This is a genomic window from Confluentibacter citreus, assembly GCF_002807055.1.
GTDB classification, from domain to species: domain Bacteria; phylum Bacteroidota; class Bacteroidia; order Flavobacteriales; family Flavobacteriaceae; genus Confluentibacter; species Confluentibacter citreus.
Window position 1 is genome coordinate 288,358 of record NZ_NIXN01000001.1, and the last position, 57,671, is coordinate 346,028.

At 34.1% G+C, this 57,671-nt stretch carries 48 protein-coding genes (2 of these 48 only partly in view); 18 read left to right on the forward strand and 30 right to left on the reverse strand.

Annotation, left to right across the window (positions count from 1 at the left end; genetic code table 11):
* The 6 genes from CDH49_RS01230 to uvrC form a co-directional block, all read right to left on the reverse strand.
* Positions 1–337 carry the beginning of a TonB-dependent receptor gene (locus CDH49_RS01230; RefSeq protein ID WP_239970537.1) on the reverse strand. The gene continues 2,237 nt to the left of window position 1, outside the view, so 337 of the gene's 2,574 nt are visible here — the first part of the coding sequence; it begins with the start codon at positions 335–337; its stop codon lies beyond the left edge, outside the window.
* A 179-nt stretch (positions 338–516) separates the two neighbouring features.
* Complete coding sequence (pgi, locus tag CDH49_RS01235; RefSeq protein ID WP_100613494.1) at positions 517–2,136, reverse strand: glucose-6-phosphate isomerase; 1,620 nt, start codon at positions 2,134–2,136, stop codon at positions 517–519.
* A 4-nt stretch (positions 2,137–2,140) separates the two neighbouring features.
* A complete protein-coding gene (locus tag CDH49_RS01240) occupies positions 2,141–3,412 on the reverse strand; it encodes a M23 family metallopeptidase (protein ID WP_100614439.1) in 1,272 nt (423 codons plus the stop codon).
* Positions 3,413–3,615: 203 nt separating this feature from the next.
* Complete coding sequence (locus CDH49_RS01245; protein ID WP_100613495.1) at positions 3,616–4,389, reverse strand: DUF3108 domain-containing protein; 774 nt, start codon at positions 4,387–4,389, stop codon at positions 3,616–3,618.
* Positions 4,390–4,599: 210 nt separating this feature from the next.
* Positions 4,600–6,828, reverse strand: coding sequence for a patatin-like phospholipase family protein (locus CDH49_RS01250; protein WP_100613496.1), 2,229 nt, complete (start codon positions 6,826–6,828; stop codon positions 4,600–4,602).
* The gene (uvrC, locus tag CDH49_RS01255) at positions 6,825–8,618 is read right to left on the reverse strand and encodes an excinuclease ABC subunit UvrC (RefSeq protein ID WP_100613497.1); all 1,794 of its coding nucleotides are present in this window, start codon (positions 8,616–8,618) and stop codon (positions 6,825–6,827) included. Before uvrC ends, CDH49_RS01250 begins: the two co-directional genes overlap by 4 nt.
* Positions 8,619–8,827: 209 nt before the next feature.
* Between uvrC and CDH49_RS01260 the strand changes: the two genes are divergently transcribed.
* The 4 genes from CDH49_RS01260 to CDH49_RS01275 are packed head-to-tail and all read left to right on the forward strand — an operon-like array spanning position 8,828 to position 11,679.
* Positions 8,828–9,253 (forward strand): ATP-dependent zinc protease family protein, encoded by a 426-nt coding sequence (locus tag CDH49_RS01260; protein ID WP_100613498.1) that lies wholly within the window; start codon positions 8,828–8,830, stop codon positions 9,251–9,253.
* Complete coding sequence (rimK, locus tag CDH49_RS01265; protein ID WP_100613499.1) at positions 9,250–10,137, forward strand: 30S ribosomal protein S6--L-glutamate ligase; 888 nt, start codon at positions 9,250–9,252, stop codon at positions 10,135–10,137. Before CDH49_RS01260 ends, rimK begins: the two co-directional genes overlap by 4 nt.
* Positions 10,134–11,108, forward strand: coding sequence for a succinylglutamate desuccinylase/aspartoacylase family protein (locus CDH49_RS01270; RefSeq protein ID WP_100613500.1), 975 nt, complete (start codon positions 10,134–10,136; stop codon positions 11,106–11,108). Before rimK ends, CDH49_RS01270 begins: the two co-directional genes overlap by 4 nt.
* 7 nt (positions 11,109–11,115) lie before the next feature.
* Entirely contained in the window at positions 11,116–11,679 is a 564-nt protein-coding gene (locus tag CDH49_RS01275) for a 5-formyltetrahydrofolate cyclo-ligase (protein WP_100613501.1), read from the forward strand.
* A gap of 218 nt (positions 11,680–11,897) precedes the next feature.
* Here the strand turns inward: CDH49_RS01275 and CDH49_RS01285 are convergent, their stop codons facing one another.
* From CDH49_RS01285 to panC, 13 genes are all read right to left on the reverse strand, one after another.
* Complete coding sequence (locus CDH49_RS01285; protein WP_100613503.1) at positions 11,898–12,221, reverse strand: type II toxin-antitoxin system PemK/MazF family toxin; 324 nt, start codon at positions 12,219–12,221, stop codon at positions 11,898–11,900.
* Positions 12,212–12,457 carry an AbrB/MazE/SpoVT family DNA-binding domain-containing protein gene (locus CDH49_RS01290; protein WP_100613504.1) on the reverse strand — a complete coding sequence of 82 codons (246 nt, stop codon included), beginning with the start codon at positions 12,455–12,457 and terminating at the stop codon, positions 12,212–12,214. Before CDH49_RS01290 ends, CDH49_RS01285 begins: the two co-directional genes overlap by 10 nt.
* Before the next feature lie 155 nt (positions 12,458–12,612).
* Positions 12,613–13,158 carry a pyridoxamine 5'-phosphate oxidase family protein gene (locus tag CDH49_RS01295; protein ID WP_100613505.1) on the reverse strand — a complete coding sequence of 182 codons (546 nt, stop codon included), beginning with the start codon at positions 13,156–13,158 and terminating at the stop codon, positions 12,613–12,615.
* Between the two features lie 150 nt (positions 13,159–13,308).
* On the reverse strand, positions 13,309–13,806 hold the full coding sequence (locus CDH49_RS01300) for a TlpA family protein disulfide reductase (protein WP_100613506.1): 498 nt from the start codon (positions 13,804–13,806) through the stop codon (positions 13,309–13,311).
* Between the two features lie 91 nt (positions 13,807–13,897).
* Positions 13,898–14,518: a lipoprotein signal peptidase gene (locus CDH49_RS01305; RefSeq protein WP_100613507.1), complete on the reverse strand. Its 621-nt coding sequence runs from the start codon at positions 14,516–14,518 to the stop codon at positions 13,898–13,900.
* Between the two features lie 175 nt (positions 14,519–14,693).
* Positions 14,694–15,077: a TraR/DksA family transcriptional regulator gene (locus CDH49_RS01310; protein WP_100611145.1), complete on the reverse strand. Its 384-nt coding sequence runs from the start codon at positions 15,075–15,077 to the stop codon at positions 14,694–14,696.
* A 4-nt stretch (positions 15,078–15,081) separates the two neighbouring features.
* The gene (ileS, locus tag CDH49_RS01315; RefSeq protein ID WP_100614440.1) at positions 15,082–18,522 is read right to left on the reverse strand and encodes an isoleucine--tRNA ligase; all 3,441 of its coding nucleotides are present in this window, start codon (positions 18,520–18,522) and stop codon (positions 15,082–15,084) included.
* Between the two features lie 91 nt (positions 18,523–18,613).
* Positions 18,614–19,078 carry a hypothetical protein gene (locus CDH49_RS01320; RefSeq protein WP_100613508.1) on the reverse strand — a complete coding sequence of 155 codons (465 nt, stop codon included), beginning with the start codon at positions 19,076–19,078 and terminating at the stop codon, positions 18,614–18,616.
* Between the two features lie 113 nt (positions 19,079–19,191).
* Positions 19,192–20,550, reverse strand: coding sequence for a DNA repair protein RadA (gene radA, locus CDH49_RS01325; protein WP_100613509.1), 1,359 nt, complete (start codon positions 20,548–20,550; stop codon positions 19,192–19,194).
* A 51-nt stretch (positions 20,551–20,601) separates the two neighbouring features.
* Positions 20,602–21,753: an alpha/beta hydrolase gene (locus tag CDH49_RS01330; RefSeq protein ID WP_100613510.1), complete on the reverse strand. Its 1,152-nt coding sequence runs from the start codon at positions 21,751–21,753 to the stop codon at positions 20,602–20,604.
* Positions 21,754–21,844: 91 nt separating this feature from the next.
* On the reverse strand, positions 21,845–22,813 hold the full coding sequence (locus tag CDH49_RS01335) for a lysylphosphatidylglycerol synthase transmembrane domain-containing protein (RefSeq protein ID WP_100613511.1): 969 nt from the start codon (positions 22,811–22,813) through the stop codon (positions 21,845–21,847).
* A gap of 4 nt (positions 22,814–22,817) precedes the next feature.
* Positions 22,818–23,168 (reverse strand): aspartate 1-decarboxylase, encoded by a 351-nt coding sequence (gene panD, locus CDH49_RS01340; protein ID WP_100613512.1) that lies wholly within the window; start codon positions 23,166–23,168, stop codon positions 22,818–22,820.
* Between the two features lie 13 nt (positions 23,169–23,181).
* Positions 23,182–24,030: a pantoate--beta-alanine ligase gene (gene panC / locus CDH49_RS01345; protein WP_100613513.1), complete on the reverse strand. Its 849-nt coding sequence runs from the start codon at positions 24,028–24,030 to the stop codon at positions 23,182–23,184.
* A gap of 287 nt (positions 24,031–24,317) precedes the next feature.
* On the opposite strand from panC, the gene CDH49_RS01350 reads away from it, so the two are divergent.
* From CDH49_RS01350 to CDH49_RS01380, 7 genes are all read left to right on the forward strand, one after another.
* A complete protein-coding gene (locus tag CDH49_RS01350; protein ID WP_100613514.1) occupies positions 24,318–25,127 on the forward strand; it encodes a glycogen/starch synthase in 810 nt (269 codons plus the stop codon).
* 22 nt (positions 25,128–25,149) lie between these two features.
* On the forward strand, positions 25,150–26,844 hold the full coding sequence (locus CDH49_RS01355; RefSeq protein ID WP_100613515.1) for a DUF4270 domain-containing protein: 1,695 nt from the start codon (positions 25,150–25,152) through the stop codon (positions 26,842–26,844).
* Positions 26,845–27,008: 164 nt separating this feature from the next.
* Complete coding sequence (gene glmS, locus CDH49_RS01360) at positions 27,009–28,856, forward strand: glutamine--fructose-6-phosphate transaminase (isomerizing) (RefSeq protein ID WP_100613516.1); 1,848 nt, start codon at positions 27,009–27,011, stop codon at positions 28,854–28,856.
* A 211-nt stretch (positions 28,857–29,067) separates the two neighbouring features.
* A complete protein-coding gene (locus tag CDH49_RS01365; protein ID WP_100613517.1) occupies positions 29,068–31,848 on the forward strand; it encodes a TonB-dependent receptor in 2,781 nt (926 codons plus the stop codon).
* A gap of 11 nt (positions 31,849–31,859) precedes the next feature.
* A complete protein-coding gene (locus CDH49_RS01370; RefSeq protein ID WP_100613518.1) occupies positions 31,860–33,494 on the forward strand; it encodes an SGNH/GDSL hydrolase family protein in 1,635 nt (544 codons plus the stop codon).
* Positions 33,495–33,661: 167 nt separating this feature from the next.
* Positions 33,662–35,170: a F0F1 ATP synthase subunit beta gene (atpD, locus tag CDH49_RS01375; protein ID WP_100613519.1), complete on the forward strand. Its 1,509-nt coding sequence runs from the start codon at positions 33,662–33,664 to the stop codon at positions 35,168–35,170.
* A 42-nt stretch (positions 35,171–35,212) separates the two neighbouring features.
* Positions 35,213–35,491, forward strand: a complete 279-nt coding sequence (locus tag CDH49_RS01380) for a F0F1 ATP synthase subunit epsilon (RefSeq protein WP_100613520.1) — start codon at positions 35,213–35,215, stop codon at positions 35,489–35,491.
* A gap of 62 nt (positions 35,492–35,553) precedes the next feature.
* Here the strand turns inward: CDH49_RS01380 and CDH49_RS01385 are convergent, their stop codons facing one another.
* From CDH49_RS01385 to CDH49_RS01395, 3 genes are all read right to left on the reverse strand, one after another.
* A complete protein-coding gene (locus CDH49_RS01385; protein ID WP_100613521.1) occupies positions 35,554–36,879 on the reverse strand; it encodes a sugar MFS transporter in 1,326 nt (441 codons plus the stop codon).
* Between the two features lie 15 nt (positions 36,880–36,894).
* Positions 36,895–37,332, reverse strand: a complete 438-nt coding sequence (locus CDH49_RS01390; RefSeq protein ID WP_394344561.1) for a LexA family protein — start codon at positions 37,330–37,332, stop codon at positions 36,895–36,897.
* Between the two features lie 122 nt (positions 37,333–37,454).
* Positions 37,455–38,711: a Y-family DNA polymerase gene (locus CDH49_RS01395; RefSeq protein ID WP_100613522.1), complete on the reverse strand. Its 1,257-nt coding sequence runs from the start codon at positions 38,709–38,711 to the stop codon at positions 37,455–37,457.
* A 60-nt stretch (positions 38,712–38,771) separates the two neighbouring features.
* Here CDH49_RS01395 and CDH49_RS01400 point away from each other — a divergent pair, with 60 nt between their 5' ends.
* Positions 38,772–39,320, forward strand: a complete 549-nt coding sequence (locus CDH49_RS01400) for a hypothetical protein (RefSeq protein WP_100613523.1) — start codon at positions 38,772–38,774, stop codon at positions 39,318–39,320.
* Positions 39,321–39,361: 41 nt separating this feature from the next.
* On the opposite strand, the gene CDH49_RS01405 is transcribed toward CDH49_RS01400, so the two are convergent.
* Together CDH49_RS01405 and CDH49_RS01410 are read right to left on the reverse strand one after the other, a co-directional pair.
* Complete coding sequence (locus CDH49_RS01405; protein WP_100613524.1) at positions 39,362–39,811, reverse strand: DUF3157 family protein; 450 nt, start codon at positions 39,809–39,811, stop codon at positions 39,362–39,364.
* Between the two features lie 93 nt (positions 39,812–39,904).
* Positions 39,905–41,401, reverse strand: a complete 1,497-nt coding sequence (locus tag CDH49_RS01410; RefSeq protein ID WP_193434706.1) for an aminotransferase-like domain-containing protein — start codon at positions 41,399–41,401, stop codon at positions 39,905–39,907.
* Between the two features lie 77 nt (positions 41,402–41,478).
* Between CDH49_RS01410 and CDH49_RS01415 the strand changes: the two genes are divergently transcribed.
* From CDH49_RS01415 to CDH49_RS01425, 3 genes are all read left to right on the forward strand, one after another.
* Complete coding sequence (locus CDH49_RS01415; RefSeq protein ID WP_100613526.1) at positions 41,479–43,311, forward strand: TonB-dependent receptor plug domain-containing protein; 1,833 nt, start codon at positions 41,479–41,481, stop codon at positions 43,309–43,311.
* Positions 43,312–43,597: 286 nt separating this feature from the next.
* Entirely contained in the window at positions 43,598–44,170 is a 573-nt protein-coding gene (locus CDH49_RS01420) for a hypothetical protein (RefSeq protein WP_100613527.1), read from the forward strand.
* Positions 44,171–44,173: 3 nt separating this feature from the next.
* Complete coding sequence (locus CDH49_RS01425) at positions 44,174–45,631, forward strand: flotillin family protein (protein ID WP_100613528.1); 1,458 nt, start codon at positions 44,174–44,176, stop codon at positions 45,629–45,631.
* A 62-nt stretch (positions 45,632–45,693) separates the two neighbouring features.
* On the opposite strand, the gene CDH49_RS01430 is transcribed toward CDH49_RS01425, so the two are convergent.
* Entirely contained in the window at positions 45,694–46,374 is a 681-nt protein-coding gene (locus CDH49_RS01430) for a LytR/AlgR family response regulator transcription factor (RefSeq protein ID WP_100613529.1), read from the reverse strand.
* Between the two features lie 136 nt (positions 46,375–46,510).
* Positions 46,511–47,941: a sensor histidine kinase gene (locus tag CDH49_RS01435; protein ID WP_100613530.1), complete on the reverse strand. Its 1,431-nt coding sequence runs from the start codon at positions 47,939–47,941 to the stop codon at positions 46,511–46,513.
* A gap of 233 nt (positions 47,942–48,174) precedes the next feature.
* On the opposite strand from CDH49_RS01435, the gene CDH49_RS01440 reads away from it, so the two are divergent.
* Positions 48,175–49,047, forward strand: a complete 873-nt coding sequence (locus CDH49_RS01440; RefSeq protein ID WP_100613531.1) for a cupin-like domain-containing protein — start codon at positions 48,175–48,177, stop codon at positions 49,045–49,047.
* Positions 49,048–49,231: 184 nt separating this feature from the next.
* Here the strand turns inward: CDH49_RS01440 and CDH49_RS01445 are convergent, their stop codons facing one another.
* Positions 49,232–49,708, reverse strand: coding sequence for a regulatory protein RecX (locus CDH49_RS01445; protein ID WP_100613532.1), 477 nt, complete (start codon positions 49,706–49,708; stop codon positions 49,232–49,234).
* 71 nt (positions 49,709–49,779) lie between these two features.
* Here CDH49_RS01445 and CDH49_RS01450 point away from each other — a divergent pair, with 71 nt between their 5' ends.
* Positions 49,780–52,179, forward strand: a complete 2,400-nt coding sequence (locus CDH49_RS01450; protein ID WP_100613533.1) for a T9SS type A sorting domain-containing protein — start codon at positions 49,780–49,782, stop codon at positions 52,177–52,179.
* Position 52,180: 1 nt separating this feature from the next.
* On the opposite strand, the gene recO is transcribed toward CDH49_RS01450, so the two are convergent.
* The 3 genes from recO to gdhA all read right to left on the reverse strand — a co-directional run bounded on the left by recO (position 52,181) and on the right by gdhA (position 56,713).
* Positions 52,181–52,900, reverse strand: coding sequence for a DNA repair protein RecO (recO, locus tag CDH49_RS01455; protein ID WP_100613534.1), 720 nt, complete (start codon positions 52,898–52,900; stop codon positions 52,181–52,183).
* A complete protein-coding gene (gene porZ / locus CDH49_RS01460; protein ID WP_100614442.1) occupies positions 52,900–55,239 on the reverse strand; it encodes a type IX secretion system anionic LPS delivery protein PorZ in 2,340 nt (779 codons plus the stop codon). The genes recO and porZ overlap by 1 nt, the downstream gene beginning before the upstream one ends.
* 130 nt (positions 55,240–55,369) lie before the next feature.
* Positions 55,370–56,713 carry an NADP-specific glutamate dehydrogenase gene (gene gdhA, locus CDH49_RS01465; RefSeq protein ID WP_100613535.1) on the reverse strand — a complete coding sequence of 448 codons (1,344 nt, stop codon included), beginning with the start codon at positions 56,711–56,713 and terminating at the stop codon, positions 55,370–55,372.
* Between the two features lie 199 nt (positions 56,714–56,912).
* Between gdhA and CDH49_RS01470 the strand changes: the two genes are divergently transcribed.
* Positions 56,913–57,671 carry the 5' portion of a THC0290_0291 family protein gene (locus CDH49_RS01470; RefSeq protein WP_100613536.1) on the forward strand. 72 nt of this gene lie beyond the right edge of the window, so 759 of the gene's 831 nt are visible here — the first part of the coding sequence; the start codon lies at positions 56,913–56,915; its stop codon lies off the right edge, out of view.

Genomic DNA, 57,671 nt, shown 5'->3' on the forward strand with positions numbered 1-57,671 from the left:
CGCCAGATCCAATAATCACTATTTCATCAAGAGAACCATCAGAAGCCAAGGTAATATTTCCTAAATTAGTGTTTCCATTAAATGATACTGTTACCGTCCCATAACCAACATAAGAAATAACAATTTGACCTGATGTAGATTCTGTTGTTAAAGTGAACTTACCATCAAAATCTGAAGTTGTTCCATTTGTAGTGCCTTTTTCAACAATATTGGCGCCAGGAAGTGGGGCATTAAGTTCGGCATCCATAAGCGTACCCGAAACGGTACTTTGAGCCATGATAACTGAAGTAAACAACAACGCCACAGTCATCAATAAAAATTGAGTAGTTTTTTTCATGTTTAAAAAAATGAATTAATTATTTATTATTTGAAATTAGTCACTGCAAAAATACATATAATAATGCTTTTAGTATTATGCATATGTTAATAAATTTAACAGTTGTTGATAAAAAAAACACTCTATTATTTGAATATAATAGAGTGTTTTAGTAATTTTTTTAAATTTTTTATTGCATTTTAAGACAAATACCTATAATAATTCAATAGATTTTCAGTAGAAGAATCATGTTTGTTTGTTGCAGTATTGTTAAGTTCTTGTAAAATTTTTGTTGCTAATTGCTTTCCTAATTCTACTCCAAATTGGTCATAACTAAAGATGTTCCAAATAATACCTTGTACAAATATTTTATGCTCATACATGGCAATTAATTTGCCTAAGCTTTCTGGTGATAATTTGTTAATAAAGATCGTATTTGTAGGTTTATTGCCTTTAAATACTTTAAATGGTAACAACTCTGAAGAGGCTCCTTCTGCTTTTACTTCATCTTCGGTTTTGCCATTTAACAATGCTTCCGTTTGCGCCAAAAAGTTAGATATTAATTTGTCTTGATGGTCTTGGTTCCCGTGTAAGGATTTAACAAATCCAATAAAATCGGCAGGAATTAATTTGGTTCCCTGATGTATCAGTTGAAAAAAGGCGTGTTGTGAATTGGTTCCTGGCTCTCCCCAAATAAGGGTTCCTGTTTGGTAATCTATTAGGTTTCCGTTTCTATCAACACTTTTACCATTACTTTCCATAATGCCCTGCTGTAAGTATGTGGCAAACTGACTTAAATACTGAGAATATGGGATAATCGCTTCACTTTCAGCATTAAAAAAGTTATTGTACCAAACGCTTATTAAAGCTAATACAACAGGAATGTTTGTTTTAAAATCCTCATTTTTAAAATGCTCATCCATTTTATGGGCTCCTAAAAGCAAGCTATCAAAATTTGCATAACCAACAGCCAAACTAATGGTCAGGCCAACAGCACTCCAAAGTGAAAAACGGCCGCCAACCCAATCCCACATTGGGAAAATATTGTTTTCGTCAATTCCGAAAGCTTTTACATTCTTAATATTGGTAGAAACCGCTACAAAATGTTTGGCAATCGCTGATTCATCTGCAGATTTTAAAAACCAATCTTTAATGGTATTCGCATTTGAAAGTGTTTCTTGTGTGGTAAATGTTTTTGAAACAATAACAAATAATGTGGTTTCTGGATTTAGTTTTTTTATAACCTCATTCACATGGTCGCCATCAACGTTACTTACAAAATGTGTTGTTAAATGGTTTTTATAATATTGTAAAGACTCAACAACCATGGCAGGACCCAAATCTGAGCCTCCAATACCAATATTTACAACATCGGTGAATGGTTTGCCGGAAAATCCTTTTCGTGCGCCATTAACCACTTCATTTGTGAAGTTTTCTATTTTTTGCTTTACTTGATAAATTTCAGGCATTACATTAATACCATCTACTTTAAAATTGGCATTTTTTGGAGCTCGCAAAGCCGTATGCAATACAGCTCTTCCTTCTGTTTGATTTATAACCTCTCCTGAAAACTGACTTTTAATGGCATCTTTCAATTTAACCTCATCGGCCAATTGAAGCAAATATGTCATGGTTTCCTCTGTAATTCTATTTTTTGAATAGTCTACGTAAAAATCATCCCATTTAATGGTAAATTTATCTGCTCGCGTACTATCTTGAGCAAATAGATCCTTCATTTGAGTATTGCATATTTTGTTGTAATGTTCTTGAAGTTTTTTCCAAGAATATGTAGATGAGGGATTTACACTTGGTAACGCCATAATGTTAATTATTTTGGGAGATGAGATTTTTTTCTTCTTCTTTATTTGAATCTTCTAAAATGGGAAGGCCATCTAATTTTTCTTTTATTGGCTTTATAAATTCCAAATAGTCACCTTTAAGAGATTCTGCAATAGGCTCAGATTGTGAAAATTTTTCCTTTAAAGGATCGACCTGTTGTCCATTTTTCCAAAAACGATAGCATACATGAGGTCCACCGGTGTTTCCTGTCATACCTACCCAACCTATAACATCACCTTGTTTTACGCGATCGCCAACTTTTACTTTGCGTTTTTGCATATGAAGGTACTGTGTTTCGTAAGTAGCATTATGCCTAATTTTTACATAATTACCATTACCCCCTTTATGCTGGGATTCTGTAACTGTTCCATTAGCTGTGGCTAAAATAGGAGTTCCAACAGCGGCAGCAAAATCGGTGCCTTTGTGCGGACGTAATGCAAACCCGTAATAAGCAATACGGCGGTTTAAATTATATCTTGAGGAAATTCTAAAATTGAATTGAATCGGCGATTTTAAAAAGGCTCGACGTAAATCTTTGGCTGCTTCATTGTAGTATTCATGTATGTTTTTTATGGAATCTGTTTGGTATCTAAACGCATAATGTGGAGTGTCTTTATGATTGAAAAATGCCGCTTTAACATTATGCACGCCTGCATAGATGGTGTCATCAATATACTTATCGGTATAAATAACTTTAAACGTATCCCCTTTTTGAAGACGCGTAAAATCTATAGTCCAAGCATATATCTGTTCTGCCAACATATTTGTTAAAATTGGGCTGATACCTTGTTTGTCTAAAATTTCTGAAATGCTGCTTGTAACAATTCCTGTAACTGTCTTTTCAACGTATTTTATAGGTTTTCTACTAGTGTAAGCATGAATGGAATCTTGAAAGCTAATAACAACAAACTCTTCTTGATTAGGTTGATATATAAAACATTTAGGGATTTCCAGGGAATCTTTAGAGCATAATAACGTGTATGGTTTGCCTATTTGAAGATTCCTAATATTAAACGTGTCTTTGGCTTTTTCTGCAATTTGAAATATTTGGGGATAGCCAATCTTATTGCGTTCTAGAATAACTCCAAAACTATCACCTTTCCTTACAGTATCTCTTTTAACCGTAAAATCATTCAAATTAAAACCAAACTCATAAACATCTGGAACTACAACTGCTAATTCATCGGATTCTTCTTCAAAATTAGTTTCTGATTTTTCTTTACAACTAAGGATGCTTATGGCGATTAATGCCACAATTACATATTTTTTTAACAAAGCTCTATTATTTTATATAGCCCACAACTATAATTAATTATTAAATTTCGTAAATCTAATAAATTCCTATTTGTATTTGTCTTGAAAAAATGTTAATCTATTACTTTTTTTCAACAGATTAACAATAAACCGCAAAGATTAAATAGCTAGTGTGAAAACATTAAAAAAATGAGTTGCTTATCCTATTAATCAACAACTATTTTAAATGGGTGTTTTAATCCTTTAAAAGCTTCTAAATCGGCTCTTAATGAACCAATCCTTAAATCTGCCTTAATTCGTAAAGGAACTTTATTCTTATCGTTGGATACCCAAAGGGTTAAACTTTCTTCTTCTTTAAAAACACGTCCGGCCATAACCGATGGCCTAAATTTAAGTGTTTTTATTTTCCCGAAATCGGTTTGTATGGTTTCTTCACCTAAGTATTTGAGTTTAAAACCATATATTTCTTCATCAAAAAACATGTCTACTTTAAATTCTTCCCCAATTTTTATATTTTGGACATCTATACGATTTCTTAAGTAATAAAATGTAGACACCATATCTTGAATGTTGGGTTTGGTATCAAAAACAGTTTTTACTTTATTTTTTTTATCATTATTATACGCTTTATTGTTTACCTGATCGAAATCAATTTCTATATCCTTTGTATAGCCACCTTCGTCAATGTTTCTTATAAATTTATATGGAACAATGGTTTTCTTATCAAAATAAGATTCATACCTGTCATCCACTTTAAAAAACCATTTAATCATACCCGATGTCCATCCTTTTCCAACAACATGATAAACATCTTTCCCATTAACCTTATCGTCTTTCACGGTAAGTGTGGCACTTCCTGCTTTAAGCCAACTGCTATAGCTCATTTTAAATTTGAACCATTCGCCTGTATCGAATGCAGATTCTTGGGCAAAAGACACCTGCATGACGAACACACATATTATAAGTAGATTTTTTTTCATTTTCATGGTAGTTACATGTAACTCTTTGTTTATTATTTTATTGTAATAAAGGCGAAATTACAATTACTGTTCCAAAAGTATTAAAACAAAAAAACTTCATCAAAATTAATTGATAGAGTTTTCTTATTAAAACAACAAATTAATGTTAAATAACGGCTTTCGGCATAGTGTTTTTTACTAAAAAAATCAAAAACAAAAACGTTAATTCATTTAAAACCAAAAACCTACATTAAAAAACCAAATACTTTTTTTGGTTTCTGGAGACCATGAATATTTAATTTCTATAGGGCCAATAAATGTTTCTAAAGCATAGCCCAAGGCATAACCTGTATAGTCTATTTTTGAAAACCATTCTGTACTTTGAAAAAGATCATCTTCAACATTTGCCATATTTACTGCAAAATTTAAATGATTTTTCTTGAAAATTTCATAGTCCAATGTAAGCGTTGATTTAATAAAACTATTCCCAGAAATAGAAAGAAAATCATACCCATAAAATGGTGTATAATTGTTTATTAAATGCCCGCCATAACCTCCTAGAACAAAGTTTAAATAGGGGTTTGTATCTTGGCCTACCCTAAAGCCCGCATCCGTTGTAATATTAGCCGAGAATTTTTTAGAAAATGATTGTGAATAGCCAAAAGTAGCTTTGGCTATTGAAAAACTGGAGAAATCCTCTTTAAATTCGGATGCGTGTAAATAAGTGTGCAAATCGGCATTAAATAAAACACCACTTTTAGGAAAGTATTTATTATTATAAGTATCAAATCTTAGTTTACCAAAAACACTTAAATAATCACCTCTTTCAAACACAGATTCTTCATCATTGTTACTGTTCAAAATGGTTTCGGAAGTAATTTTTAAATGTTTATATTCTGCACCTAATGTTAAAGAAAGGTCTTTTCTAAAAAGTGTTTGTATGAATACTTGATTTGTAAAATCACTAACTTGAATTGCTAGTTTATTAATGTTTATTAAACTTAATTGGTCTGGAGTTAAAATGGTTTCAGCCGCCACATTATGATTAAAACTGTCGAATCTAGAACTCAAACCTATGCTCCAATAAAAACCTCTATCTATGTAATAATCTAAATTATATCTTACATTATCCCCAAGTATAAAATCAAAAGAAGCCAAATCATTTTTTGTTAACAATCTCTTTTTGGTAAAGTTTATTAATGCCGAGCTTTTATATAAATCGTCATAATGAACACCTAATTTTAAAAAAGTTGTTTCACTACTTTCTTTTAGTGTCGCGCTCATATCGAAACCGTCTACATTATCTGAAGGTTTTAGCTCGTATAAAAAACTATCAAAATTATTGGTCGCAATCAAGTTATTGACACCTTTATTAAAATCATCATAACTTATCTTTTCATTGGTCTTTAACTTCAATTTCCCTAAAACATATGATCTGGTATAATCTTTTTCACCAAATAAATCAATAGCATTAATTTTTAGACTATCAACTGTTTTTATTAGTGTTTGCGTGCTCTTTTTTGGGTGAAATTTAGAAATCTCATTCAGGGATTCCAGATGATTAAGGGTCGCTTTTGTACCCATTTCTATAATTTTATTAAGCTCACTAAAAGATACAACAGAAAAATTTGAGATATCTGGCTTTATGTATATATCTGTCTTGTTTGCCTTAACCTTCATATCGTTTATAGTCCTGAAATTGTTGATTTGGAGTAAAACATCGGGAGCCGATGTGAGTTTTTCTCGAGACATCAATCCATCTTGAACATCCACACCTATTATGACATCTATACCCTTTTCCCTCAACTCATCTATGGGATAATTATTAACAACCCCACCATCAACTAAAACTTGATCGTCAATAATAACAGGCTGAAACAACGAGGGAAAAGCACCACTAGCCACAACGGCTTGTGATAAATTACCCTTATCTAACACCACTGCTTTTCCTGTTTCTATATTAGTTGCTATACAGAAAAACGGGATGGGCAACTCACTAAAATCATTAATTGTATTAACATGCAATGTCAATCTTGAAAGTAATCCATAAGTATTTTGGCCTCGGGAAAGTGCAGAAGGGAGTTTAATTTTAAACTTATTGAAAGGAAGGTTAATGGCGTATTTTTCATAATTATCCCGCTCATAAAATGTTCTTGCTGCCCTTGGTAAATTATCATTCAAAATATCATCGAAATTTACCGAATTAAAAATGGAATCGATTTGTTTTCCAGAATATCCAGAGGCATATAAAGCCCCAACAATAGCTCCCATACTGGTTCCCGCAATATAATCTATCTTAACGCCTAAACTATCAATTACTTTTAATACCCCAATATGCGCCAATCCTTTAGCGCCGCCGCCACTTAACACCAAACCGACTTTAATGTCTTTTTTTTCTGAATTTTGGGAAATCCCCTGAAAACAGATAAAAAAAACTAAAATGGTTAAGATAGACTTCATTTACTATGGTAATAATTATAAACTTTTTCTGCCCTTGAAACCCCTACAACAGTTTCCAACTCGTCTAACTTCGCGTTAGCAATCCGTTTAGCCGATTTAAAATGCTTCAATAAATCGATCACCGTTTTGTCGCCAACACCAATAATGGTTTCCAATTCTGTATTCAACGCGCTTTTACTGCGTTTATTTCTATGATGTTCTATACCAAAACGATGCGCTTCATTCCTTAATTGTTGAATGATTTTTAAGGTTTCACTTTTTTTATCTAAATATAACGGAATTGGATCATTTGGATAGAATAATTCTTCTAAACGTTTAGCAATACCTATAATGGCTATTTTTCCTCTTAAATCAAGTGCTTCCAAGCTTTTTAATGCTGAAGACAATTGTCCTTTTCCTCCGTCAATAATGATTAATTGCGGTAACGATTGCTCTTCATCCAACATACGTTTGTAACGCCTATAAACCACTTCTTCCATAGAGGCAAAATCGTCTGGCCCTTCTACAGTTTTTATATTGAAATGCCGATAATCTTTTTTACTTGGTTTCCCGTTTTTAAAAACTACACATGCAGCAACTGGATTGGTGCCTTGAATATTGGAATTATCAAAACACTCAATATGTCTTGGTTCTTCATGAAGACGTAAATCGGCTTTCATTTGCGCCATAATTCTATTGGCATGCCTATCGGGGTCAACAATTTTATCTTGTTTAAACCGTTCCATTCTGTAATATTTAGCATTACGGACAGATAAGTCTAAAATATGCTTTTTATCACCCAATTGCGGAACGGTTACTTTTACATCTTCACCCAAATCAACTTTAAAAGGTACGTAAATTTCTTTGGATTTTGAATGGAACCGTTGCCGTATTTCGATGATGGCAAGTTCCAATAATTCCAAATCGGTTTCATCGAGTTTCTTTTTAATTTCTAGTGTATGCGAACGAATGATGGAACCATAAGACAATTGCAAAAAATTGACATAGCCGTAGGTTTCATCACTTACAATGGAAAACACATCTACATTGCTTATTTTAGGGTTGACAATAGTAGATTTTGCCTGATAATTTTCAAGCACTTCAATTTTTTCTTTTATTTTTTGAGCCTCTTCAAACTGCATATTTACAGCATATTGTTTCATTTGAGCTCTAAACTGCGACAGCGAATCTTTAAAATTTCCTTTTAAAATTTCTTTAATGGCTTTTATGTTTTCGTTGTATTCGATTTCTGTTTCCAAACCTTCACAAGGGCCTTTGCAATTTCCTAAATGGTATTCTAAACACACTTTATATTTTCCAGCATCAATTTTTTCTTCAGATAAATGGTAATTACAGGTCCGTAAATGATAAATACCTTTTATTAAATCCAACAAGGTAGAAACGGTTTTCATACTGGTATAGGGCCCAAAATACTCGCTTCCATCTTTAATGACTCTACGGGTGGAAAACACCCTGGGAAAACGTTCATTTTTTATACAAATCCATGGATACGATTTGTCGTCCTTCAACATCACATTATAACGCGGCTGGTGTTTTTTAATCAAATTATTTTCCAACAACAATGCATCGGTTTCCGTTTCTACAACAATGTGCTTAATGGTTGTGATTTTTTTAACAAGCACACGGGTTTTACCATTATCATGGATTTTGTTAAAATAAGAACTGACACGCTTTTTTAGGTTTTTGGCTTTCCCAACATAAATAATAGTCCCATCGGCATCATAATATTGATACACTCCAGGTTGTTCAGGAAGGGTTATAAGCTGTATTTCTAAGGGAGTATGACTCATTACTCAAAGGTAATTATTTTAATTTTTATTGCTAACTTACCCATACATTAAAACGTTAAACTTTTTTGCATAAATCGTTTTTCATTTTGGTAATTCGCTACCTTCGCAAACTTTTTAAATGATTTAGAACATGAAATGAGCATAGTCGAAAATACCAATAAAGATATGCGAATTGCATATGACCTTAAAAAATAAATAAATATCTACATATGAAAAAGAAAATTATTGGCCGAGTAGATAAAGTGGACTTTCCTAATTTAGATTTATTCAATGTCGATGTTAAAATTGATACTGGAGCTTACACGTCTGCCATTCATTGTTCTGATATTATTGAAAATAATAAGATGCTAAAATGCACTTTTTACAGCGAAGGCCATGCCAATTTCAGCGGAAAGGAAGTCATTTTTGAAACCTTTTCTAAAACCAATGTGAAAAGCAGTAATGGTTTTAAGGAAAATAGATATAAGATAAAATCTGAAGTCATATTTTTTGGAAAAACATATAAGATTAACTTAACTTTAAGCACGCGCGACGACATGAAATTCCCCGTACTTATTGGCAGGCAATTTTTAAAAAATAAGTTTATAGTTGATGTAGACCTAGAAAATATGTCTTTTAATTTAAAAACACAATGAATATAGTTATTCTATCAAGAAACTCTAGTCTATACTCAACCGCAAGGCTTATTGAAGAAGGCGAAAAAAGAGGTCATAAAATGGAAGTTATCGACCCCTTAAAATGCGATATTATTATAGAAAAGGAAAAACCTACTATTTATTATAAAGACCGTTATTTAGATTATGTAGATGCGGTTATACCTAGAATTGGCGCCTCCATTACCTTTTATGGTTGTGCGGTGGTAAGGCAATTTGAGATGATGAACGTTTTTGTCATTGCCACCTCTGATGCCATTCTACGTTCTCGAGATAAATTGCGAAGTTTACAGCGTTTAAGCAAAGCGGGCATTGGTATGCCAAAAACAGTATTTACCAACTACTCGCGCGATGTGGAAGAGGTCATTGAGCATGTAGGTGGCGTTCCCGTTATTATTAAATTATTGGAAGGAACACAAGGTTTGGGCGTTGTTTTAGCGGAAACAAAAAATGCTGCCGAATCGGTATTGGAAGCCTTTAACGGATTGGAAGCCCGCGTAATTGTTCAAGAATTCATAAAAGAAGCCAAAGGCGCGGATATTCGTGCGCTTATTGTGGACGGACAAGTGGTTGGCGCCATGAAACGCCAAGGCAAAGAAGGTGAATTTCGTTCTAATTTACATAGAGGTGGCACTGCCGAAGTCATCACATTAAATGAGCAAGAATTAGCGTTGGCGATGAGTGCTGCTAAAGTTTTAAAGCTTCCTGTTTGTGGTGTCGATATGCTGCAATCGGCTAGAGGTCCTTTATTATTGGAAGTGAACTCTACCCCAGGTTTAGAAGGCATTGAAGGTGCTACTGGAAAAAATATTGCAAAAAATATTATAACACATATAGAAAAAAACAAAATGACATCATTTAAATGATTATAGCTAAAAATGACATTTTACATATTCTTGGAGTTACTATTTTGCCTGGTGAAAGCAAAGAAATAAGTTTAGATTTAGCCAAACTCCACACCACTTCAACGGTTGATGTTCCTATTATTGTGGAACGCTCTAAACTTCCGGGGCCTACCATTTTATTTACGGCAGGCATTCATGGCGATGAAGTAAATGGTGTTGAAATTGTACGACAACTTATCGCTTCTGGTATTAACAAACCAAAATGTGGCACCATTATTTGTATTCCTGTTATTAATATTTTTGGCTTTATCAATTTAAATCGTGAGTTCCCGGATGGCAGGGATTTAAACCGCGTGTTTCCTGGTTCTAAAAATGGCTCGTTGGCAAGTAGGGTGGCTTATAAATTGGTTCACGGCATCATTCCCCATGTCGATTTAATTATTGATTACCATACAGGAAGCGCTGGCAGATTTAACGCACCTCAACTCCGCTTTGTTAAGGAAAATAAAGAACTCAACGATTTAGCAAAAGTGTTTGGAGCTCCTTTTGTTCTATATTCTAAAAACTTAAATAAATCGTTTAGGAATACCTGCCATAAGTTAGGCAAACCCATGTTGCTTTTTGAAGGTGGCAAATCATTTCATATCGATGAAACCGTTACGGCATCTGGCATTAAAGGTGCTAAGCGCATTTTGCAACATTTTGGCATGTTAAAGTCCAATTTTACAGTAGCAAAGCCATCTAATGAATCCATTTATATTACCGAAAGCACTTGGAAACGCGCTAAATATTCTGGTATGTTCAAACCTCATGTAAAAGTGGGGATTAAGGTGAATAAAAAAGACGTTCTTGGCACCATTACCGATCCTTTTGGTAAGTTTAATCACTTTGTAAAAGCCAATAATGCTGGTTATATTATTAATGTGAACGAATCTCCTATTGTATACCAAGGCGATGCCCTGTTTCATATAAGCACCAAACTTAAGCGTTAACAATAGTATGCAAAAAGCTGAATTGCGGAAAAAATACAAAGCACTTCGTAGCGACTTATCTGCTGAAGCCATTGACCATTTAAGTATGGCCATTGCCAATAAGCTTTTAAAATTGCCTATTTGGGATGCTTCGTTTTACCATATTTTTTTAACGATTGAAGAACAAAAAGAAGTCCATACCGATTATATTTTGAACATTCTATCGGGGAAGGACAAGCACATTGTACTTTCAAAAAGTGATTTTGAAACCACGTTAATGACGCATTATTTACTAACGGATAATACGGTGATTAAAAAAAACGCATATAATATTCCCGAACCTGTTGATGGTATCGAAATTACCAATAATAAAATTGAAGTGGTTTTTGTGCCCTTGCTGGCTTTTGATAAAGCAGGTCATCGTATTGGTTACGGAAAGGGTTTTTATGATAAATTTTTAAATGAATGCAAACCAGAAACCATTAAAATAGGACTTTCCTTTTTTGAAGCTGAAAACGCTATTGATGATGTTTTTGAAAGTGACGTTAAGCTAGATTATTGCGTAACCCCTGAACGGGTTTATGGGTTTTGATTAAGAAAAATATCTATAAACTCCGATAATTCCTATCAAGAAGAATACAATTAGCCCGCTAAATATTTCGATACTAAAAGATTTAAGCATATAATCATCTTTTTTCATTTTATTCCAATCTCTAATTTCATAATATCCCCAAATAATAGAAATTAATAGACATAAAATACCAAAAATCAATTCGAATTCTTTTCTGCTCATTTTATATAATTGATATTTTAATCCACAAAAGTTTCTTTTATGACTTCTTTGCATTTAGTGATCTCGGATTTAGTCAATTTTTCAAATACTTTTATTATCCTTATTTTATCAACAGTACGGATTTGGTCAATGGCAATCATTCCCTTCTTTCCGTTGTGATTAACCGAAACCCTCGTTGGATACTTATTCATATTAGATGTCATTGGTGCTAGAACAATCGTGTTTAGGTATTTGTTCATTTCATTAGGAGAAACAATGACACAAGGTCTTGTTTTCTTTATTTCACTTCCAATCGTTGGATCCAAATTAACCAAAACAATCATGTACTGTTTTAATTCCATTCGTCAAGATTTTCGTCATCAAACACATCATCAATAAGTAGCTTGTCATCATTATCCATGTGCATTTTTTCAAATTCCTTTTCCCAATTCTTTCTTGGTTTATCAATAGCTTTTAAAATGATTTGATCTTTTTCGAGAATCACTTCAACCTTGTCTTTGATGTTGTATTTTTCCAAAATGGTCTTACTTAAACGAAGCCCTTTTGAATTTCCGATTTTAATAATAGATGTTTCCATAACCTTTTAAATGTTATTACAAAGTAAATACATTTTATGATGATATCAAAATTCGATTTGAAGTATTATACTGTTTTGAAGATACTACGAAAGAACATGAGCAATACTAATTGGCGAAAAGAAAAATTGATATTATATTGCTTGTAGTAAATATTTTAACCCTCAAAAATCCCAGTCTCAAATCCATCAATACTTAGGGTATTTTTCTCTTTCCAATAGGCTTTAATGTTGTCTTCACCCTGTTTTTCTGCCCAAGCATTTAATGTGGTTCGTTCTTCCTTGAAATCCATAAATGGCACGGCAAACCCGCAGGATGTTTGAACTAAGTCGACGTCCATTTCGATGATTTGCCTAGCACCAACATTCTCTGGAAACAAATTTGAATATTTCTCAAAACCGCTATCTCTTTTATGGTAAATTTTTGCATTTCCGTATAATCTTAAAATCATAGGTTTACCTTCAAAAGCACAAAACATAATCGTCATTCTACTACTCTTTAGTAAATGTGCCGCGGTTTCATTGCCACTTCCTGTTAAATTCAACCAAACAATTTTATTCTTGTCAATAACCCTAAACGAGTCCGTGCCTTTTGGGGATACATTTACTCTGCCGTCAGACGCAGCAGTTCCTACAAAAAATAGTTTCTGGTTTTCAATGAACTCTTTTAGTTCGGGTGTAATAAAATCTAATTTTTTTCCCATGGTTTAAATTATCACAGCCTAAAAATAGCTAAAAATTATAACATCTCATGCTGTCGAGCCTTAAGCTAAGAGGTAAAAAGAATATAAATTAAGGCGAACTAACTGAAGCAAAAATTAGAAGAATAAATGACAAATAGAGTGCACTATGTTTTACAGATATTTTATTAACTTTCTATCTAGTCTTTTTTCATTATTTCCAAACCATTTTTCAACAATGGTGCCTTTTTTGTCAATCAGAAAAAAATATGGCCAACCATCGATTTGATAGATTTTAGAAATCTCATCTTTATTTTTTGCATCCCAAATAGAAGTACATTTAAAATCTATGTTAGCTCTTTTTGCCATTTTATTCCATTGTTCTTTCGCATCATCCCAATGAAATGAAATTACCTTTAGTTCATTTTTATACTTTTCTTGCACCTTATTCATTTGGTTATACGTTCCCCAACAAGGGCCACAATAAGTTGCTGTAAAATTTAGTAAAATGTATTTCTTTCCATTATAATCTGATAGTTTTATTTCTTCTCCGTGCTCATTAATTCCAATAAAATCATAAGCTTGGTCTCCAGCATCAACTGTAAAATTGTTTTGGGAATAAATGTGACTAAAAAACAATAATGCTAGACTAAGTAAAATAAAATTTTTCATTAGTAAAGTTGGTTTAAAATATGTAAAACTAAGTATTTCAGAATAAATATACTAATTATCCTACTTATAAAAGAAAAAAGAGTAATAAATATTATTTCTTAGGAAACGCTTTTTTATTAAATACAATAAGCATGATAAACCCAGTGCTTATGGCCATATCGGCAATATTAAAAACGGGTTCAAAAAACGTGAAGAATTCGCCACCATAAAACGGCAACCATTCCGGCAAGTAGCCTTTATATATAGGGAAGTATAGCATATCTACCACATTACCATGTAATAGAATATCATAACCACCTTCGCGGGGCAAAAAAGAGGCTATTTGCATGTAGCTATCGTTAAATAGTACACCGTAAAAAACAGAATCTATAATATTGCCTAAGGCACCTGCAAAAATTAGTGCAATTGCCCATACTAATATCTTTGAAGCTTTATTTTTTGTGGCATCATACAACCAATACCCAATACCAAAAATGGCCACAATTCTAAAAAGTGTTAAGGCTGTTTTTGCCGATCTATCTGTCACAAACGGTAAAAAATCACTGATTCTGGTGCCCCAAGCCATACCTTCATTTTCAATAAAAAAGATTTTAAACCAACTAAAAACCTCAATACTGTCTTGTAGCTTAAAATGTGTTTTTACGTATATTTTACTTATTTGGTCAATAAGCAAAATAATGATGATAAGAAAGATGGATTTTTTTAATGACATGAATGGATTTACAAATTACGATTTTTGAATTGCGGTTGAAAGCATTACTGTTTAATACTGGATTCCTTCCCGAAAACTATCGGGATTCGCAGGAATGACACGAATGACAAATAAAAAACGTCTCAATCCCGATAACTATCGAGAGAGACGCTTAAAATATATTAATTAAGCAAATTTATTGTTGCATGTTTTTTGCCTCAATACTCAAAGTAGCGTGTGGTACTAACATCAATCGCTCTTTAGCAATCAATTTTCCTGTAACACGGCAAATACCGTAAGTTTTATTTTCGATACGGATAAGCGCATTTTTTAAATCGCGGATAAACTTTTCTTGTCTGATGGCCAATTGCGAATTAGATTCTTTGCTCATTACCTCGCTACCTTCATCAAACGCTTTAAACGTTGGTGAGGTGTCTTCTGTACCGTTACTAAGATTGTTCATATAAGCACTTTTTATAAGATCTAAATCGTGCTGCGCTTTCACTATTTTTTCTTGTATAAGCACTTTAAATTCTGCTAAATCTTTGTCTGAGTATCTTACTGTATTTTCTATAGCCATAATTCTAGTGTTTTTGAATAAACAACTTGGTGTTTACATCATCAAAGGCAATATCGATGCCTTGGGTTATCTGATCTATAATTTCAAGTTCTTCTGTTAATGTTTCTGTTTTTATATATTCTAAATTCGAGTTGACTGCTTGTGCCATTTTATCATCTTTTTGAAGTTTCACATCAATACGATCTGTGACTTCAAAACCTGAGTCTTTACGTAAATTTTGAATGCGGTTTACAAGTTCCCTTGCGATACCTTCTTTTCGTAATTCCTCAGTAATGGTAATATCTAAAGCTACTGTTAATGCGCCTTCGTTGGCTACTAACCATCCTTCAATATCTTGCGATGTAATCTCCACATCATCAATGGCTAAAGTTATATTTTTTCCATTAATAACCATATCCAAAACCCCATTTTGTTCCATTTTGTTAATATCTTGCGCGGTAAAGTTAATTACTTCGTTCGCTATGGCTTTCATATCCTTACCGAAACGGGGACCCAGGGTTTTAAAATTGGGCTTAATTTGTTTCACCAATATATCTGAAGCATCTTCTAAAAGCTTAACCTCCTTAATATTAACTTCATGCTTAATTAAATCTGAAACTGCTAAAATTTCATCTCTTTGCTGCTTACTGCTAACAGGAATCATTATTTTTTGAAGTGGCTGACGTACTTTTATCTTTTCCTTAGCTCTTAACGATAATACTAAAGATGATATTGTTTGCGCTGCTTCCATTTTACGCTCTAAACTTTTATCTACAAAAGTGGCGTCATAAACTGGAAAATTTGCTAAATGGACACTCTCAAATTGTTCTTTTTTGGTAACGGAGTTCAAATCCATGTACAACCTGTCCATAAAGAACGGTGCGATTGGCGCGCCTAACTTTGCAATGGTTACCATACACGTGTAAAGTGTTTGGTATGCCGAAATTTTATCTGGTTGGTAATCGCCTTTCCAGAAACGTCTTCTGCTTAAACGCACATACCAGTTACTTAAATAATCTTGTGTGAAATCTGAAATGGCCCTTGCTGCTTTTGTTGGCTCGTAGTCTGCATAATATTCATCTACTTTCTTGATTAATGTGTGTAATTCTGAAAGTATCCAGCGGTCTATTTCTGGTCGTTCATTTAAAGGAATATCAGCTTCACTATAATTGAACTCATCCAAATTAGCATATAATTGAAAGAACGAATAGGTATTATAAAGCGTTCCGAAAAATTTACGTTTTACTTCTTCAATACCTTCAACATCGAATTTTAAATTATCCCAAGGATTGGCGTTAGAAATCATATACCAGCGTGTGGCATCGGCACCAAAAGTTGATAATGTTTCAAAAGGGTCTACGGCATTTCCAAGACGTTTGGACATTTTTTGTCCGTTTTTATCCAATACCAATCCGTTCGACACCACGTTTTTATAGGCAACGGAATCGAAAACCATCGTAGCAATAGCATGAAGTGTATAAAACCAACCACGAGTTTGGTCAACACCCTCAGCTATAAAATCGGCTGGATAGGATGTCCCTTTATTAATCAAATCTTTATTTTCAAAAGGATAATGCCATTGTGCATAAGGCATGGCACCAGAATCGAACCAAACATCTATTAAATCGCTTTCGCGTTTCATGGGTTTGCCAGATGAAGAAACTAATATAATCTCATCTACAATGTTTTTATGTAAATCGATTTTGGCATAGTTTTCTTCGGAATTGTTGCCCACTTCAAAATCTTCAAAAATACCTTTTGAAAGCACGCCCGCTGAAACTGCTTTTTGCATTTCGGCCTTTAATTCTTCAACCGAACCGATACAGATTTCTTCCTTACCATCTTCGGTTCTCCAAATGGGTAATGGAATGCCCCAATACCGTGAACGTGATAAGTTCCAATCATTGGCATTCGCCAACCAATTACCAAAACGACCTGTTCCTGTAGCTTTTGGTTTCCAGTTGATGGTTTCGTTAAGCTGGAACATACGGTCTTTTACATCCGTCACTTTAATGAACCAAGAATCTAACGGATAATAAAGAATGGGTTTATCGGTACGCCAGCAATTAGGATAACTATGTTTATATTTTTCAACCTTAAAGGCTTTGTTTTCTTCTTTTAATTTGATTGCAATCTCTACATCTACTGAACGCTCTGGAGCTTCACCATCGTTATAATACTCATTTTTCACGTATTTACCAGCAAACTCACCGACTTCTGGTCTGAACCTTCCTTGTAAATCGACAAGAGGCACTAAATTACCATGCTCATCTTTTACCAACATAGGAGGTACTTCTGGCACGGCTTCTTTAGCAACTTTAGCATCATCGGCTCCAAATGTTGGCGCGGTGTGAACGATTCCTGTACCATCTTCAGTGGTTACGAAATCTCCTGAAATCACTCTAAAAGCATTTTCTGGATTGTCGTTTGGAAGTGTATATGGTAATAATTGTTCGTATTTAATTCCGACTAAGTCTTTCCCCAAACATTCCCCAATAATTCTATATGGAATTTTTTTATCGTCTGGTTTGTATTCTAGTAATTCTGCTTTTGTTTCAACTAGACTGAACTTTCCTGAAAACTGATAGCTCACTAATTTTTTAGCCAAAATCACATTCATTGGCTGGAATGTGTATTGGTTATATGTTTCAACTAAAACGTACTCAATTTTAGGCCCAACAGTCAACGCTGTATTTGAGGGTAATGTCCAAGGCGTCGTCGTCCAAGCCAGGAAGTAAGCCTCCCCCGACCCTTCCGAAGGAGGGGAGATCTTAAAAGCATCCAAAACAGATTTTGATCCCCCTTTGGGGGCTAGGGGGCTTTTAAACTGTGCCACAACCGTTGTATCTGTCACATCTTGATACGTTCCCGGTTGATTCAACTCATGCGAACTTAAACCTGTACCCGCTTTTGGAGAATACGGTTGAATGGTGTAACCTTTATATAATAAATTTTTATTATAAATTTCTTTTAGCAACCACCAAACACTTTCCATGTATTTAGGTTCGTAGGTAATGTATGGGTTTTCCATATCTACCCAATAACCCATTTTTTCGGTTAGGTCATTCCAAATATCAGTATAGCGCATCACGGCTTTTCTACACGCATTATTGTAATCTTCAACCGAAATTGTTTTTCCTATATCTTCTTTGGTAATTCCCAATTCTTTTTCAACGCCTAACTCAATGGGAAGCCCGTGCGTATCCCAACCCGCTTTTCGTTTTACTTGAAAACCTTTTTGGGTTTTATAGCGGCAAAAAATATCTTTTATGGCACGTGCCATCACATGATGAATTCCTGGAAGTCCGTTTGCTGAAGGTGGCCCTTCAAAAAACACAAACGATTCGTTGTTTTCTCTAGTGGAAACACTTTTTTCAAATATGCTATTTTCTTGCCAATAGTTGAGAATTTCTTCTGCTACTTTTGGTAAGTCAAGTCCTTTATACTCAGGAAATTTTGCGCTCATTATATCCAATTTCATTTCGAGGTGCGAAATTAAGGAATTTTGATAAAATAGCGAGTTTAATTAAAGTAAAAAAACCATTAAGCTAACTGTATTAATGTGTTTCGTTAAACTCTTGTTGAAAGCGCCTTGCCTTGGCTATGAAAAGTTTTTGTTCTTCTGGGCTAATATTTTGTGACGAAACCACTTTACCATTGTTAAGATATAATTTCTTTGAGTTTGAATTCCCAGAAGAAGAATCAAAATAACTAAGCTTATTATTTTTAAAATAATACTTTTCGGTGATGGTTTTATCCGTTGTTTCTACGTTTGTAATTTTTAATAATTCACTTGTTTCTTTATTAAAAACTACGGTGGACTTAAATTTTCCGATGTCTTTAAACCCTTCGGCATCTGTTAATGCGCCTTCAGTAATGTCAGTTCCCAAGGCTTTGTCTGAATCTATTTTTGCGGAATGTAATTCCACTTCTTTTATTAAACTTTCAGGGTTTTTAGAGACCTTTGTGCCACATGAAACCAAAACAATACCCAATACCAAATATAAAAGTCGTTTTCCCATATTATAAATTTAAACAAAAAAGCCAATAGTTTTGGCTTTATGCAACCATATATCAATAATTAATATTAACTCTACAATGACAAAAAAATTGTTTTAGCTAAGGCAAAACTGCTTTAAACCAAAACACCCACTAAATCTTCTATTTTTGAAATGAGTTGGATTTTAATAGACGTGTTTTTAAGTGCTATTTTGTTATATTTAGAAACAAAAATGGTGGAAAATCCTAATTTTTCAGCTTCCAATATACGTTGTTCCACACGCTGGACTGGGCGAATTTCTCCAGACAATCCAACCTCAGCAGCAAAACATACGTCTTTTTGCAAAGCAACATCTTCGTTTGAGGATAAAATAGAAGCAACCACGGCCAAATCTATAGCCGGATCATCAACATTAATCCCTCCCGTAATATTTAAAAAAACATCTTTAGCACCTAAACGGAACCCAGCACGCTTTTCTAAAACCGCCAGAAGCATATTTAAACGTTTGGCATTAAAGCCTGTGGCGCTGCGCTGTGGTGTCCCATAAACTGCCGTGCTCACCAATGCTTGAACTTCAATCATTAACGGACGCATGCCTTCTAATGTCGCTGCAATAGCATTTCCAGATAATTCTTCATCTTTCTTAGAAATCAATATTTCGGATGGGTTGGAAACTTCACGCAATCCAGAACCTTGCATTTCATATATACCAAGTTCATTTGTAGAACCAAATCTATTTTTATGAGCTCTTAAAATTCTGAATACATGATTTCTGTCTCCTTCAAATTGCAGCACGGTATCTACCATATGCTCTAAAATTTTCGGCCCAGCAATATTCCCGTCTTTAGTAATGTGACCTATAAGAATTACGGGGGTAGCGGTTTCTTTTGCAAACTTAATTAGCTCGGCTGCACATTCCTTTATTTGTGAAATACTTCCAGAAGATGACTCGATATAATCGCTATGCAATGTTTGAATAGAATCAATAATAACAATATCGGGCTCTAAAGCTTCAATTTGTTTAAAAATATTTTGGGTTTTGGTTTCGGTAAGAATGTAGCAATTATTCGTGTTTGGGTTAATACGCTCTGCTCGCATTTTTATTTGTTTCTGACTTTCTTCACCAGAAACATACAAGGTTTTATAGGGTAATTTTAATGAAATTTGAAGTAGTAACGTACTTTTCCCTATACCGGGTTCGCCCCCTAATAAGGTTAAAGATCCTGGAACAATGCCTCCGCCCAAAACCCTATTAAATTCACCATCAAAAGTATCTAGTCGTACTTCGTTTGATGCATCAATATCTTTTATTTTTAATGGAATAGCTGCTTTTTTTACTGCAGAGGTTGGCGATTTCCAATCACTTTTTTCGGGTGTCTGAATAACCTCCTCCACAATGGTATTCCACTCTTTACAAGCTGTACATTGCCCTTGCCACTTGGCATATTGATTGCCACAACTCTGACAAAAAAAGGTCGTTTTTAATTTAGCCATATTCCTATCCTAACCTCTCAAAGAAGAGGGATTAATTGTTATAAATTTATATTAATAACCGAAATCGGCTTTAATGGCATCTGATTTCTCCATCATTAAATCTTTGGTAATACCTCCAATTTCTTCGAGGATGTAAGCCGATTGATAGGTTTTCATTGCTTTTTTGGGATCGCCTGTTTCTTCCTGAAAACGAGCTGCGTAATAACTTCCCAAAAGGGTTTTAGGATATTGCTTTTGTGCCATTTTACCCAATTCTTCATAATATTCAAACTTTCTCGTTTTTTCTATAGCTGCGGAAATAGCTTTAAAATCGTTAATAAGAATTTGCTTTTCTATTCCGAATAAATCTTTTATAGCTTGATATTTCTCTTGTAAATAGGAAACGGGAGACGTATCTAATTTAAGAATGGTTTCTTGATATTCCTTTTTACTGATGGGTTGAAAAACATGAAAAATACTTTCTAAAGCATTTGGTAAAGCATGTGTTGGAAGCGAATAATGCGTTGGGTTTTCAAAAGTGTCGTATTTATACAACAGGTTTTTGTTATCAATTACTTTAATATCCACATTTAAAGCTTCGGTCATTTTTTTTATGGACTCTGAATCGTTGTTGGTTGTTGCTAAATAATAGAAGGTTTTTGTTTGTATTTTAGACAAGCGCTCTGGAAGATACGTTATCATTTTAGGTGCCAATTCTGGACTTATTGCTATATATGCCTGAAACAAAGGTTGTTCTTTAAGTAAATAGTAATTTATAAAATTAGCGGTTTCACCATGCCCAATGGCTACTTTAAATTTTCCTGTTCTGTAAGTGCTTTCAATAAAAGGAATGACTTCTGCGCCAATAAACTCAAAAAAAGCTGCTCCCGTTTCCACTGGTAATGAGTTTTGTGCTGAATACATGGAATCTTCAAAGCGATCTTCAAATTGATTAATCCCAACTACAATAGCTTCGGGCATATCTTCCCAGTAGGTATAATAATCCACATTTCCCGCCACCGCTTCAAATAAATAATCGCCGTCTAGCACAATGAATAAAGGATAGCTTTTATCTTTATCGTTATTATAGCCTCTTGGCAATTGAATTTTTAACTCCCTTGTTGTACCTAACTTTGAAGACTCTAAGGTTTTGTATAATACTTGAGCATTCATAAAACTGGTGGAAGCTAATATGAGAAATAGGTAAATGATTGGTTTCTTCATTTTTAAAATGATTTGAGATTTAATATATGGCAAGGTAAGAAATAAGCCCTAACTTTTCAAGAAGATAAAAAACGAAATGTGATGTGTTGTTTTAAAGGGTTTTTATATCTGATTTTCTATTATAAATAGGCAAATAGATTAAAGATAATCCACCAAAAATAATAATCATGAGTGTTTGTGCAAACCACATAATCCAACCAAAAGCAATACTAGGCTCTTCGGGTATATTAAAAATTGATAAAGCGGCATAAATAGCTACCGGATAAGAACCTATGCCTCCATTGGTGGCAGCAATACTAAAACTCCCTGCAATAAAACCCACTAAAATGGCACCTAATGACAAATTTCCTAAATCTTTAAAAGCAAGAGATGTGACATAAAACATGAGCACATACATAACCCATATAAATAGTGTATGAAAAATAAAAGCCCACTTTTTTTTCATTTTGAAAATACTAAGTACGCCTTCAATCAAACCGTTTACAAATGCTTTTATTCTTAAAGCCATTTTTGAGGTGCTTCTCTTTAAAAATCTAAAAAACAAGACTCCTAAAAAAGTCAACAAAACAAAGACAATCACAATTTTCATAGGATTGAATTTTTCAATTAACATACCATATAAAAAATCAAATTGTATAAAAAGCGTTATTAGTATAATGGCAAACATCACAATTAAATCGGCTATTCTCTCGGCAACAATAGTTCCAAATCCTTTTTCAAAAGGTACGCTTTCGTAATTTGTTATGATGGTAGCCCTCGCTATTTCTCCAGCTCTGGGTATCGTGTAATTAATTAAATATGCTGAAAAAATGGCCATCACGCTGTTATTAAACTTAATTTTATGACCCAACGGCTCTAATAAAAATAACCAACGATATGCTCTGGATAAATGGCTAAGAAATCCAAAAAGCATGCCGAGTACAATCCACCTATAATCTGCCTCTTTAAAAAAAACAACTAATTGACCAAAAGAAACTTTGTGTAAGGAATACCAAACTAAAAAAACTGCCAATAGTAATGGGAGTATGATTTTTAGTGCTTTAGATGTTTTTGGATTCAAAAGTCTATTTTAGCAAGTTTGTGGCTTCATCTGGAAACACTAAGGAAGGTTTAAATACTTTTGCTTCTTCTATATCCATAAAAGCATAGGTAATTAAAATAAGGGTGTCTCCTACAGATACTTTTCTTGCGGCGGCTCCGTTTAATGTGATTTCACCGCTATTTCGAGGTCCAGGAATCACATAGGTTTCAAGTCGTTCTCCGTTGTCATTATTAACAACTTGAACTTTTTCACCTTGTATGATGTTTGCAGCATCCATTAAGTCCTCATCAATAGTAATACTACCAATGTAGTTAAGTTCTGCACTTGTACATTTAACCCTATGAATCTTAGATTTTACTACTTGAATTTGCATGTGGCAAAGATAATTAATTTAATGCGATATTGTCAATAAGCCTAATATCATCTGCGTAGACCGCTATAAATCCTCTATATTTTTTATTCTTAGATTTTCGTTTTAATCCCTTTAAGGTATTAATATCTGCAATTATAAAATATTCCAATTTTAACAACTCATGATTGGCAAACTGATTTTCAACCCATTTAGTTACCCAATTAGCACTTTTTGTGCCAAAATATACTTTGGCAGTTTTTAATGTTTTGTATATAAAAGGTGCTGCTTTAATATACTCTGGTTTTAGTCGTGTATTTCTTGAACTCATTGCAAGACCACTACTTTCTCGGTGTATTTTACATCCAATTACATTTACGGGAATGTGATGTTTTTTTACTAACTTTTTAATAATTTGTAATTGCTGAAAATCCTTTTCTCCAAAATACGCATTGTTAGGTTTTATAATATCGAAAAAACGTTTTACAACGGTGCCTACACCGTCAAAATGACCCTGACGAAATTTCCCTTCCATTTCAAATTCAAGTCCATCAAAATCGAAACTTTCCGATGTTGTTCTTCCTTCATATATATCGTCAACAGTAGGTGCATAAATCAAAATATCTTTAGAAAGCGTGGCTAAAAGCGATATATCTCTATCTAAAGTTCTTGGATATTTTTTAAGATCATCGGGGTTATTGAACTGTGTTGGATTTACAAAAATGCTTACCACAACCACATCATTATTTTGTATTGCTTTTTCAACTAATGCCAAATGTCCCTGATGCAATGCCCCCATAGTTGGAATAAAACCAATGGTTTGCCGTTTTACCTTGTAAGTATCCATAGCAGCAACAATATCCTTCTTTCCTGAAAAAACTTTCACCTTCTATTATAAAATTAACGCTGGCAAACTTAAGATTTTACAATCAATCTGCATAAATTTTTGTACTTTTGCGTGTTTTTTATTTTGAATCTTCAAAAGAAAGACATTTATGTAGCTCTCATAAACTTTTTTTCAATTAGAAAAATCGCATAAAGCAGTTACATAAAATCATCAAAAAAACGGCAAAAGCAAACATGTGAAATGAGCCACAAGAATAAGTTTATACAAACCGAAGCGTTTAATGGCGAATTGCATTTGACCATTAAAAAACAAATAAATATAAGCAGATGAAAGATAAGAGGATATTATATGTATCATCTGAAGTAGTGCCTTATTTACCAGAGACCGAAATTTCATCAATGTCTTTTGAAGCACCAAGATTAGTGAATCAACAAGGTGGTCAAATAAGAATTTTCATGCCCAGATATGGAAATATTAATGAGAGAAGACATCAATTACATGAGGTTATTAGGCTTTCTGGAATAAATTTGGTAATCAACGATTTGGATATGCCCCTTATAATAAAAGTGGCATCCATACCTAAAGAACGGATTCAAGTTTATTTTATTGATAATGATGAGTATTTTAAAAGAAAAGCAACATTAACAGACGAAAATGGCGTATTGTTTGCCGATAATGATGAGCGTGCTATTTTCTTTGCCAAAGGTGTTATTGAAACTGTTAAAAAATTAAATTGGTCTCCAGATGTTATTCATGTACACGGTTGGCTAGCGGCCTTACTTCCTATATATCTGAAAGAATATTACAAAGACGAACCATTGTTTAACGAAAGTAAAATTGTTACCTCTGTATACAATCAAAGTTTTAACAATACGTTAAGTCTAGATATGCTTAATAAAGTTAAATTTGATAATCTTAATGAGGACTCCATTAAAGTTTTAGAAGAGCCATCTTATGTCAATTTAATGAAAATTGCCATTGATTACTCTGATGCTTTAATTGTTGGATCGGAGGAAATTCCCAAGGATTTAACAACCTACATGAAAGATTCCAATAAGCCTGTTTTAGAATACAAAAATAGAGATGATTTTGGTGAAGCTTACACGAAATTTTTTAATAATGAAGTTTTAAGCTAACGAAACATTCTTAGATAATTATATGAAAAAGATATTTAAAGCCCTTAATTTTACTGGTATTAGTCTGTTTTTGATAATCTCTGTTGTTGCATGCGACAAAGATTTTAGCACGGTTGAAAGTGATGTTTTAGGAGAAGACAATATTAATTTTAATACGGGCAAAGTAAACTTGCCTATTACAGCTTACAATAAAAAACTGGACTCCTTACAGATCAATAATTTGTCATCAAACTTATTAGGTGTGTTTAATGATCCCGCTTATGGCCAAACAACGGCAAGCATCATTACCCAGATATCACCATCACCAAGTGGATTTAATCCTGATTTTGGTGATAACCCTGTTATAGATTCTGTAGTTTTAACAATTCCTTATTTTAGTAGAACTATAACAGACTCTACCTATACAATAAGTGATTCGTTATATGGAAATGGTCCCATTCACTTATCAATTTACAAAAACAATTATTTTTTACGGGATTTTGATCCAAACTCCCCAACAAATGCACGACAAAATTATTATTCAAAAGCAGACGGTTCTATAAACACTACCGATAATTTTGCTATGAGTAACAATACAATAATAAATTTTGACACCAACAGAGGGGAACTATTATTTGAAGATGCCGAATTTGTGCCTAGCAATAAAACTATTGTCACAGTAACCATGGACGAAGATAGCACAATAACAAGAACCAAATCTGCACCTGCTTTAAGAGCTAAATTGGATGTTAACTTTTGGAAAACGACAATCATAGACAAAGAAGGTCAGCCTGAACTAAGCAATGAAAATAATTTTAAAAACTATTTTAGAGGATTATATTTAAAAGCTCAATCTATAAATGATAATGGTAACTTGGTTTTATTAAATCTAGCATCCACTAGCTCTAATGTAACCATTTACTATTCTAAAGACGACACTGCGGCTACAGGAGAAAGAACCCAAAGCACTTATATTTTAAATCTCGCTAGTACAGCCTCAATTAATATCAACAGATTAAACACCTTTATCAATAATTACTCGCTAGTTACCTTAACCAACGGAGACAAAACCTTGGGTGATGAAAAACTTTATTTGAAAGGCGCTGAAGGTTCTATGGCGGTGGTTGATTTGTTTAGTGGCATGGTTGAATGCGAAAATGAAGATGGTACCACCTCAATAGTTACAGCTTTAGAATGTTTTAAAAAAACATATAGAGTTCCTGATGGCAATGGAGGATATAAAAAAGACAGCTTTGGCAACTTTATTTTAAAACAATTGATTAATGAAGCACGCTTGGTAATTTATGAAGATGAAGGTATGGTTGGGCCTACCGATTATCATAAATATGATAGAATTTATGCTTATGATGTTAAAAATAACACCCCAACAATCGATTATATATTTGATCCCATTACAAACAGCTCCTCTCCTTTAAGTTCTAAAATAGTTAGTTTAGGACAAAGAGACCCTGCTCAATTAAAGTACAAAATACGCCTCACAGAACATTTAAAAAGCATTTTAATTAGGGACTCTACCAATACAAAAATAGGCTTGGTTTTATCTTCAAATGTAAACTTGACCGATAATTCAAAGATCTTAAACAGTAACAATACAGTAACTAATGTTCCGTCTACATCCATTATAACGCCAAGAGGCACCATTTTACATGGTACTAATGCAAATGTTCCTGAAAATAAAAGAATGTCATTAGAAATATTCTTTACTGAGCCCAAGTAAATTAAACAAATAGGCAGCTGTAAAGTTTATACTAAAACAGTATATTTTATATATTAGAAATGACTTTCATCGTTTAAAAAAGAACTTATATATAATAATTATCATAGATTGATATTTATTTTTCATATTTGTTTTGATTATTAATTAACCCAAATCATATTATTATGTGTGGAATTGTTGGATATCTAGGACATCGAGATGCTTATCCTATTATTATTGAAGGCCTTAAACGATTAGAATACCGTGGCTATGATAGTGCAGGAGTTGCTCTATTTGATGGTACAAATCTTAATGTTTCAAAAACAAAAGGTAAAGTTACTGACTTAGAAAATTGTGTAGAAAATCAAATTTCTAAAAAAGGAAACTTAGGCATAGGCCATACGAGATGGGCTACCCATGGTGTTCCTAATGACGTTAATTCTCATCCCCATACATCAAATTCTGGTGACTTAGTTATTATCCACAATGGAATTATTGAAAATTATGACTCTCTTAAACAAGAGCTTATTTCTCGTGGCTATACATTCAAATCTGATACGGATACCGAAGTTTTAATTAATTTAATAGAAGACGTAAAAAAGAAAGAAAATGTAAAGCTTGGTAAAGCGGTTCAAATAGCACTAAACCAAGTAATTGGCGCTTATGCGATAGCTGTATTTGATAGAACAAAGCCTGATGAAATTATCATTGCTCGTTTAGGAAGCCCATTAGCTGTTGGCATCGGTGATGGCGAATTTTTTATCGCAAGTGACGCATCTCCCTTTATAGAATATACTAAAAATGCCATTTACCTAGAAGATGAAGAAATGGCCATACTTAGAGAAGGCAAAGATATAAAGATTAGAAAGATTAAAGATGACTCTTTAGTAGATCCCTATGTTCAGCAATTACAATTAAACTTAGAACAAATAGAAAAAGGTGGTTTCGATCACTTTATGCTGAAAGAAATTTACGAACAACCCAAAGCCATCAACGATACCTACAGAGGTAGACTTTTAAGAGAAGATGCTATTATAAAAATGTCTGGTGTTGAGGATAATATGAAGAAATTCCTTAACGCCGATCGCTTCATAATAGTAGCTTGTGGCACTTCATGGCATGCAGGATTGGTGGCTGAATACATATTTGAAGATTTAGCAAGAATCCCCGTAGAGGTTGAATATGCTTCTGAGTTTAGATATCGCAATCCTATAATTACTGAAAAAGATGTTGTTATAGCTATTTCGCAGTCGGGTGAAACAGCTGATACTCTGGCTGCTATTAAATTGGCAAAATCAAAAGGAGCTTTTGTTTTTGGTGTATGTAATGTAGTAGGTTCTTCAATAGCTAGAGAAACAGATGCTGGTGCTTACACACATGCCGGCCCAGAAATTGGCGTCGCATCAACCAAAGCCTTTACCACCCAAATTACATTATTAACATTAATTGCTTTGCGCTTGGCAAGAGCTAAAGGAACCATTTCTAGCTCTGATTTCCGTCACCATTTATTAGAATTAGAAATGATTCCTAAAAAAGTGGAAAAAGCTTTAAAAGCTGATGCTCACATAAAAGAAATCGCCTCAATATATAAGAATGTTACTAATTTCTTGTATTTAGGAAGGGGCTACAATTTTCCAGTTGCTTTAGAAGGTGCTTTAAAATTAAAAGAGATTTCTTATATACATGCAGAAGGCTATCCTGCTGCCGAAATGAAACACGGCCCCATTGCACTTATAGACGAAAATATGCCTATTGTGGTTATTGCAACTAAAACAGGACATTATGATAAAGTTGTAAGTAACATTCAAGAAATTAAATCTCGTAAAGGAAAAATTATTGGTATTGTTACTGAAGGTGATGTAACCGTTAGGGAACTTGCAGATCATGTGATTGAAGTGCCAGAAACTTTAGAATCTTTAACACCATTATTAACAACTATTCCTCTTCAATTATTATCTTATTACATTGCGGTAATGCTCGGTAAAAATGTCGATCAGCCACGTAATTTAGCTAAATCTGTTACGGTCGAGTAAAATTACAAAATTCACATGAATGATAAAATCCTATAATTAATTACAATTAATTATAGGATTTTATCATTTTTTTCGCTATTTTTTGTCAATAAAATAATTGATAGTCAATTTTTTAAATAAAAATACTATGCTTGCATAGTATTTTTATTAATTTTGATATGATTTTTAAGAAAGTTTACTGCCTTAATTTAATTAAAACTTAGCCTAAATTATGAAAACATCTATTTCTGTTTTATTGTTGTTTCTCTGTGGATGGTCGTACTCCCAAACAACAATTTCTGGAACTGTTCTTGACGACAGCGGACAACCCATTCCTGGGGCAAATATCATTGTAATTGGGACCTCAACTGGTACGGTTACAGATTTTGATGGTAATTTTACATTAAGTGTAATCCAACAACCCCCTTTTGATTTACAAGCTAGTAGCGTAGGTTTTGAAACCGCTACGGAAAGAATCATGTCAAACAATCAAACTGTTAATTTCACGCTTAAAGAAGGCACCTCATTAGATGAAGTTGTAATCTCTGCTTCAAGAACACCTGAACGTATTTTTGAATCGCCTGTTACCGTTGAGCGGATTGGCCTAAGAGAAATTAAAAGTACAGCTTCAGTTGATTTTTATGATGGTTTAGAAAATCTTAAGGGTGTGGATGTAAATACCAATAGTTTGACTTTTAAATCTGTAAACACTAGAGGTTTCGCCACTTTTGCTAATAATCGATTTATGCAATTGATTGATGGCATGGACAATTCTACCCCTGCCTTAAACTTTCCAATAGGAAATTTAGTGGGTATGACCGAAACAGATGTTTTAAGCGTGGAATTGTTACCTGGTGCATCTTCTGCTTTGTATGGAGCCAATGCATTTAATGGCATATTATTCATGCGTAGTAAAAACCCTTTTGATTATCCAGGTATAAGTGCTTCCGTAAAAAGAGGTATTACATCTCAAAAAGAAGCAGGCGATAACCCATATACAGATGTTAGTTTTCGTGCCGCACATAAGTTTAGCAATAAATTTGCAGGGAAAGTGAATTTTGGATATTTACTGGGAACGGATTGGGCAGCAACCAGTGAGGTTGATAAAACAACAGTTGGTGGCACTAGGGCAGACTTAAACTATGATGGTATTAATGTATACGGGGATGAAGTTTCAACAGATATAAATGGTGTTGCCATAACCTTAGAAGGGTTAGGTATATTACCTTCCGGGGCTAGTGCCTTGGTACCATCAGTAGAGGTGAGTAGAACGGGGTATAATGAACGAGATTTAACAAATTACAGAGCAGAGAGTATAAAAGCTGATTGGGGCTTATATTTCCGTCCATGGGAAAATGATTTTGAAATATCGTATGTAGGTAAAGTGGGTACAGGATCAACCATATACCAAGGAACTAATAGATATAATATTAACGGCTTTTTTCAACAACAACATAAAATAGAAATTAAAAACGATAATTTCTTTTTAAGAGGTTACACGGTTAGCGATAAAGCTGGCGACTCCTATGATATGGTGTTCACAGGAATTAATATCAATAGAGCTTGGAAAGATGATAATACTTGGTTTGGGGAATATGCAGGAACCTATGTTCAAGCAACACTTGGGGGCGCTACCGAGGCTCAAGCCCATGCCGCTGCCAGAGCTGTTGCTGAATCTGGGAGATTTTTGCCTGGTTCAGACGGCTTTAAAGCTGCCTTCAACAAAAGTATAAATGACCCAGACTTATCAACAGGTTCAAAATTCCAAGATGCTTCCAAATATTCCCATGCTGATGGAAATTATAATTTTAGAGATATCATAGAATTTGCCGAAATTCAAGTCGGTGGCTCTTATAGAACATATAACTTAAATTCGTCTGGCACTATTTATACCGATTTAAATGGCCCTATAAATTATTCAGAATTCGGAGTTTATACGCAAATTCAAAAGGATATAGACCTTAACGATGCATTAGATTTAAAATTAACTGGCTCGATTCGCTACGATAAATCCGAATTTTTCGACGGCTTTTATTCACCAAGAATTTCTGCTGGGTTAACAGTCAATAAAAACCACAATTTTAGAGGTTCTGTCCAAACAGGTTTTAGAAATCCAACAACCCAAGACTTATTTATTGGTTTAGATGCCGGTAGAGCTATATTAGTGGGATCTGCTCCTAGTAATTTAGATAGATATGTGAGAACGTTTGATGTGAGTGGAGGTGGTCAATTATTAGGGCAACCTGCAACCATTACACAAACTGGTCGAGTTGCTTACGAGAACTCTTATACTTTAAGCTCAGTTCAGGAATTAAGTGAAACAGGAAACCCTGGCGTTTTAGAAGTTTCTAATCCAGATTTGATTAAACCCGAACAAGTAACATCTGCTGAGGTTGGTTACAGAGGTAAATTCAATAATTTAATTGTTGACCTTAGTGCCTATTACAACAAATATAAAGATTTTATATCGCAAGAAGTTGTGGTAGCTCCATATTATGGAACTGTTGGAGATGGCTCTTTATCTGTTGCTTCTATTGCTAATGGTGATTATCAAGCGTATAGCACATATACAAACTCTGAAGCTGATGTTAATTCTTATGGTGCTTCCATAGGTTTATCAACTAAAGTGTTTGGTGATTTTGACTTAAGTGGAAGTTACACCTACGCAAAATTAGATTTTGATCAAAACCAATATCCCGATTTCGCAACGAATTTTAACACCCCAGAACATAAATTCAAAGCCTCTTTTGGAAATACCGAACTATTTAAAAACTTTGGCTTTAATGTGTCATACCGATTTAGTGATGATTACTATTGGGAAGGAACTTTTGGCAATGGTGTTGTGCCAGAATTTCATGTTGTAGATGCCCAAATTAACTTAGTAGTGCCAAGTTTGAAGTCCATATTTAAAGTAGGAGCAACAAACCTGGGAGGAAAAGAATATTTTACAGCCTTTGGCACAGGATTTATCGGTTCCATGTATTATGCTTCATGGACAATTAACAACTTATAAAAAAGATTATTATGAACACAAAATATATATGGCTTTTAATAATCCTTTTAGGATTAACAGCTTGTAACGACATTGAAGATGTCAGCAGACTTGAAGCTGAAGTTGAATTACCAGAACTAACCGCGGGCTCTGCCGATTTTTCAAATTATGTTGCCATTGGAGCATCTTTTACTGCCGGTTTTACCGATAATGCTTTATTTAAAGCTGCCCAAGAAAATTCATTCCCAAACATATTATCCCAACAATTTGCAAAAATTGAAGGTGGTTCTTTTAAACAACCTTTAACAAGCGATAATTATGGTGGCTTAGCCGCTGGCGGCACTAGAATTCCTGGTTTTGATCCAAGATTGGTTTTTGGAGGTGCGGGTCCCGTTCCTTTAGAATCGGTCGTGGGCCCTATAACCGTGACTACAGATATTGCTATCAATAAACCAACAGGTCCTTTTAACAATATGGGAGTTCCCGGTGCTAAAAGTTTTCATCTTCTTTTTAATGGTTATGGTAATATTGCAAATTTAGCAACTAAAACCGCTAATCCCTATTTTGTAAGAATCGCATCAAGCCCTAGTGCTACCGTGTTAGGTGATGCAATGGCCCAAAGCCCAACTTTCTTCACCTTGTCAGAAATTGGTGGTAATGATGTTTTAGGTTATGCAACTTCTGGTGGTGATGGTTCAAATACAATTACACCTAGTGCTGGAGCTGTTGGTGTTGGCTTCGACCAAACTTTTGGTTATATTGTCTCAACATTAACATCTGGTGGAGCTAAAGGAATTGTAACAAATGTGCCTTATATCACTGATTTACCTCACTTTACAACCGTTCCTTACAACCCTTTAAGTCCGTTAAATCCAGATTTCGGTCCTCAAATACCAACTCTTAATGGTATTTTTGGTCAGCTAAATCAGGTGTTTACTTTTCTAGGGGTTCCAGAACGGTCTATTGTTTTCTCCACTACAGATGCCAGCCCTGTCATTATTAAAGATGAAACTTTAGTAAATTTATCTGCTCAAATTGAAGGCGTCCTTAACGCAAGTCCTACCTTTCCTGCTTTTGTTCAAAGTTTCGGGTTGCCAGCTCAAGCAGCGCCCTTAGTAGCCAATTTATTTGGGCTCACTTACGGACAAACAAGAATGGCTAACGCTAATGATTTGTTGGTTTTACCAAGTAGTTCAGTCATAGGAACCATTAATATAGATTCCGTTACCTTTTTAATGACTCAAGGCCTACCTCAAACACTAGCTGGACAATTTTCTGCTGAAGGCATTACATTGCCACTAGCGGACAAATGGGTATTAATACCAAGCGAACAACAGGAAATCAAAGCTGCAACAGAGGCTTATAACACAACCATTGCATCGGTTGCAAACTCAAACCCTAATGTTGCTTTAGTAGATTTAAATGGTATCCTTCAAGAAGCAACTGCTAGCGGCGTTGTTTTTGATAATTATACGCTTCAAACAAGTTTGGTTACCGGTGGAGCTATAGGCTTGGATGGCATCCATCTTACAGCAAGAGGTTATGCTTATTTGGCCAATAAATTTTTAGAAAAAATTGATGAAGCGTTTGGCTCCAACTTTATAGCTTCTGGAAACGTAGCAAAAGCTGGAGATTACCCAACAAATTATGCCCCCACATTACAATAATGATATCTTAAGATACAAGTATAAAACACCTCCAAGAAAGAGGTGTTTTTTTATGACAAAAAAGCTTAAAAACGACTTTAATTATAAATTAAAAAATATATCTTTGCACGCGAAAACAAAATACGTATTTCATACAATTAAATCGCATAATATTAAACATATAAGTAATGTCTAAAATTACAGGTAAAGTTGCTCAAATAGTTGGTCCGGTGATAGATGTCGCATTCGAAGCAGGATCTACCCTTCCAAAAATCTATGATTCATTAGAAATCAAAAGACCAGATGGTACATTATTAGTATTAGAAGTCCAATCCCATATTGGTGAAGATACTGTTCGTACTATCGCTATGGATTCTTCGGATGGTTTAAGTAGAGGTACTGAAGTTGTTGCAACTGGCGCACCAATACAAATGCCGATAGGTGATGATGTTTATGGCCGTTTATTTAATGTGATTGGAGATGCTATTGATGGTCTTGGAGATTTACCTAAAGCGGGTAATGCTGGTCTACCAATTCACCGTCAAGCACCTAAATTTGAAGATTTATCAACGTCTACTGAAGTTTTATTTACAGGTATTAAAGTAATCGATTTAATTGAACCTTATGCAAAAGGTGGTAAAATCGGATTATTTGGTGGTGCTGGAGTAGGTAAAACAGTATTGATTCAAGAGTTGATTAACAATATAGCAAAAGGACATGGTGGACTTTCAGTATTCGCTGGAGTTGGAGAAAGAACACGTGAAGGAAATGACCTTTTAAGAGAGATGTTGGAATCTGGAATTATTCGCTATGGTGATGATTTTATGCATTCTATGGAAGCTGGTGGATGGGATTTATCTAAAGTTGATAAATCTAAAATGAAAGAATCTAAAGCGACTTTCGTATTCGGACAAATGAACGAACCTCCTGGAGCCCGTGCGCGTGTTGCCTTATCTGGTTTAACTATTGCTGAATATTTCCGTGATGGTGCTGGAGAAGCGCAAGGTAAAGACGTACTTTTCTTCGTAGATAACATCTTCCGTTTTACACAAGCTGGTTCAGAGGTATCTGCATTATTAGGTCGTATGCCATCTGCGGTAGGTTACCAACCAACATTAGCAACAGAAATGGGTGCGATGCAAGAGCGTATTACCTCTACTAAAAGAGGTTCTATCACATCTGTACAGGCGGTTTACGTACCTGCGGATGACTTAACAGACCCTGCTCCTGCTACAACATTTGCCCACTTAGATGCTACTACCGTATTATCACGTAAAATTGCTGAGTTAGGTATTTATCCTGCAGTTGACCCGTTAGATTCTACGTCTAGAATCTTGACAGCCGATATTTTAGGAAAAGACCATTACGATTGTGCTCAACGTGTAAAAGAGTTATTGCAACGCTATAAACAATTACAGGATATCATTGCTATTTTGGGTATGGAAGAGCTTTCGGAAGAGGACAAGCAAGCCGTATCAAGAGCAAGACGTGTGCAACGTTTCTTATCACAGCCATTCCATGTTGCGGAACAATTTACAGGTATCCCAGGTGTTTTAGTAGACATTAAGGAAACTATTAAAGGATTTAACATGATTATGGATGGTGAATTAGATCACTTACCAGAGGCTGCGTTTAACCTTAAAGGAACTATTGAAGAAGCCATTGAAGCAGGTCAAAAAATGCTTGCTGAAGCGTAATCAATTAATAATTGACAATTATTAATTATTAATTTAAAAACTATGTATTTAGAAATTGTATCACCAGAAGCAACTTTGTTTAGTGGAGAAGTAACGAGTGTTGCTGTTCCAGGAGTGAATGGTAATTTTGAAATGTTAAACAATCACGCTCCTATTGTATCTTTATTAAAAGAAGGTTTTGTGAAGATTACTGGCAGTATAGAATTACATGAAGCTGTTAAGAACAAATTTACCCAAGGTGATAAAAATACAACGTTGTTGAAAATCAATTCTGGTACTGTTGAAATGAAAGACAATAAAGTCATCATTTTAGTTGACTAAACTTTATTCAATTATATATTAAAAACGCGAAACACATGTTTCGCGTTTTTTTACACCTATAATTAAGGCTTCAATCCAATTTTATGTCCAGAAAATGCGTAATATAAAATAATAAGATAACACGGTAAAAGAATCCAATACCCAAAAGAAGTAGCTTCAGCAATGGCAGAAGCTTCACCCATACCGTTTAAAATTAATGTTTCCTTTTTACCATCTACCAACAAACCGTATAATGGCGGAATAATAGCGCCTCCAGAAATTGCCATAATAAGCAATGCTGAAGCCGTTTTAGTAAACTTTCCTAAGCCTGTTAAAGCTAACGGCCAAATGGCAGGCCACACCAAAGCATTGGCGATTCCTAAAGCAGCAACAAATAACACGGATACAAAGCCATCTGTAAAAATAATACAAAATGAAAAAACAATTCCTAAAATGGCACTAGCCTTTAAAGCAAAGGCTTGGCTTATATATTTGGGAATTAAAAACACGCCCAAAGCATACGTTACTACCATGGCCATTAATGTAAACAGTGTGAAAAATTTAGCTTGTTCAACAGGAATATCTAAAGCAATGCCATAAGCTATAATGGTATCTCCAGCAATCACTTCAACACCTACATATAAAAACAATGCCAAAACCCCTAACCATAAATGAGGAAATTGAAAAATACTGGTTTTTACCGTTTCGCCTACTTTTGGCTCTTCAACAAGTGCTTCTTCCACATTGGGCAAAGGTGCTTTTCTTATTAATATTCCTAAGACAAATAGCACCATGGCCATAACAATATAAGGGGTCACCACGCTATCTGCCATGGTATCTAACAAACGACCCTTTTCCTCGGCGTCAACAACCTCAAATTGTGCTTTTATTTTATCAATACCCGATAACAATAAAGCTCCGAAAATAACCGAGCCTAACGCCCCTGCTACTTTGTTGGCTATACCCATTATGGCAATACGCTTTGCCGCACTTTCTATAGGCCCTAAAATGGTAATATAAGGGTTTGATGCCGTTTGCAATAAGGTCATCCCGGCACCTTGAACAAAAATACCCGTTAAGAACATCCAATACGTTCTGGCTTCGGCGGCTGGTATAAAAATTAAAGCTCCTAGCGCCATAATAATTAAACCTAAGGACATACTTTTCTTGAAACCTATTCTTTTAATGACATAAGACGCTGGAAGTGCCATAAAGACAAATGAGATGTAAGAAGCAGATGCCACTAAATACGATTGCGCATCTGTTAACTCATTGATGGTTTTCATAAATGGAATTAATGCCCCATTAATCCAGGTAACAAATCCGAAGATGAAAAATAGTCCCGCAATAACAATAATGGGAATAAGTGTGTTGTTTTTTTGTGGAAGTGCTTGCTTTATTTCTGCCATACATTAAAGGTTGATTTACACTTTTTTAATCACGTTGGTAACAATGCCCCAAATAATAAAATCATTGTCTTTAGTGATTTTTATAATAGGGTAATTAGGATTTTCTGGTTGTAACCAAACTTCGTCTCTATCTACCTTTAAACGTTTTACAGTAAACTCACCATCTAAAAAGCAAACGGCTATTTTATTGTTTTCGGGCTGTAAACTCCTATCAATAACCAACAAATCATTATCGTCTAGTCCTGCCCCAATCATGGATTGTCCACTTACGCGTGCAAAAAAAGTAGCTTCTTTGTTTTTAATAAGCTCTTTATCCAAAGACAAACGCTGTTCTTTAAAATCTTCGGCTGGCGATGGAAATCCTGCAGAAATTCCAGTATCGAAAAACAAAGCTCCTGAATTATTGGTTTCCTCAGGAGTGAAAAAAGTTATAGGTTGGGCGTTGTGTAACATCATCTTTATGTCATTCCTAAAAGCAGGAATCATTTATAATTAATTTTTTTTATGTCATTGCGAGGAATAAAATGACGTGGCAATCTCATCGAAAGATTCCTTCACTGTGTTCGGAATGACGTTTACTTTACCTTAATAATATCATTAATATTCGTTGTGTATCTCGGCGATAATCGTTCTTGCCGCATTTTCCAAGTTCGTTTTAAATCTTGATTTCCTAATTTTACTTTATAATCTGCATACTTTTCATTTAAACCATCAATAGCATGCATAAGCGGTTTGTGCTTTGGGTTTTCGCTTTCAAATAGATCTATTTGATGGTTATTGGTTGGCACTAAACCCATAACGATAACACCTGCCCGTTTATACTTAATGCCTTCTTTAAAAATGGTTTTTACGGCATGAACGGCTTGTTGACTGATAATCAAACTCGAATCTGTTGGAAAAGGTAAGCTTATTATTTTACTTGCTCTATGTTGTTCTAAATCTTTTTTATGCCGGTCGCTACTTAAGGTCACATAAATAACATGGCAACTGGATTTTTGTTTTCTAAGTTTTTCAGCACAACTAGTTGCAAATGTAGAGATGCGTTCTTTAATATTTTCTATATCGGAAAACGTATATTCAAAACTTCTGGTGGTAGCAATGGCGTGTTTTGTCTTTATGTCTTCCAATTTAATTTCTGAAACACCTTCTAAATCCTTCTTTAACTTCCACTCGGTGATTGAAAAAGTTTTACGAACCCAATCATCTGATAATTGTGTGAAATCGAATGCCGTCAGGCAGTTTTTTGCTTTTAATCGCTTTTGAAGATTCCAACCAATACCCCAAACAGCTTCGATTTTAGTCCATTTTAAAGCTTTAATCCGTTTTTCTTCAGAATCAATCACATATACACCCTTGGTTTGTTCTGGAAATTTACGTGCAATTTTGTTGGCGACCTTGCTCAACGCTTTTGTTGGCGCGATGCCCACGCAGGTTGGAATGCCCGTCCATTTTAAAATACGTTGCCTAATTTGATTACCATAATCATTGAAATCGTAATCCTTAAACCCTTTAAACTCTAAAAAGGCTTCGTCTATACTATACACCTCAACATCTGGTGTGAATTGTTCTAAAATTTTCATCACACGGCTACTCATATCGCCATATAACGGGTAATTTGAAGAAAGAACCTGTATGCTTTTTTCTTTGCAGAACGCTTCCCATTTAAAAATAGGGGCACCCATAGGAAGCTCTAAAGCTTTCGCTTCATCACTTCGCGAAATAACACACCCATCATTATTGCTTAAAATAGCAATGGGTTTATGGCGTAAATTAGGGTTAAAAACGCGTTCGCAAGAGGCGTAAAAATTGTTACAATCTACTAGGGCGTACATGTTATAAAATTACAAGATTTCTTTAATTTTTTGAGAAAAACCTTTTCTTATATTTGAATTATGGACAAAAATATTATTGTATCTGAAAGACAACGCCCTTTATGGCAACGCATTGTAGCGTCACTCTTTTTTACAATTGCAATTGCCTATTTAGCATATGTTATATCATATGTTGAATGGAATGAAAGGGATCCTAGAAATTTTGGACACCATATAAAAAGATTTACCCTTTTAATCACTTTTGGGATTTCATTTTCATTTCATAAAAGTGTGTATATCGATTTAGAAAAATCAAAATTTAGATCAACTTTTGAGGTAGGCCCTATTAAATTAGGTGAATGGAAGACAATAAACAATTACGAATATGTTTCAATTTTTCATGAACCCCTTATTGATGGAAAGAAAATATTTGAAGTAAATTTGTGGTATGACAGAAATAAACATTGGGAATTATATGAAAAATATACTTTTGAAGATGCTTTTGCAATAGGATATGAGATTTCAGAATTATTAAATATTGATTTACTCGACGCAACAAAACCTAATAATTATAGAAGAGTTGATAAAGAAGCTTTAAAAAAAACTGGCCATATTGAATACTTGGATTAGTCATTTATACTTATACAACCAATCCATCTAAAAAGTAACTATTAAAGAAATTGACCCTTCTTCACAATAGTATGTCCATTTCGCTTATAAGACACTTTCGTGCCATTAGCACAAAAATCGTAGGCTCCTTTGGCTTTATCTTCTGATGCAGATAATAATACCACATCTTCTACCTCACATTTGTATTCCTTAGCCACTTTTTTCTTTATATCCTCCATAGTTGCTCGCCCTCTTTTTAATTGCATTTGAATGTTTTTATCTAACTCAGGCTCTACAAAATCTTGAGCTAAACTACACCCGTTTTCTTTAACTGGCTTTGATGTTTCTTTAACAGTCCCGCTTAACACAGGCGATTCACCATCAATATATTCCCATGTAAAATCAGCTTTTAGCAAAACACGTCTGCCATCATCTGTTTTTACAATATAATTATTTTGGGAAAAGCCAATAAACGAGATAAAAAATAGTAATATTAAAAGAGAGGTTTTCATAAGAAATGGAAATTAGACGTTTTTATTAATCCAAAAATACATTTTTTAATGGAAAAAAAAGAAGCTAATCTTCTCTACATAAACCAAACAGGATTAACCATGTAAAACCAACTCATAAGCCATTTTTAATTTCTTTACAATACTATCTATTTCTTCTTCGGTTAAATCTCCAAAACCGAAACGAATACAACAAGTGTTTTTGTCTTGGTAAAGAATCGTTTTTGGAAGAAATAAATCATGCTTAGAGGCTTGTTCCGCTAGTTTAACCAAGGATATTTGTGGTTCAAAGCGCAACCATAAGGCTAAACCTCCAGATGGCTTTTCCCAAAACACGTGTTGCTTAAAATGTTCCGAAAGGCATTCACATAAAAAATCACGTCTTTGTTTATAAATTAGTACGTTTTTTTTGATCAATCGGTGTATTTCGCCTTCATAAATAAGCTCGGACAGCATTTGCTCTTGAATTAAATCACCTTGCCTATCCAATATTTTTAAATAATTTTTTGCCTCTGAAATTAAATTCTCCGGCGCTATGACAAACCCCGTTTGAAAACTTGGAAACAAGGATTGCCCCAGTTTCCCCAAATAAATAATAACCCCATTCGCATCGGAGCTTGCCATAGGAAGCATAGCCGATCCATCAAACTGAAAATCGTAATCATAATCGTCCTCAATAATGGCAAACTGATAGTCTTTAGCGAGTTGCATGAGTTGTAAACGTCGTTCGGCACTAAGCGTTTTAGTGGTTGGATAATGCCTATGGGCACATACATAAATACAACGAATGGCATGTTTTATAAAATGGGTCCTAATATATTCAACATCTATCCCGTGGTCATCTATGGGGATTGTTCTAACAATGGCGCCCGACTGTTGAAAAATCATATTAGCCGCATAATTACTTAAGTTGCCAACCAAAACAACATCATTAGGCTTTAATAGCAATTGGGAAACAATATACAGACTCATTTCTGTACTTCTTGTACTCATCAAGTTTGAGGGCTTAATATGAAAGCCACGAGTGGCATTTAAATAATTACATAATTGAATTTCAAACGTTGAATAAGAAGATAAGGACGTTTGATTCCAATTCGGAATCAACGATTTTCGCTTCATGGAAGCGCTATACCATTTTGAAAATTGATGTGTCGGATGCAACCTCAAATCGGGTTGGCCATCATTAATATTGTATTTATTTTGATTTAGTTCGCGCGTAGAAGCTAAATTAAAAGAAGGCTGAAATGGAAACCCTGTTGTTATGGAATATTCATGTACTTGATCCACATGCTGCGAGGTCGCTTTAATCGCTACCGTTTTCTGCTCTGGAACTAACACACAAGTCCCTTTATTTGGTATAATCTCTACCCATCCTTGTGATGCGAGTTCATCATAAATAGCAACAACCGTATTTCTATTAATATGAAATAATTGACTAAAAACACGTGTCCCTGGCAACCAAGTCCCTTCTGTTAAATAACCGCGTTGAATCGCATTAATGATTTGTTGCGAAGCTTGAATATATATGGGTGTTGCATTCGATTTTTCGAGATGAATTAATTGCGTTAAAAGCTTATTAACCGGACTACCCATTATTTTAAAAGTGGACTACTTAACTAGTCCAGAAAGTTACGAATTTTGCACCGTAAAAAATAATTCAAATATTTATTATGAAAAACAAGGGTTTTTTAGCTTTATCTCTATTGGTTTCAGTAATGATGGTAAATGCTCAAAACGAGCCAATTACAAAACAAGACACCACGGCGCTTGGTGAAGTGACGGTCACTTCGTCTCGAATAAACTTACCATTTAAAGAAAACTCCAGAACCATATCCATCATATCTTCTGTAGAAATTAAAAATAGTGCCGCGACCAATCTTGCCGATTTATTACAACAAGAAGCGGGTATTGATATACGCCGAAGAGGTACTGCTGGCATGCAAGCCGATTTATACATTCGTGGCGGTAGTTTTGACCAAACCTTATTACTTATCGATGGTATAAAAATGGATGATGCACAAACAGGTCACCACACCATGAACGCCGCTTTACCTATCGAGGTTATAGAACGCATAGAAATTATCAAAGGCCCAGCCGCTAGGGTTTTTGGACAAAATGCCTTTACTGGCGCTATTAATATCGTTACCAAAAAAGTGACTGAAAATACAGTGTCCGCAAACTTAGAAGCAGGCTCGTACAACCAACTAAATTCCTCTGTTACTGTGGCTTCAAGCCTTGAAAATTCATCACATTTGGTGCATGTAAGCCGTCTAACATCGGATGGATATCGCTATAATACTGACTACGACAATAGTAATTATTTCATTAAAAGCACCTTCAATAAAAAGGCACAAGCTATTGACATGATTACAACGTTTTCGGAACGTAAATTTGGAGCCAATGGGTTTTATGCAAGTCCAACCGCCTCCAATCAATACGAAGAAACCCAAAATAGTTTGATAGGTTTTTCGACGCAGTTTGCTTCGGAAAAATGGCAAATCACACCACGGATTTATTGGAAACGTAATCAAGATGAATACGTGTTTGTTCGGCAAGATCCATCTATTTATAGAAACTTGCATATTACCGATAAAATAGGCGCCGAAGTTAATACCTCTTATACCTCAAACCTAGGTGTTACTGGTTTTGGTATTGATATGTCTAAAATATATCTAAGAAGCAATAATTTAGGGAATAGAAATCGGTTTATGACAACCCTATTTTTAGAACATCAATTTAAATTAGCCGATAATAAATTGGATATTACACCTGGTGTTGCCGTTACTTATTTCTCAGATTTTAAATTTCATGCCTTTCCAGGCATTGATATTGGATACCGCTTGAATGACAATTTAAAAGCCTACGGAAATATAGGGTACACTTATAGAATACCAACCTACACCGATTTATATTACAGCGACCCTACCACCAACGGAGACGAAAATTTAAAACCAGAAGAAGCGCTCTCAGAAGAAATTGGCATTAAATATTTTACGCCAACCTTTACAGCTTCGGCAGCTATTTTTAATAGAGATGCCAGTAAGTTGATAGATTTTGTAAAAGACAATGAACCAGATTTATGGCAGGCAACCAATATAAGGGATTTAAATACAAAGGGCTTTGAAATCAATACATCTTACTACTTTAAAATAATCAACTTTAACCAGAACCTTTCTTTAGGTTATACCTTTTTGGAAGATGAAGTTAAAGCCCTTAACGTCAATTTTTCTAGATATGCCATAAACTCGTTAAGGCATCAATTTACAAGTCGGTTAAGTACGCAATTGTTTAAAAACGTCAGTCAGAATATCGTTTATAAATATGCCGAAAGAACTTCGGGTGAGAGTTATAATGTATGGGATGCCTCCATCATTGTCAGTTTAAAACAGTTGGAAATTACGGCAACAGCAAGCAATATTTTTAATGCGGAATATTATGAGACAAACTTAGTGCCCATGCCTAAAGGGAATATGCTTTTTGGACTTCGATATCATTTCAACTGAAACAATTAGCGATTCGCACTCATATTTGAGAAGCGCTATTTTAAAAAAGATTAAATTTTACTAATACTAAAATTTAATCTTTTTTCTTTTTCGTAACAAATCGATATTTTTAGATACTTATTAAATTGTAAATAAGAACCTATGAAATATTGAATGTTTTTGCTTAAAAAAGGATAACATTTAATACATCAACCCAAAAGTAGACTGTGTCGATTTTACTCTCAGAATAACATTGTAAAGTCATAAAAAGGTTTTATATTTCATAAATTTTCTAAACTAAATAATTATGGCAGAGTGGTTTTCGAGTCTTGAACTATTTCCTAAAATATATTGGGTCATAGCTTTATTATCCTCACTAATCTTTATTATTATAATTGTTCTCACCTTTATTGGTGGAGATAATAATGGATTAGACACTGATACAGAAATAGAGTCAGACACAGGTATAGGTTTTCAATTTATAACATTTAAAAACCTAGTTGGATTCTTTACTATATTAGGATGGAGCGGTATTGCGTGTATGGATGCCGGTCTTTCAAAACCCTTAACCGTTCTTATATCTTTTGTTTGTGGCTTAGTGATGATGGCGATTATGGCCGCGATGTTTTACTACATGCGAAAACTTAATGATAGTGGTACTTTAGATTTTAAAAATGCCATTGGATCTGTTGGCGAAGTCTACCTAACAATTGGCGCCAATCGGTCATCTATAGGAAAAGTGCACGTTAAAATACAAGGTGCTCTACGCGAATTAGAAGCACTTACCGATTCTGAAACTAATTTAAAATCAAGTTCTGTCATCAGAGTAAAAGATGTTACCGAGAACGGAATATTAATTGTTGAACAACTAACCAAATAACCTATGCTATTAATTACAACACAAGACGCTTTTAGCTTCGGACTGCCAATAACCATTATTGCCGCAGTTCTATTTGTATTCATATTTTTTATCGTCTTGGTAAGGCGTTATAAACGATGCCCTTCAGACAGAATATTAGTAGTTTATGGCAAAGTTGGTGGTGGACAATCCGCAAAATGTATTCATGGTGGTGCCGCATTTATTGTTCCTGTTATTCAAGATTATCAATTTTTGGATTTAACGCCTATTTCCATTGAAGTTAATCTAGTTAATGCGTTGAGTAAACAAAACATTCGTGTTAACGTGCCTTCTCGTTTTACCATTGGTATTTCTACCGAACCTGGCATCATGCAAAACGCTGCCGAAAGATTATTAGGCTTAGGGCAAAGCGAAATTCAAGAATTGGCTCAAGAAATTATTTTTGGTCAGTTACGTTTAGTTGTAGCTTCTATGGATATTGAAGAAATCAATTCTGATAGAGACAAGTTTTTAACCAATATTTCTGAAAGTGTAGAATCTGAACTTAAAAAAGTAGGATTAAAACTCATAAACGTAAACATCACCGATATTGTTGACGAGTCTGGCTACATTCAAGCTTTAGGAAAAGAAGCCGCAGCACATGCCATTAATGCTGCTCGTAAATCGGTTGCCGAAAAAAACAGGGATGGTTCTATTGGTGAAGCGAATGCCGTACAAGACGAAAGAACCCAAGTGGCTGCTGCTAATGCACAGGCTGTGGAAGGTGAAAATACTGCAAAAATAGCTGTTGCTAATTCAGATTCTTTACGTCGTCAAAGAGAAGCTGAAGCTGAACGCGTAGCTATAGCATCAGAAAAAGTACAAACAGCAAAAGCCTTAGAAGAATCGTATGCTGCTGAACAATTAGCAGAGGTAGCCAGAGCAGAGCGTGAGCGTTCATCTCAAATGGCCGATGTCATTGTCCCTGCTGAAATTGATAAACGTAAAATAGAAATCAATGCAGAAGCTGAAGCAGAACAAATAAGAAGAATTGCAAAAGGAGAGGCCGATGCGATTCTATTTAAAGCACAAGCAGAAGCGCAAGGATTATATGAAATATTGACCAAGCAAGCAGCTGGTCTGGACCAAATCGTGAAAGCGGCTGGCAACAATTCAAAAGATGCGGTACTATTATTAATTGCTGATAAATTGCCTGAGCTTGTAAAAACACAAGCCGAAGCCATTAAAAACATTAAAATTGATAAGGTAACTGTTTGGGAAAACGGCAATGGGAAAGATGGAAAATCTTCAACAGCCAATTTCCTTTCTGGACTGTATCAATCGGTACCTCCTTTGCAAGACATGTTTAATATGGCTGGAATGGAATTACCAGAATATTTAAAAGGTAAGGATTTAGATAGTAAATCACCCACCGATAAAACCAAAACATCTTCTAACACAAAAGATACCGATAAAACTAACCCGAAGGAAACAGAAGAATAACCAGTTTTGAATATTAAGCTAAAAACACAAGTCCGTCAGGTTTAAAAACCTGACGGCTTTTTTTATTCCAAATTTAAGCGTTTAAAAAAACCTTCTTTATAACGGTTACTAATTGGTATTTGATGTGTCCCAATGTAAACTTTATTGTTTTCTATTTTATCAATATTTAAGATGTTAATAAGATATGATTGATGTATTCTAACAAATTTAGAAGAAGGAATTTTTTCAATGAGTTCAACAAAAGTCATTCTTGGTGTGTATTTTTTTTCTTTGGTAACAATGTCAAGATAATTCCCAGAGCCTTTTACAAATAAAATATCTTGAAATTCTATTTTAATAGTTTTGAATCCGTCCTTAATAAAAAAGAAGTCCTTTTGTTTTTTTAAATTATTAATTCGCTCTTCAGCTTTATGTATTGCCATTTGAAAACGATCAAATTCAAACGGTTTTAAAAGATAATCAATGGCATTATAATCATAACTCTCTATCGCAAACTCCGTGTAAGCTGTAGTAAAAATAACCTGCGGTTTAAGTTGTAAATCGTTTAACATTTCCAATCCCGACATGTGTGGCATATTGATATCCAAAAAAATCAAGTCAACTGGATTTTGCTTTAAAAAAGACATGGCATCTTTTGCATTATAAAAATGAGATAAAAGCATGACACTATCCATTTTTGAAATATGATGCTGTATAACCTGTATGGCTTTTGGCTCGTCGTCTATTGCTATGGCTGTCATCATTTACATTTTGGTTGTCACATCGAGTGAATTTGATGTCCGATAGAAAAATCAAATTAGTATCGAGATATTTTTTATACATGGTTCTCGATACTAATTTGTTCATTCTTCACAAATTTACTCGAACTGACATTTTAATTTACACTTTAGTTTTAATACTCATTTTTACCGAAAAGGTATTGTTTTCTTTTGCAACTTCAAAAGAATGTTTTTTGGGATATACTAGTTCCAATCGTTGTTTGGCATTTTTTATACCAATACCGAAGCCTTGTTCTTTGTAATAGGTTTTGTAATTATCATCAAAACTATTTATACATTTAAAATAAATGGTGTTTTCATCACATATTACTGAAACTTCTAGCCTTGATGGTTTTGATGGGTCAATACCATATTTAAAGGCATTTTCAACAAAAGGAATCAATAATCCTGGCGTTATAAAATGATTTTCAACATTCCTAAAATCGGTTACAACTTCTGGCTCTACCACACAACGTAATTTTTGAATGGCAATATAATCTTGCAAATACTTTATTTCATTTTCAAGAGGTATAAAATCTTTATCGATATCTTCTTGCATATACCTAATTAAGTTTGCCAGTTTGGCTGTGCTTTCTGCTGTTTTTGGTGCTTTCTCTTCTAAAGCAGTAGCATACAACGTATTTAAAGTATTGAATAAAAAATGGGGATTGACTTGCGATTTCAAGAGGCTTAGTTCTGATTCTTTTGCTCCTAAATTTACATCTTGAGTTTTAATTCTATGCCGAATATATCCATAAACAAAAGAAAGAAGATAGTCAATTAAAAACGCCATACTTAATACTATGATGTTTGGAAAAGGTCCTATTTCAAAATGGGTTATTGAGTAAATATATTTAGATAGTAAAACGTATAGAACAAACAGACATGTAACAAACAATAAATATTTGCCAGTTTTCTTTTCCTTTAATAATATAGGTGTAACAAAAAATGTATTAATATAAAAAAACAAAAGCTTCACAGTAAAATACATAATAGTTATTATGGCTGCCCAGCTAGATATATTTGAGAAGATAAAATGCAAAACAAGTCCAATAATCACTAAGTTGATTGCTAATTCTAACTGTTTGGCTGTAAAATTATTATTTAACACACCTTTATCCATTATTGATATGCTATATAAACAAGACATAAAAATTAAAGGAATAAAATCTACAAAAGCTTTTACAGAGGATTTTAAATTGGGGGTTAAATTATGGTTGTAATTTAAGTCAGAAACAATACTGGTGACGTTTACATCTAACCACGATATACAGATAGTATATAATATGGCATAAAGCAAAATTGAAATGGCTCCTGTTTTTTTGTTTGTGATGAATAAAGGTGTCAAAAAACATGATAAGATGTAAAACGTAAAAATTTGAATTATAATTTTTAAACTACCAAAAATTTTAAAGTTTTCATGAAAATTATATGCTTTGCTCATTCTTTGTAATGATTCCATTGAATCTATAAATACCCAAGTTAAAAGGGTAATTACTAAGATGTGAATTAATATCTTATACCTTGGTGTAAAAAATGCTTTAAATGTCATATCATATTATTTTCAAGTAAAACTACAATTACTCGAAATCTTTAAAAAAATAATGTTACAATGATACCAATAACTGGTACGAAAGCAGTTTTTAAAGTTAAAATTATAAATGCTATCTTCTGTCTTATTAGAAATAATAAATCTTCTATGAGCAAAAAAAAAAGTAACGCCCCAAACACTATTTTAAATCTGATAACGTTTTCTTAACTTTGGCTCACTAAACTTTTTTAGCCTTGGCACTAAACTTATTGGACATTCCTCGTGTAAAAACCATTACAAAAGAGGATTTTTTAAAACATTATTTTAAGCCACAAAAGCCCGTGGTTATTGAGCGTTTTATAGATCATTGGCCAGCGTATACCAAATGGAATCTAGACTATATGAAAACCATAGGCGGTGATATTACTGTCCCGCTTTATGATGACAGACCTGTAGATTATAAAGATGGTTTTAACGAAGCGCATGCCAAAATGAAATTGGGGGACTATATCGATTTACTGAAACGCGAACCCACAAAATACCGTATTTTTTTATGGAATGCCATTAAGGAACTTCCGCAATTGCAAAAGGATTTTTCGTTCCCCGATTTTGGATTGAAACTCATGAAAGGGATTCCCATGCTGTTTTTTGGTGGAAAGAACTCTTACACATTCATGCATTATGATATTGATTTGGCAAATATTTTCCATTTTCATTTTGAAGGCAAAAAACAGATTATTTTGTTCGACCAAAAACAAAATGACTTTTTATATAAAGTCCCACATTCATTAATTACAAGGGAAGATATCGATTTTGCCAACCCAGATTTTGAAAAATGGCCCATACTTAAAAAAGCGCAAGGTTATAAAACTGAACTCAACCACGGCGAAGTGTTGTATATGCCCGAAGGTTACTGGCATTACATGCGCTACATAACGCCTGGTTTTTCGATGAGCTTAAGGGCAATTGCCCGAAATCCTAAGAATTTTAGTAAAGCCGTTTACAATTTACTCATCATGCGCTATTATGATAATGCCATGAGGCAATTAAAAGGTCAGAAATGGATTGATTGGAAGAATGAACAAGCCATTGTAAGAACCCATCGAAAAAATGGCGTTGCTGTTTAAAGCGTCATTATGAACCCTCCAGACAGGCTAAAGTGAAGCAATATCATAAAGTAGAACTAAAAATCAACAGATTGCTTCGTCGCTACTCTTCTCGCAATGACGTCATTGCGAGGGACGAAGCAATCTCATCATTAGAACTAAACAAGAAACAGATTGCTTCGTCGTGCCTCCTCGCAATGACGCATCATTTTATCAATTCATTAGCTTTATCATGCACTAAATAAGATTCCCATCCAAGGCGGATGAAATAATCTACAAATTTCTTTTTTTTCTTCCATTTATCCGACTCTTTAATCAAATCAACCTTTTTATTGGCTAAACTGTTAAAAACATCGATGTAATGCTCGTCAGAAATTCCGTCAATAGCTGCTTTTATATTAACTTTGGAAATGTCTTTTTTCTTAAGTTCATAGGTTAATCGACTTTTACCCCATTTCTTGATATTAAACTTACCGCTTACAAATGCTTTGGCAAAACGTTCTTCATTAAGAAAGTTGTGTTCTAAAAGATGGATGATGATCACGTCGATAGCTTCGGGTATCATGTACATGTCCATTAATTTTTGTCTCACCTCTTGATGACTGCGTTCTTGGTACACACAATAATGCTCCAGTTTTTTGGTAGCTTCTTGTAACGTATATGTTTTTTTGGGTGGCTGCATGCTTTTCCAAAAATAATGACTAAAATTTTTAAAAGACCAAATCTAACCAGATTTTAATATATAGTTATGCGATGGTATATAAAACGACTGTAAAATCATTTTTCTCTTTTTTAATAACATGCTTATTTTTTGTAGGGTTTGGGTTTGGGCAAATAATAACTTTTGATTTTGCTGGAAATGATGGTGACGAGATCTCTGTCTCCTCAAATTCCAACGATGCAAATCTATTTCCCTCTATAATAACTAGAGGAACGGGACTAAACCCTGATGCAAATATTGATAGATTTAATGCATTAAACTGGGAAGAGGTAAATATTAACGAAGCCATATTATATGAAAAATATATGGAATTTACTATTACACCAAACTCTGGTTATAGACTTGATGTAAATAACATTACAATCAATTTCCAACGTTCAGTTCAAGGCCCAAATACTATCGCCTTAAGAAGTTCACTTGACGGATATTCTGCAACTATCGATACCGAAAAAGTTATAACAGTTTCTGGCACTACAACACAAATTGTTAGCTTTACAGTTAATCAACCCGCTGTAACAACAGCAATTACATATAGAATTTATGGTTGGGGGGCGACACATTGGCTCGGAACAGGTGGTTTTGAAGGTACTGGAAATGACATAATTGTTAATGGCTTAGTTTCTGTAATTCCTAATTGTTTTGGTGGAACAGTAACGTGGAATGGTAGCAATTGGAATGGTACACCAGATTTAACAACAGAAGTTATTATAGAAGACAATTACGACACTTTCACAAATGGTAGTTTTTCAGCTTGTAGTCTTACAATTTCTAATAATTCAACCTTAAATATTGCAGATAGTAATCATGTTGAAGTTGAGAATGATTTATTAGTTGATACAGGAAGTACTGTTACAGTTCAACCATATGGTTCATTTATACAAAATAATGATTTAGGTTTAGTACTAAACAATGGAAATATAACTGTCGTTAAAAAAACCGCACCTTTACATGCGTGGTATGAATACACCTATTGGAGTTCTCCTGTTTTTGGTGAAACTATTGGCACTGCACTATTTGAATCCCAATATTACAGACGTTTTAAGTTCAATGCACTCCAATTTAATGATGTTTATGCTGAAACTAATAATAATAATATTTTAGTTTTAGGGCAAGACGATATTGATGATGAAGGCGATGATTGGCAATGGGTAAACAATAATACAATTATGCAACCTGGAGTTGGTTATGCTGCTACACATAGCGAAGCAAATTTTGTCGCTCCTCCTATGTTTCCTCTTCCTTATCAGTTTGATTATACGTTTGAAGGAACTTTTAATAATGGTATTTATGATGTCCCTGTTTACAGAAATGATGCTACTACAGCTGATAAAAATTGGAATTTAATAGGAAACCCTTATCCATCAGCCATTGAAATAAATGCCTTTTTGTCTCAAAATATGTATGATGCAATCTTAAACCCTAACGGAACACTTGATGGTGTTATTTATTTTTGGTCGCAGAATACAGCCCCGTCTAACTCTGAAAACGGAAATGAACAATTGAATTTTTCCACTTCTGATTATGCATATTATAATGGAATAGATGGAACGCAAGGGGGAGATGGTTTAACCCCAAATGGATTCATCCCATCTGGTCAAGCATTCTTTGTTTCTTATTCAGATGACGCTTCTAATTTTGGAACAGTAAAATTTAATAATTCCATGCGGGATATAAGCTTATCACCTGATAACAGCCAATTCTTTAAAAACTCGAATTCCAAAACTACTCCTAACAACAAACTTTGGATTAATTTAACTTCGAACAATGGTGTTTTTAATCAAATTTTGATTGGTTATGCTAATGAAGCAACAGATAATTATGATGGTTCATATTATGACGCCCATAAAATTGTACCCCCAAAATCACATGCGGCACTTTACTCTTTAATTGAAAACTCAAATAAAAAATTTGCCATACAAGGTAAAGCTTTCAATAGTTTAGATGCCAATGAAACTATTAAATTGGGCTTTGTTACCAACATTAATGTAGCAACCATATACACGTTGTCCATTGCTCAATTACAAGGTAATTTTTTAACAAATAACACCGTTTATTTAAAAGATAACTTATTGAATAAAGTTCATAACTTATCAGATGCCGATTATACGTTCACTTCTGAAATTGGTGAGTTTAATGACCGTTTTGTAGTGATGTTTGATAATCAATCCCTATCAACCGATGAATTGGTAGCCGATACCAACACCCTAAAAATTATTGATTTGGACAACGACCTTGTTAAGTTTACAATTACCAATGATTTAAGGATTAAAACTGTGTCTGTTTTTGATTTGTTGGGAAGAGAATTATACAAATTCAAAGGTCAAAACAGTGAAGAAATATATCTTCTTAGTTCTTTGAAAAACAGCATTTATATTGCTAAAGTGGAACTTTCAAATGGAGCAGTTATTACAAAAAAAGCGGTTAAAAAATAGTTTAACTAAAAACCTGATTAAAAACCTGTAGCGATTTAGGTGTTTTAAAACTTCCTAAGTGCAATTCAAAATAAAGTAATACCATATTTAAAAATGATTGCCTTTGTTTCGAGTTTATTTTGACTTCAGATAAATCATCAAAACCAGTGTTTAATAGTGTTTTCAAAAGAGTCAAATTTTCGCCAGAAACGGCATATTTGCTAGACGGCTTGAATTCAAATTTGCCATCTTGAAGATTAAAATAATCGTATTCCAGATTGTTAACTTCTGGATAAAACCCTAAATATTTTGTGAGCTTTAATAAAAACAGCAAATGAAAATTGGCATACTCTTCATGGGAATCGAACCACAATAACGTGTTTTCCAAATAACTGAAAAGGATGTCGTTTTGTTCTTCTTCTTTTAAAGTGCTTGACAGTACTTCAGACAAAAACATAACGACCGCACTTTTCACAACATTAGAGTGTAAACTACTATATAGATGATTTAATTTAACTTCTTTTATGGTATGCAGGGAACGGTTGGTTTTGTAATCTACCACCATGGTTAATTGGGAAAGCAGTTGAAAATACGCTGTTTGAACCGCCCCTTTTTTACTTTTTAGAACACCTCTTAATAAAAAACTCAACATGCCATGATGTTGTGTATAACATTTTACAATCAGATCGCTATCGCCATACTTTAATTTGGAAATAACAATGGCATTTGTTGATACTAACATTACCTAACCACCATTAGTTTTAGCACTTTAGTTTCAAACGTATCTAAATCTGATAACATGACCAGATATACGCCAGATCTCACCACATTATTGGCAAGGTTTTTACCATTCCAATAGGCTGTACCGCCATCAATTTCCAAATTATAACCTCTGTACCTTAAATTAATTCTTGATTGTGCCTCGGCTACTAGATTGCCTTCAATATCAGTGATTTTAATGTTGATATTTTCAGAGATATCTTTGATTTTTACACGATCTTCGGTGATATTAAATGTTGGTCTTACCGGATTTGGGTACACATGGGCTGCTTGTAATGTTTCCTGTGTTCCTGAACTTCCGGAACGAAACGACACCAATCCTTTGCTTGTTGCAATGTAAACCGTACCGTTGGTTTGGTCTATGGAAACATCGGTTATTTCATTGGATGGCAACGGGGAATTGTCTGTTGTAAAATGAAAGATGGTATTTTGTCCATCAGAAGACAAATAAAAAATCCCAGAACTTACCGTTCCAATCCATTTGTTATTGGAACCATCAACTTCAATATCTGTGATTATTTGTTGAAAAAGAAGTTCTTTGGCAATCCCGTCTTCAGAAATAATAACCTCATCAACGCTTACATCATCATCTTCAAAAAAACTCGTTGTATTGTAAAGCACCCTTAAACCTCTAAAAGTCCCAACCCAAAGCTGGTTTCTCTTATCCAAAGCTAATGCTGTAACGTATTGTGACGGCATATTGTCTTCTTCCCTAAAAGTTTTTTTTAACTGGAAACTGTTACCGTTTTCCTTAAAACCAATAAAGCCATGTTCGTAACTGGCAATCCACTTAGTACCATCATCTCCAATAACCATATCACCATAGCCTAAGTTTCTGCTCTGTATAATATCTGCAAAACTATAAGATTGCCATTGATTGGTTGATGGGTTATATGATTTTAATGGTCTATCTATTTGACTCGTCACCGTCCACAATAATCCTGCGCTGTCAAATTTAGAAGGACCCACTCTTATATCCACATAATTGGGGTCTGATGGCAAAACAAAAGATTCCAAATCGCTATTGGTTTGATTGTATAATATCGTTGGAACTTCTTCGTTAACTTCCAAAAGCCCACTGAAAAAAGAACTTATAAATACTTGATTATTATTAAAAGGATTTACGGAAATAGCATTTAAACACATAGCATTTAAAGTCGCACTATAAGGTGTGTTAATCCATTCATCTCCATTTAAATGACTAAAGCCAAGACTATTTAACGGATACGGATTGAAAAAAATATCATAATCACCAAAAGTAACCCAAAGATTATTGGGCGTTGCCTGAATTGAAAAAGGCGTGTTAAGCAATGGTCCTTCTGGATGTACTTCTTCAAAATCCACAGGACTTGATATCAAGGTTTTCAAAACACCAAAGTCTTTCGTGCCTATATAAATATATTCAGAATCTATAGTCCCCGAGGTAAATTGTGTATTAAAAGATGGTATAACCGATGCTTGTGAAAGCAAGTTAAAATTAATGTCGTAAACAAATACATTGTTTGTTGTGGTAACTATTAAATGACCATTAACCGCTCTAATATCTTCAGGCGGATTGGCATATTGAAATAAGGGAGACAATGTGTTATTGGTAACTTGAAAAATAGTATTATCGGTTCGTATGGTGAACAATTTGTCTTCCAAAGTTTCAATAGCTGAAAAACTGCCCGTCACAATGGTTTGCCAGTTTTGATAATCTATTAAATTAGGACTAGAAACTTGAGCTTTTCTAATACCATTGTTACCTAAACAAGAGGCGTAAATCTCGTCTCCAATAATAGTAGTTTGGCTTACTTGAATTTGTGTTCCGGAATTCCCAATAAAATATGTATCCCCAAATTCCAACCGGTCTAAATCAAAAACAGAAACCCCATAATTTGTAGATATGTAAACCACGTTTTGATAGTCATTAAAATGATTTATTCTTTTATTATTGGGTGGTATGGTTACCTTATCTACAATATCATTGATGGTAAGGACTTGGTTATCATTATCAAACGCTATTTCTATTAAACCGTTTTCATAACCAATAATTAGTAATTCATATATGTCGCTATAGTATATAGTTGATATACTTTCACCCGATAATCCATGAATTGTTGTAAGTTCCTCCAGCTCCCTAGTTTGCTTATTATAACTAAAAATGGCATTTTGGGCAGCAGCATAAATTTTAGTATCGCTTTCTACAACATCTTTGATATCATAAAAAGAAAAATGCCCTTCCCATAAGTTTGAAAAGTCTTGGGCAAAATGTAAAAAAGGAAAAAAGTAAATTACTAAGACAAAAACTCTTTTAAACATAGGTTGTTTTTCTACACCCAAATATATTTATATATAACGAATTTTACTTTAAAATAATATAATTTAAATGAAAAAGCCTCCTAGTTTATAGGAAGCTTTTGATTATTAATAACATTTAGCTTATCATTTTTTAAACGATTCCTTGAGCAAGCATGGCATCAGCTACTTTAACAAACCCTGCAATGTTGGCTCCCTTAACATAGTCCACATACCCATCTTCATCTTTACCATACTTAATACAAGAATCATGAATATTAGACATGATTTCCTTTAATTTTAAGTCAACTTCCTCTCTAGTCCAATTATATCTTAATGAATTTTGAGTCATCTCTAATCCAGAAGTTGCTACACCGCCTGCGTTAGAAGCTTTTCCTGGCGCATATAAAATTTTGGCTTCTTGAAAAACATGAACAGCACCAAGTGTAGAGGGCATATTAGCGCCTTCTGCAACGCAAATACATCCATTCTTCAACAACATTTCGGCATCAGCTTCGGTTAATTCATTTTGGGTAGCACATGGTAATGCAATATCACAGGTTACCTCCCAAGGTGTTTTTCCTTTCACAAACATGGCGTTTTTATATGTTTCCAAATATTCGCTTATTCTACCCCTTTTTACATTTTTAATCTGCATGATGAGAGCTAGTTTTTCCGCATTTATACCTTCAGAATCATAAATATATCCTGATGAATCAGACATGGTTAATACTTTTGCGCCTAATTGAATACTTTTCTCTACAGCATATTGAGCGACATTTCCCGAACCAGACACAATAATTCGCTTTCCATTAAAGCCTTCCCCTTTAGTTTCAAGCATTTTTTGGGCAAAATAAACGGCCCCATAGCCTGTTGCTTCAGGCCTGATTAATGACCCGCCCCAAGACAGTCCTTTACCTGTTAAAACACCTGTAAATTCATTTTTTAATTTTTTATACATTCCAAAAAGGAAGCCAACTTCTCTAGCTCCAACACCGATATCACCGGCAGGAATATCTGTGTTTGGCCCAATGTGCCTAAATAACTCACTCATAAATGAATGACAAAAGCGCATGATTTCGCCATCACTTTTTCCTTTAGGGTCAAAATCACTTCCTCCTTTTCCACCACCCATAGGCAATGTGGTTAAACTGTTTTTAAACACTTGTTCGAATGCCAAAAACTTTAAAATGCTCATGTTAACCGTTGGATGAAACCGCAACCCCCCTTTATAAGGACCTATGGCAGAATTCATTTGAATTCTATAACCTCTATTAACTTGAATCTCGCCAGAATCGTCGACCCAACAAACCCTAAAAGTTATGGAACGTTCTGGCTCCACCATTCTTAATAAAATGTTTTTACCATAATAAATATCGTTTTGCACAATGTAAGGAAGCACAGTCTCCGCAACTTCCTCAACCGCTTGTAAAAACTCTGGTTCATTACCATTTCGTTCTTTTACAATATTTAAAAACTCTTCAACTATTTTTTTCATATGTATAAAATATATTGCTTTTATTGATTTTGTAATTTTTATGTGCAAATATACGTCGTATTTAAAAAATTACAGTTTTTATTTATGAAATTCACAATCAGTATTTTCACAGCTTATCTAGCCAAATTATTTAAATTTGTTTGTAGTATGACTTTTTATATATTTGTTCGGGTAATGCCCTAAAAAACAAAAACTTATTATGCTTGACTTTAAGCGTTTAGCTTTATTTATTTGTTTGTTTTCTCTCAATCACATTGCTTTCTCTCAATTAGGGTTTTCCCATGAAGTAGGGGCTATTGCTGGTCCCGTTCAATTTCGTTCTGATTTTGGAGGTAGATTTGAGGAACGAACTAACATAGGAAATTCTGGAATTGGTATTGGAATTATCCACTATATAAACTTTGCTTACAGTGCAGACTGTAATTGTTATACCACTCAGAACTATTTTAATGATCATTTTAAATTGCGAAGTGAAGTATCTTGGAATAAAACCAAACTAGATCATCACGGTTTTTGGGTAGAGGCTGATAAAATCAGTCCTAATGCCGATAAACTTAGGGCGCATTCTGGAGTCGCCGAAAACTTTGATATCGGTATGCAACTGGAATATTTTCCCTTAAGTATCCGTTCGTTTCAAGCCTTCGCATATAGAATTGCTCCTTTTGTAAGTTTGGGTGTTCATTACACATCTTCATCGCCCCAGGCAACAACCACATATGGCGATGGAAATATTTACAATCCAAATAACATATATTCTTTTTGGTACAGTGATGATGCTGATCTACCCCCTGTTCCTAATGGCCAACAAAGAGAATACCCCATTAATTTAGATCAACGAAATAATTGGTCTCTGGTTACCAGCGTTGGATTTCGCTACAAACTTACCAAGCTTTCAGATTTAATGTTGGATCTAAGATGGCAATACTACTTTAGCGATTGGATCGATGGATTCAATCAC

What these genes read in the sequence shown, in the direction of transcription:
- CDH49_RS01395 (WP_100613522.1), bottom strand. Translation starts at nt 38,711, where the DNA reads ATGTACGCCCTAGTAGATTGTAACAATTTTTACGCCTCTTGCGAACGC.
- CDH49_RS01370 (WP_100613518.1), top strand. Translation starts at nt 31,860, where the DNA reads ATGAACACAAAATATATATGGCTTTTAATAATCCTTTTAGGATTAACA.
- CDH49_RS01450 (WP_100613533.1), top strand. Translation starts at nt 49,780, where the DNA reads ATGGTATATAAAACGACTGTAAAATCATTTTTCTCTTTTTTAATAACA.
- porZ (WP_100614442.1), bottom strand. Translation starts at nt 55,239, where the DNA reads ATGTTTAAAAGAGTTTTTGTCTTAGTAATTTACTTTTTTCCTTTTTTA.
- CDH49_RS01400 (WP_100613523.1), top strand. Translation starts at nt 38,772, where the DNA reads ATGGACAAAAATATTATTGTATCTGAAAGACAACGCCCTTTATGGCAA.
- CDH49_RS01405 (WP_100613524.1), bottom strand. Translation starts at nt 39,811, where the DNA reads ATGAAAACCTCTCTTTTAATATTACTATTTTTTATCTCGTTTATTGGC.
- CDH49_RS01365 (WP_100613517.1), top strand. Translation starts at nt 29,068, where the DNA reads ATGAAAACATCTATTTCTGTTTTATTGTTGTTTCTCTGTGGATGGTCG.
- ileS (WP_100614440.1), bottom strand. Translation starts at nt 18,522, where the DNA reads ATGAGCGCAAAATTTCCTGAGTATAAAGGACTTGACTTACCAAAAGTA.
- radA (WP_100613509.1), bottom strand. Translation starts at nt 20,550, where the DNA reads ATGGCTAAATTAAAAACGACCTTTTTTTGTCAGAGTTGTGGCAATCAA.
- CDH49_RS01355 (WP_100613515.1), top strand. Translation starts at nt 25,150, where the DNA reads ATGAAAAAGATATTTAAAGCCCTTAATTTTACTGGTATTAGTCTGTTT.
- recO (WP_100613534.1), bottom strand. Translation starts at nt 52,900, where the DNA reads ATGTTAGTATCAACAAATGCCATTGTTATTTCCAAATTAAAGTATGGC.
- pgi (WP_100613494.1), bottom strand. Translation starts at nt 2,136, where the DNA reads ATGGCGTTACCAAGTGTAAATCCCTCATCTACATATTCTTGGAAAAAA.
- CDH49_RS01290 (WP_100613504.1), bottom strand. Translation starts at nt 12,457, where the DNA reads ATGGAAACATCTATTATTAAAATCGGAAATTCAAAAGGGCTTCGTTTA.
- CDH49_RS01260 (WP_100613498.1), top strand. Translation starts at nt 8,828, where the DNA reads ATGAAAAAGAAAATTATTGGCCGAGTAGATAAAGTGGACTTTCCTAAT.
- CDH49_RS01425 (WP_100613528.1), top strand. Translation starts at nt 44,174, where the DNA reads ATGCTATTAATTACAACACAAGACGCTTTTAGCTTCGGACTGCCAATA.
- CDH49_RS01415 (WP_100613526.1), top strand. Translation starts at nt 41,479, where the DNA reads ATGAAAAACAAGGGTTTTTTAGCTTTATCTCTATTGGTTTCAGTAATG.
- CDH49_RS01430 (WP_100613529.1), bottom strand. Translation starts at nt 46,374, where the DNA reads ATGATGACAGCCATAGCAATAGACGACGAGCCAAAAGCCATACAGGTT.
- CDH49_RS01330 (WP_100613510.1), bottom strand. Translation starts at nt 21,753, where the DNA reads ATGAAGAAACCAATCATTTACCTATTTCTCATATTAGCTTCCACCAGT.
- CDH49_RS01285 (WP_100613503.1), bottom strand. Translation starts at nt 12,221, where the DNA reads ATGGAATTAAAACAGTACATGATTGTTTTGGTTAATTTGGATCCAACG.
- rimK (WP_100613499.1), top strand. Translation starts at nt 9,250, where the DNA reads ATGAATATAGTTATTCTATCAAGAAACTCTAGTCTATACTCAACCGCA.
- atpD (WP_100613519.1), top strand. Translation starts at nt 33,662, where the DNA reads ATGTCTAAAATTACAGGTAAAGTTGCTCAAATAGTTGGTCCGGTGATA.
- CDH49_RS01295 (WP_100613505.1), bottom strand. Translation starts at nt 13,158, where the DNA reads ATGGGAAAAAAATTAGATTTTATTACACCCGAACTAAAAGAGTTCATT.
- CDH49_RS01320 (WP_100613508.1), bottom strand. Translation starts at nt 19,078, where the DNA reads ATGGGAAAACGACTTTTATATTTGGTATTGGGTATTGTTTTGGTTTCA.
- CDH49_RS01380 (WP_100613520.1), top strand. Translation starts at nt 35,213, where the DNA reads ATGTATTTAGAAATTGTATCACCAGAAGCAACTTTGTTTAGTGGAGAA.
- CDH49_RS01390 (WP_394344561.1), bottom strand. Translation starts at nt 37,332, where the DNA reads ATGTTACACAACGCCCAACCTATAACTTTTTTCACTCCTGAGGAAACC.
- CDH49_RS01270 (WP_100613500.1), top strand. Translation starts at nt 10,134, where the DNA reads ATGATTATAGCTAAAAATGACATTTTACATATTCTTGGAGTTACTATT.
- panD (WP_100613512.1), bottom strand. Translation starts at nt 23,168, where the DNA reads ATGCAAATTCAAGTAGTAAAATCTAAGATTCATAGGGTTAAATGTACA.
- CDH49_RS01275 (WP_100613501.1), top strand. Translation starts at nt 11,116, where the DNA reads ATGCAAAAAGCTGAATTGCGGAAAAAATACAAAGCACTTCGTAGCGAC.
- glmS (WP_100613516.1), top strand. Translation starts at nt 27,009, where the DNA reads ATGTGTGGAATTGTTGGATATCTAGGACATCGAGATGCTTATCCTATT.
- CDH49_RS01350 (WP_100613514.1), top strand. Translation starts at nt 24,318, where the DNA reads ATGAAAGATAAGAGGATATTATATGTATCATCTGAAGTAGTGCCTTAT.
- CDH49_RS01250 (WP_100613496.1), bottom strand. Translation starts at nt 6,828, where the DNA reads ATGAAGTCTATCTTAACCATTTTAGTTTTTTTTATCTGTTTTCAGGGG.
- CDH49_RS01305 (WP_100613507.1), bottom strand. Translation starts at nt 14,518, where the DNA reads ATGTCATTAAAAAAATCCATCTTTCTTATCATCATTATTTTGCTTATT.
- CDH49_RS01310 (WP_100611145.1), bottom strand. Translation starts at nt 15,077, where the DNA reads ATGGCTATAGAAAATACAGTAAGATACTCAGACAAAGATTTAGCAGAA.
- CDH49_RS01385 (WP_100613521.1), bottom strand. Translation starts at nt 36,879, where the DNA reads ATGGCAGAAATAAAGCAAGCACTTCCACAAAAAAACAACACACTTATT.
- CDH49_RS01300 (WP_100613506.1), bottom strand. Translation starts at nt 13,806, where the DNA reads ATGAAAAATTTTATTTTACTTAGTCTAGCATTATTGTTTTTTAGTCAC.
- CDH49_RS01410 (WP_193434706.1), bottom strand. Translation starts at nt 41,401, where the DNA reads ATGGGTAGTCCGGTTAATAAGCTTTTAACGCAATTAATTCATCTCGAA.
- CDH49_RS01435 (WP_100613530.1), bottom strand. Translation starts at nt 47,941, where the DNA reads ATGACATTTAAAGCATTTTTTACACCAAGGTATAAGATATTAATTCAC.
- CDH49_RS01445 (WP_100613532.1), bottom strand. Translation starts at nt 49,708, where the DNA reads ATGCAGCCACCCAAAAAAACATATACGTTACAAGAAGCTACCAAAAAA.
- uvrC (WP_100613497.1), bottom strand. Translation starts at nt 8,618, where the DNA reads ATGAGTCATACTCCCTTAGAAATACAGCTTATAACCCTTCCTGAACAA.
- gdhA (WP_100613535.1), bottom strand. Translation starts at nt 56,713, where the DNA reads ATGAAAAAAATAGTTGAAGAGTTTTTAAATATTGTAAAAGAACGAAAT.
- CDH49_RS01420 (WP_100613527.1), top strand. Translation starts at nt 43,598, where the DNA reads ATGGCAGAGTGGTTTTCGAGTCTTGAACTATTTCCTAAAATATATTGG.
- CDH49_RS01245 (WP_100613495.1), bottom strand. Translation starts at nt 4,389, where the DNA reads ATGAAAAAAAATCTACTTATAATATGTGTGTTCGTCATGCAGGTGTCT.